The organism is Arthrobacter sp. TMN-50, from assembly GCF_054511125.1.
Genome location: NZ_JBTNDG010000002.1, coordinates 395412 through 453082, shown reverse-complemented (window position 1 = coordinate 453082; position 57671 = coordinate 395412). Strand labels below are relative to the sequence as shown.

The following is a 57671-nucleotide window of genomic DNA, read 5'->3' as shown; positions in this document are numbered from 1 at the left end:
CCCCCTCGTCGCCGAAGCGCATCCAGGTGATGTCGTCGCCGAGCGTCTCGACCTTCCAGCCCTTGATGGTTGGATCCAGGAGCGCCAGGTTGGTCTTGCCGCAGGCAGACGGAAACGCCGCGGACACATAGTAGGTCTTGTTCTCGGGTGAGGTGAGCTTGAGGATGAGCATGTGCTCCGCGAGCCAGCCCTCGTCGCGTGCCATTACCGACGCAATCCGCAGGGCGTAGCACTTTTTACCCAGCAGGGCGTTGCCGCCGTATCCGGATCCGAACGACCAGATGGACCGCTCTTCGGGGAAGTGCACAATCCATTTCTCCGCGTTGCAGGGCCACGAAACGTCAGCTTCACCCTCGGCAAGTGGGGCGCCCAGGGAATGCAAGGCAGGCACGAACTCGGCGTTGAGCTCGGTCATCCGTGCCAGCACCTTGGTGCCAATGGTGGCCATGATGCGCATGGAGCTGACTACATACGCGCTGTCGGTGATCTCCACACCAAACTTGGGGTTGGCTGCATCCAGGTGACCCATCACGAAGGGGATCACGTACATGGTGCGCCCGCGCATCGCTCCGGTGAAGAGTCCCCGCAGCTTCTCCTTCATCAGGTCGGGGTCCATCCAATTGTTAGTGAACCCGGCGTCGCGCTCGTTGCGCGAGCAGATGAAGGTCTGTTCCTCCACGCGTGCCACGTCGGCTGGGTCGGAGAACGCCGCAAACGAATTGGGGAAGGTCTCGGGGTTGAGCCGCCGAAGTGTCCCCGCGTCGACCAGTTCGTCGGTCAGCGCCTTGTTTTCAGCCTCGGAGCCATCGACCCAATACACCCGGTCGGGCTGAACCATGTCGGCAACTTCCTGAACCCATGCCAGCAATCCTGCGTGGGTGGTTGGGGCCTCGGCCTGCGACCCGCCGAATCGCGCGCCCGGCATGCCGCTCAGATCGGTTGCGTCCAGGTTCTTGTCATCAACCAGTTGGCGTACAGGATCGCCCATAACATGTCCCTTCGTTGGGTGGGTGGTCTACCGATGCTATGGTCCTTGTCACTTAGTGCAGGAGACCACCATCTGGTCAGACGTGGGGTCTGTGACGGTATTTCCCTAGAATCCACGGTGCTGGGGTGCTGTCAATAGTCCACAATGTGATTAAGGTCACCTAGACCGGTCTAGTCACAGCTCGGCCGGGCCGCCGTCGGTTAATCGGGTCTCACCAGACCGAATTAGGCGTAAATCGGCAATAGCTGTAAAGTTATCCAAGGCCAATAGGAAGTCATGGCGTGTCCGAATGTTGGACCTGACAAGACTGATCACTGCGGCAAATGCGTGCGTAGCTCAATGGATAGAGCACCTGACTACGGATCAGGAGGTTGGGGGTTCGAGTCCCTTCGCGCGCACAGTAGAGATAAAAATATCCTCCGCCATCAGGTGGAGGATATTTTTTTGCCCCTCTGTCGGCCGAGGTTGCCCCTTTGCAGCAGCGGTGCAAAGCTCAAGGCATGAGCGACTTTGAGGATTTTGACGTAATTGTGATCGGCGCCGGGGCTGTCGGCGAAAATGTGGCGGATCGTGTGGTGCAGGCAGGGTTGTCGGCAGCCCTGATTGAAGCGGAATTAGTGGGTGGGGAGTGCTCGTACTGGGCCTGCATGCCGTCCAAGGCCCTACTCCGTCCGGGCGCTGCGCTGAAAGCAGCCACCACAGTTGCAGGGGCGCGGGAGGCTGTCACGGGTTCACTCGACGTCCAGCAGGTACTGGACCGCCGCAACCAATTCACCTCCAACTGGGATGACACCTCGCAGGCCGATTGGGTCAAGGGGAGCGGGATCACCCTCATCCGCAAAACGGCCCGGCTCACGGGTGAGCGTTTGGTGGAGGTGACGCACGACGACGGCGCGATCCCTCTCCGGGCGCGGGTTGCCGTTGTCCTGGCCACCGGTTCCGCCCCCACCGTCCCCCCCATCGACGGCCTGGCTGACGTCGACTTCTGGGGCACCCGGGAGGCGACCTCGGCGGCCCTGGTGCCGTCGTCGCTCGCTGTGCTGGGCGGCGGCGTAGCGGGCGCCGAACTGGCACAGGCCTTCGCCCGCCTGGGCGCAAAGGTGACGATCATCGCCCGGGGCGGCCTACTCTCCAACTACCCTGAACCCGCCAGAGAGCTGGTGCGGAAGGGCTTGGAGAACGACGGCGTCAACGTCATGACCAACACAGCCACCGAGTCAGTGCGGCAATCCGCCAATGGCACGGTAACGGTGTCCCTGGACGGTGGCGCCACCGTGACCGCGGAGAAACTCTTGGTCTCCACCGGGCGGCACCCTGCACTGGCTGACCTCGGTCTGGAAGAGTTGGACCTCGACCCGACGAAGCTGGTCACTGATCCGTCGGGCCGAGTACAGGGCACCCAGTGGTTGTATGCGGTCGGCGATGCGGCGGGGAAAGTCCTGCTGACCCATCAAGGGAAGTATGAGGCCCGAATCACCGGATCGGCGATCGCTGCACGTGCAGCCGGGACCCTCGGCGACACGGTTCAGGACTGGAGCAACTATGCTGCCACCGCCGACCAGTACGCGGTGCCCCAGGTGGTTTTCACTGATCCCGAGATTGCCATGGCCGGGAGGACCCTCCAGCAAGGCCAGGACGCTGGCCTCAACGTGAGCGAGACGTCCCTGGAGATTGCTGTGGGCGGATCGGCGCTGCATTCCGACGGCTACCAGGGGTGGGCGCAAATGGTCGTCGACGAGGACCGAAAGGTGCTGATTGGCATGACCTTCGCAGGCCCGGACGTCGCTGAGCTTCTGCATGCCGCAACAATCGCGATTGCGGGGGAAGTTCCCCTTGACAGGTTATGGCACGCGGTGCCCGCCTACCCAACGATCAGCGAGGTCTGGCTGCGGCTCCTCGAGAAGTACGGCCTTTAGGCCCGCCGCACCACGAAGTCGGTCATCACGGCGTCGCGACCGTCCAGTTCGGCCCAGCGCCGATCGTGCTGCAGGACTGACAGGCCCGACGTCGGGTAGTGGGTTGCCATGTCCATCACCGCACCCTCGTTGGACTCAACCGACGCCAGGCGCATCGCCACCTCCTGGATTCCCGGCAGATGGGTGATCACGAGAAGACTGGTGACCGTCTCTGGGACGTGGTTGATCAGCGACAGGATTGTAGTTGCGGAGGCCGAGTACAGCTGCTCCTCAAGTTTGGGGGTGGGAGCCTTATCCCCCAGTTCATGGCAGATCCAGGTGCAGGTCTGCCGGGTCCGCAGGGCCGAGGAGCAGAGAATGAGGTCTGGGACGGCGCCGTTCTCCACCATCCATTGACCAGGCAGAGGAGCGTCCCGGTGGCCGCGGGAACTCAGGGGACGCTCGAAATCCTCGACGTTGCGCGGCCAATCGGATTTGGCGTGACGCAGCAGCATGAGCCGTTTAAGGTGGTGGGATGCCATGGCCGAAGTCTATGGGGTTTTCGCGGCGGGACGCTTATGCTACCGGGAAACAGAAAGAGCGGTTTCCCGGCTCTCGCCCCGGGAAACCGCTCCGATCTGTGGGTCAGCGGTCGGTGTTCCGCTTCAGTCGATGCTGCCTCAGCACTGGCAGAGGCGGAGGCGGTGAGGTCGTTGGGGAGTCCCTCCGCCGCCTCCGGCTCAATGCTTCAGTGCTGGTGTCTGCACCGACCTGGGAATTTCTTCCCTGCGTTTAACTTATGCCGCGAACCCCCACATACCACTACGCAGGGACTACCTGACTTTCCGCGATAGGTACGTAGTTTCTACTCGTTCTGCAACCCGGACTACTTGGTTTGCTTCCGGATGTCCCTTCGTGAAGACAACCCCAGCTTTGTGAGGATGCTTTCGACGTGCCCATCCACGGTTCTGATCGATACCCCAAGTTCCTTGGCAACCTGTTTGGCGGTCTTCCCGGCCGCGAGGTCCGCGGCGATAGTCGCTTCGCGCGGGGTCAGGCGGGTGGCGTGCCGGAGGGCCGCCAGCTGTGGGTGAAGGCGTTGCAGTTCAGGATCAAGTTGTGCCAGCACCTTCGACGCGCTGCGGACTACTTGGCTGTTTGACCGCTGCGACTGAGTCAGCAACACCCCGAGGCACACGGGCACCAATAACTCCTGGCCGCGATCAAGACACAGCTCGGCGGCGGCAACCAGGTCGACGGGATTCCCTCCGGAGAGAGCGGACAGCACTGCATGCAGGCCCTGGGCGCGCGGGTCGGCGAGTCCTGCGGTGCGCAAGATAGCAGCGTCGATGGCGCCAGCCTCTCCGGCTTGCACCTTGAGCACGCTCAATTCGGCGCGAATCTGCGGATTCGCCGCCTCGTGCGTCTCTGGAGTCAGTTGGCGCGAGGACAACCCGTCCGGTTCACCCACCACAGCCATGTAGGCCGCGGCGAGCATCCGGCGTTCGGGCGGCCCCAGGTAAGTGAGCCGACGGTACTCCGCCACATAGTTTTTCAGACTTGGGTCGCCGATGAGCCAGGAGGTGTACGCAGCGAGCGCGGTGGCGAGCGGTCTGAACCGTTTGATGTCTCGCTCCCGAAGGACAACAATGGCTGTCCGGAAGTGGGCTAACGCACCTAACGGCCGACCGCGGCGCAACGCCTTGAGGCCCTCGATCAGCTCCCAGAAGCCGATGAACCGCTTGACCCAGGGCGCCCTGCCGTCGGTGACCCTGGCTTGCAGAGCCGTAAGGTCCTCCCAGAACCCACCTCCGGCCAGCAGGAACATTAACCGCACCAGGATATATCCACCGTGGTTCCGCAACGGCTCATGAGCCAGAACAAAATCAAGGGCCAGCTCCAATTCCCGGGCCGCAGCCGCGAGATCACCACGCCGGTACTGCAGTTCGCCGGCAACGAGATGCCAGGTCAACGCCTCTCTCGGATCATGCGGTACGCCAACCGTCTCGACGACTGGCAGTTCGGGGATGGTCCCGGCGGCAAGGTGTTGCAGGTCCCGACCAAGCCGCGTAATCAACGCGCTCTCGTAGGCGCTCCCACCAGGGTCAACTTCGACTCGACGTCGGACGGCATGAGTGAGCGCCGAGGCACCCATCCCGGTGGCGAGATTAATTTGAAACGTGAAGTGGACCACCGAGGTCATGATCTCCGGTTCCAGGTCACTGAGGACGAGGCGTCGGAGCCGGGGCAGCGCAAGGTCGGTTCGTCCGTCATAGAACTCGGCGCGAGCCCGCTGCAGTTCGGCGGCCGCCGCCAGACCCGGCTGGTCCGCTGTGATGTCGGACGGCAGTAAACGAAGCAGGGACTCGGCCGTGTCCGGCTGGTCGAGCCGGTTGGCTATAGTGGCGGCGTCGAGCACTTCGGTGTCATCGACTGCGACGCCCACAGACAGCTTCCACATCACCCGGTGAATAATGCCCGGCGCATTGGTGAGACCGGTGAGGTGTTCGCGGACGTTCTCCCACAGCCGACGCGATCGGAATGGTTCGACCCGTTGCCTGATGGCGGCCCCCAGAATGGGCGGGGTTGCGCGCAGCCAGACCTGTCCGGCGTCCTCCTTACGGGACAGAGCACCCTCCAGTAGGAGGGCGTTGACGGGATCCACGCCCCACAACTCCACCGCCACCTCGACGGGTATTTGGTGGGCCAGCGCAACGGTCAGAAGGACATCTTTCTCCTTCGGCCCATAGTCTGCAATCAGACTGAAGATCCGTTCGGCCACTTGTTCGGTCAGGCGTAGCTCGCGCGGCAGGATCCAGACGCCGTCGCGCAGTTGGATCAGATCCTCAAGGGCTCCGTCCCGCGACACCATTTCCAGCAGGACCGGGCTTCCGCCAATCACCTCGCACACCAGGGTGCTGGACAGTACGGGGAGAGTCCCGCCCAGGATGGATGAGAAGTATTCCCGGACCTCCGCGGCACCCAACTCCGGAATCAGGACCTCCCCGATGAAGCCGTCGGCCAGGAAGAGTTCCAGGTCAAGCGGCAACTGACTACGGGGACCGCAGCGGATCAATAACCCGATGGTGGGGGATTCTGCCAGGCGCGTCAGTACGGCGATGCTTGCCGTATCAAGATGCTCGGGGCCGCGCACCACCACCACGCAACTCTTTCCCGCGGTGAGTCGCTGGATGCGGTCGCGCACCGCGGCGAGGACCTCCATCTCCGAGTTGAAGTCAATATCAGGCGAGTCCTGGAGGAGCGGGGCTAGCGGGGCATAGGGTAGCCCCGAGAATGACTCGGTTCCCTGCACGCTGACTGTATAAAACGGGTCGGCCGATGCCAGAATGCGCGTGAGGAGGAAGTCTCCGCCGAAGACCGTTGACGTGGTGAGGAGTAGCCCTCCGGAACGTGACGTCACCAGTTCCCGTCCCGCGGCATGAAGCACTTCGTCGAGAACGCTCCGTGTGACATTGCCGGCGGGGGCTGAACTATTCATGCACCGCCCGATTCAACGGCGTCGTCGGGTGGCTGAAGCGCCCCCCGCAGCTCCTCGCGGGTTGAGACGCCCAGCTTCCGGTACGCGTTTTGCAGGTGGCGCTCGGCGGTCCGCGGCGAAATACCCAGCACGGCGGCGATCTCGGAATTCTTGCTACTGGACATCGCCAGGTCAACCACCTGGCGTTCCCGCCGGGTCAGCATCGCCGTCTCCCCGGGCGCGTCCGGGCGAACCTCGGATCCGGGCACGAGTTCCTGGGCGGCGCGCTGCACCTCCGGCAGCCTGATCCGCCCCGCCGTTCGTGATGCCAGGGTAGCCGCTACCGTCGACAGCCCGAGGTTTCCTTGCCTGGCGGCAGCCTGCGCTGCCCTGACGAGAGTAGTCGGCTCACCGGTCAACAGCCCGTCGGCAAGCAGGCCAAGCTGTCGGGCAAGCGGGCCGGTCGTCGACCTGGCGCACCGCTCGAGGCGCCTGAGGTCCAGCTCATTGAAGTCATCCCCCGAGCTGGGGTCCGTGGCGCCCTCGCCCTGCAGCAGCACCAAAGACCCGAGCGCGAACAGTTGCAAACCAGACAGGCCCGTAAGCCGCTTGTCACCCGCCAATTCCTTGAACTGGGCGACCATATGATCAACCGTGTCATGCACCGTGAACAGGTCGGCGCACCGCTCCAGAAACCATCCGAACATGTCCGCGGGGCTTGCCACGCTTTGCTCGCCGCCGACGACGCCGGCCCGTGGCTCCCGGGCGATTAGTCGCGGAAACAACAAAGTCGACTGCTCTCCGAACAGCAGGCGACCGGGTCGCCGCAGCACATTCTGCGTGAGGAGGTCGCTGAGCGCCCGCCACTCGCCGTTGAGGAACATGACCCGGTAATGGGCTGTCTCCCCGATTTCCCGTACGACGGCGGACCGCACGGTTCCGGCGACCAGCCCACATTCGATAGTCAGGAGTCGGGCGCGGGCCGAATCGCCACAAACCGCGTGGGCCTCCGCAGCGAGCATGGTGACCAGATACCGGGACTCCGAGCCCACCGGGAGGGGGATGGAGCGGTACAGCTGAAGCATTGCGCGGTAGTTTCCGGTCCGCCGGTGGGCCAGGAGTTGCCCCACCGCGTCCCCCGCCACGTCCTCCGGTGCCGCCTCTCGGGCAGCGAAGATCGACCACACTAGTCGGCTCAGTGCCGCTTCATCCGCGGTCGGCACAGTGGACGCGTCCGTCGTCTGAGCCTGTCCGGTCAGCGCACGCTGCCCCTCCCGGACCTGGCCCAGGAACCAGTGAGCCTCCGCCTGCATGCGAATCGATAGCCCGGTTCGCCGCTTCACGGCAGAAACCAGGTCAAGGGCAATACGCGGCGAGTAGGCGCGTATTGCGTCGTCGGCGGCGGCTAGCAGTGCCGTGTCGTTCACCTCGATGCCACGCTGCAACGCCCACACGATGTTGGCGCCGGGCGGCCGCACTCCGCGTTGCGACATCTCGGGTTCAACGATCGTCGTCCACACCTCACGGCTTCTAGCGTTACCTAGCGTTTGCCGCAGAATGTGCGCCAGACCCTTGCTGTGCAGCCAATAGGTGTTCCCCCCGTCGCGGGCTTCCACCATTCCCTCGCGCTGCAGGCGTTCGAGAGCCCGCATGTCGCAATGGCGTGCCAGCACATCGATGTGGACCGATCCAGCGGCGGCGAGCACCTCAAGTGCGGCCCTCTCATCGGCATTGAGTCTTGACTGCAGGACTGCAAGCCCGCTCCGGAGCGAACCGCTGGTGAAGGGCTCTGCGTAGTGGTCCGTAGTCCGCCAGACTCCGTCTATCTGGGCAATATTCCCGTTCTCCCGGGCATGTGCGGCGAGCATCGTCAAGATTCGCCCATTGCCTCGAGAGTGCGCATGCAGGGAGTTGGCAACCGAGGTGGAAACCTTCCCGTCAAGGAACCGTTCGATGACGGCCCTGCCCTCGTCGACCGTCAACGCGGTGAGGGTAAGTGGTTCCATAGCCCGGCTATTGACTGCAGCCCTAATCTCGGGGCTGTCCTCAACCCGGTTGCAAGACACCAACAACGTGACCGAAGGTATGTCCAGCACCATGGCGCACAGTGCCCTGCTCTGCGGATCCAGGAAATCGAAGTTGTCGATCAGGAGGATTACCGGCCGGTCGGTGCTGAGCTCGCGAAGCCGGGCGGATAACCGGGCTAGGACCACCGCTGGGTGGGGAATGGCACCGCTGCCAACACTGACGAGATCGCCCAGAGCCAGGTACGCTGATTCACTGCCTCGGGGAGTTCCTCGGAGACGGACTATGTTCCGGTCGGCTTCGAGCGCCAGCGCTGCCAACCTGAGTGTTTCAGTCTTTCCGGAACCGAACTGGCCCTCGACCGCCACCGACACCCCATGCCTGAGCAGCTTTTCCTGTTGTTTCACCAACTGGCTGCGGGTCTTGTCCCCAGTCATACCTATCCCCAATGTGGCGCGTGCTCGAATGGGAATTTGGCAACTACCACCGCCTCGTTACACACCAACCCCAGCACCCGCCAGGGCGCAGGGAATCGTGAAATCTTCCGCTTCTGCAGCCACTGGTCATCCGGCTCATCTCATCCGAGGGAAGGCTGACTCCCAACAACCATCCCGATGATGAGATTGCCACAGGTTAGCACCTGTTTGCGGCGATGGGAACCCTGCGCACCACCCCAGGCACCCTACCCGCCGATTCGGGCGGGTCGAGGCCCATCAGATGGAGTATTCGGGGGCCGCCCAAACAATCACTTCGGGGTGCTCATAGAACCGGTAGCCCTGTCCTCTGACCGTCCTGACCGTGTTCGCCAGCCGACCGAGCTTCGAGCGCAGCCGACGAATGTGGACGTCGATGGTGCGTTCGTTGGGCACCTCTTCGGCGTTACGCCACAGTCCACTAAGAAGTTCCTCCCGACCTACTGTGCGGGTCCCATTTTCGACCAGGTAGTTCAGCAGTTCAAACTCTTTAAAGGTGAGGTTCAGGGTGTCGCCGTCAAGATGAACTTCCCGCCGGGAAAGGTCAATCAGCACGCCGGTAGAGCGCGGTGCGGCGGGCAATGTTGGCGTGAGAGCACGGCGGGTGACTGTCGGATCGCCGAGGGCCCGACGGACGACGTCGATATCGCTGCCCGCGGCGTCGGCCGGAGCCAACGCAACAGCCGCGTGACTCTGGGCCTGCGGCACGAGTGACCGAACATGGGCCCGGACATCCTGCGCCAATTTGGTCAGTGTTGTTCCGCTACTCGCTGCGGTCTCCTCATCCAGTGCAACGTAGAGCACAAATCCCCGCGCGGTGGTGTCCCCGGAGACTGGCTGGGGTCCCGGGACGCCGTTCGGTGTGACTACGGGGGTGGGCGCTGTGTCGGGCTGGCCGGGTTCCGCACCGCCGGGCACTGCCTGGAGCGGTCGGTACCGAGACGGCGACTGGTCCTGAGCCGGGACTTCGCCATAGGGGACGAAGGATGGGCTCGGCTGGTGGGACCGGCCCTGGAAATTAGCGCGGGCTTGCGCGCTGCGAAGGGAAATGTGGACGTATCCAGATGCTACTGACATGTATGGCTTGCCTCTACGTGGATGGCCGTCATCACGGCACGAATGCGGGGGTATGCCCGGTCGGGATGGCTTCATGGAGCCCGCCGTTGGGCTAAAAGGGGCGTACGGGTCTGGGTATGCCGTTACGCATGCATTCGACACCAGTGCGTTCCACGTACAGGTTGCGTGCCTGCTGCGGAAGTTGCGACTGGAGATGCCGACGAGTGGGTAAACACATTACAAATTATTGCACGTCACATTCCTTTACGCACAAGTAACAATGCTGCGCGAGGTGGCATGAGGGTTGAATCGACACTGGACAGATCGTTCCCGGAGGTCGCTAAGCAGGCTTTGGATACGTCGCTTTATCTATCGAGAGCGCGCTCTAGTCATCATTCGTCCAGCGATAGCCCGCAGATCGAGTACCAGCCGCCACGAACCTCGGTCCGGTGAGGAATCTAGACATCGGTGGGCGGAATACCCCTCACCCAAGCCGAGGTTGACCCCCGCAGTCCGGGTTGCTCACCGGAAGGGGCCAGGGCCGGGGTGACTAGCCGACGACGCCGTACAGGCGGTCGCCAGCGTCGCCGAGGCCGGGCACGATGTAGGCGTTTTCGTTCAGTTTCTCGTCGATAGACGCGAGCACGATGGTCACGTTGGCGTCGTCCAGCTCGGCCTGCAGTGCTGCGAGACCCTCGGGGGCGGCCAGGAGGCAGATGCAGGTAACGTCGGCGGCGCCGCGTTTGAACAGGAACTTGATGGCCTCGCGTAGGGTGCCACCGGTTGCCAGCATCGGATCGAGGACGAAGATCTGACGGCCGGTCAGATCATCGGGGAGCCGCTCCGCATAGGTGATGGCCTCAAGGGTTTCCTCGTTGCGAGCCATTCCCAGGAAGCCCACCTCGGCTGTGGGGACCAACCGGGTCATACCCTCGAGCATGCCCAGGCCTGCCCGAAGGATTGGGACCACGAGCGGGGTGGGCTTAACGAGTCCGGTCCCAATCGTGGTGGTGACCGGCGTCTCGATCTCGACGGGCTCCACCCGGACATTGCGGGTCGCCTCGTAGGCAAGCAGCGTCACTAGTTCTTCGGTCAGCTGCCGGAACACCGGCGATGCCGTGTTCTTATCCCGTAGGACGGTGAGTTTGTGGGCCACAAGGGGATGATCTACAACCAGTACGCGCATAGCTCAAAAGTATCATTGGGAACATGCCGCTGAACCCCCCGCCCACCAACCCGCTCCATTCCCAGTGGATGGCCTTGGCACTGGATGCCGCCCGCCAAACGCTGGCGACCGCGGATGTGCCGATCGGCGCCGTCGTCATTGGTCCGACGGGCGAGATTCTGGGGACCGGATGGAACGAGCGGGAAGCAACGGGCGATCCGACCGCCCACGCGGAGGTGCTGGCCCTCCGGCGGGCCGCCGCGGCGGTCGGCAGCTGGAGGCTGGAGGACTGCACCCTTGTCGTCACGCTTGAGCCGTGCGCCATGTGCGCGGGGGCGTCAGTGCTCGCCCGCATTCCTCTCGTCGTGTTCGGTGCCTGGGATGCCAAGGCGGGCGCCGCCGGGTCGGTCTTTGACATCCTGCGGGAACGGCGGCTCAATCATTGGACCGAAGTCATTCCTGGAGTACGGGAGGACGAATGCGCCGAGTTGCTGAAGATCTTTTTCAGTACCCGGCGCAATGAAGGGTGACTCCGTGGGGCCGGGCCAGCGGAGTTTCGCTAGGCGCTGAGACGGTATCGCACACACCAAGTAGTGCGTAGGCTGACTAAATCCGGTAGAGCCGCATAGTGTTAAGGAGTAGTTTGATGAACTCGCAGCAGGACGGCATGAAAGAACTGAATAAGGTGTTGAAGGACGCTGACATCGCGATCCTCACCACGACCAACGGGGAGGGCCAGCTGGTCAGCCGCCCGTTGGCGGTGCAGAAGGCCGAGTTCGACGGCGATCTATGGTTCTTCACCGATGACCCCTCACCCAAGGCCGACGAGATCCGCGCTAACTCTCAGGTGAACGTGTCGATCCGCAGCGGCAAGGGTTACGTCTCGATCGCTGGCACCGCGTCCCTCACCAAGGACCCGGCCAAGATCAATGAACTGTGGAGTGCCTCGGTGGAGCCGTGGTTCGAGAATGGTAAGGAGGATCCGTCGGTCGCATTGATTAGGGTCGACGCTGACACTGCCGAGTACTGGACGCTCGACTCCCCGAAGATCATCTCGGCCTTCAAGATCGCCAAGGGCCTGATGACCGGCGAGCGCGCCGATCCAGGCAAGAACGACGTCGTCGATCTCTAACGTTTTGGGGCTTGGGCCCGCCAGCCGGTAAAGTAATCGCGTTGGTGACGTGTCCGAGCGGCCGAAGGTGCAACACTCGAAATGTTGTTTGGTGAAAGCCAACGTGGGTTCAAATCCCACCGTCACCGCGTGATGGCAAGACCCCTGCATCCCTGATAGACATAGGGAAGTGGGGGTTTTGTTTTGTCTCCCTAAACCGATGCCGCCTACCGCGCTTTCCGGATGCGGAAGGGCCCCTTGGCGGTGGAAGGATCAACAACTGAACCGCCCTGGATGATCTCGACCTGACCGGAACCAACCAGCCTCCGGGCTGCCCGCCGCGCGGGCTCCTCGAGACGATCACAGTCGCCCCGCCGAGCAGTAGCGCACCTCATCCCAATTCCCTGCCCATTTGGCACGCCATTCCATCCGTCTCCCACAGGACGCGCAGGTCTTTTCGGCGGGTGTTCGCACTACTCCGCGCTGTCGGTGGGCCATAGTTTCATTCTCCACGAGGCGCAGGCGCACCCTTGTAGTCTTGCCCATGTGGCATTGAGGATACTGGCAGTCGGCAAGAAGCATGAAGCGTGGGTCAGCGACGGCATCGCGCGCTATGAGAAGCGGCTCAAAAAGCCCTTCGACTTGACCTGGCAGCTCATTCCCCATTCAGCGAGGGAGAACGACGCCGCCCGCCGGGAAGAATCTGAGCGGTTGCTGGCGAAGCTCACTGCCAGCGACTTCGTAATCCTCCTTGACGAACGCGGCAAAGCCCTGGACTCCCCTGGCCTGGCCCAAACCCTTCAGCGACCCATCGACGGCGCATGCACGGTGATCCTGATCATCGGCGGCGCTTACGGCGTGGACCCGTCTGTCCACGCCCGCGCCAATCTGGTCTGGTCACTATCGCCCCTCGTTTTTCCTCATCAACTGGTCCGGTTGATTCTCGCCGAACAGCTTTACCGCGCGCAGGAGATCGCGTCGGGGCGCCCCTACCACCACGAGTAACCTTTCCCACCAAGCCGACCACCCCACCACGTCGAATACCCTTAGGTAGGGCGGGTAGCCCTTTGTCCGCAGTATGAGCGCGGCCAACCACATGATGCAGGGAGGACGATGAGCGGCGCACCGGAACCATTTCGCTTGGTCCGGTCCTCTTCGACGTCAGCGGTTGTCCTCGCCCTTGCTGCCGGGGCGCACGTTATTGGCGGGGGAAACCTCCCAGCCCCGTTGATCGTTGCCGCGCTGGGGTCGGCAACGCTCTTGGCGGTCACTGTGATTGCAAAAAAAGCATTATCGCTTCCCGCCCTCCTACTTCTCCTGGGCTTGGGGCAGCTGCTACTGCACCACGCCTTAAGGCTCACGACGACAGCGACGGCGTGCACCGCCGCTCCGGCCCGTCACCACGCCGTGCAGGCGGTTTCCTGCCCGTCAAGCAGCTTTCAGGGTCACGCCGAGACCGCCCACACCGATGTGAGGATGCTAGCGCTCCACGCGGCGGCCGTCGTCGTTACGGGGTTCATGCTCCAACGGGGCGAATCCGCCCTCCGGCGCGCCGCGGGTTGGCTCGTTCCACTGCTGCGCCTGCCCCACCCCCTCGCCCTCGTCCCAGCCCCACGAATTCCCGCCTTCCCCTCGGTGCCGGTGCTTCGCACTGTTCGCGCCCTACGGGACATTCCTCCCCTGCGTGGGCCACCACTGGCATCAATCCCCGTCTTCTCCCCCGCCTGACAGACGCAGGCTTTGGGGGCTGATCTACCATCCCCTCAACCCATTTTTTGCTGTCCTGAGCTCCGCGCGCCCGGACAGTATCCTGAAAGGCATACCTCATGAAAGCTTCAGCACGCAGAACCGTCACCACCTCAGCACTCGCCGTCACCACCGCTGGGCTGATGGCCCTCGGGCTCGGGACCGCATCGGCCCACGTGAACGTGAGCCCAACCAGTACCACCGCTGGCGGTTACACCCAGCTCAACTTCGCAGTACCCAGCGAATCCGACACAGCGCTGACCGAAAAAATCGAAATTCAGCTGCCCACAGACACTCCCTTCACCTCCGTCCGGGCGAAGCCGGTAGAAGGGTGGACTGCCGAGGTAGTCCGCGGGGAGCTTCCCGAACCGGTCGAGATTGACGGCGCCACTCTCACCGAGGGTGTGCTGTCAGTGACCTGGACTGCTGACAGTGAAACGGCCGGACTATCGGCCGACGAATACCAGGTCTTTTCCCTGTCAGTCGGCCGGCTTCCGGAAGCCGGAACCACAGTAACCCTGCCCGCCATCCAGACTTACACAGATGGCAGCGTGTCCAGCTGGGATGAGATAGCCGAGGAAGGCGCCGACGAACCCGAAAGCCCTGCGCCATCCTTCGTCACCACCGCCGAGACCGAGGAAGGCGGACATGGCCCCGAAGCAGCCCCCGACGCCGCGGCCGATGCAGAGCAGGCCTCCTCAACCGAATCCACGGCGACCCAGCCGGTGGTCTGGGTAGCGCTTGCCGCCGGCCTGCTCGGTCTGGTAGCGGGTGCACTCGCCCTGATCCGGACCCGCAACACCAAATAGCAGCAGCGGGTAAGAGTCTGTAACGATCCCTGCGTCAATCGTCCGTCTCATTACTGCGGCCGATTGACGCAGGGGCAAACACCGGCGAAGGTGAGTCCATGGGTATCCACACACGGACTTCGTCCACCGCCGCCGTCGTCTTCGCGGCCCTCAGTTCCATCGCTTTGATTGCAGGATGTGGAACATCCAGCTCCACCGACCAGGAAACGACCGCCCCGGCGGCCGCAAAAACCACCTCCGCAGCGCCTGCCGCTGAACCGACGGAGGAAGCGAGCGAGTCACCCTCGCCGGAGGCGTCCGCGGAGGCGTCCCAGCCTATGGTCTCAGCCAACCCCACCGAAGATCCCACCGAGGAGGCTGCCGAGGAGCCCACCTCTTCCGCCGCCCCCGCCGGCCGGACCTGCACCGCTGCCGATTTGTCGGCCACCGTGGAAACTCCGATGGGTGCCGGGAGCGCCGGTACCGCGACGCGCAACCTCATCCTCTCGAATACGTCTGACGCCGAATGCACCATGACCGGTTACCCGGGGGTGTCCTATGTGGATGCGTCGGGGACGCAGGTTGGCGCCCCCGCAGACCGCGAACCTGGCGTCAACGCCGCGGCAGTCGTATTGCAACCGGGACAATCCGCGATCGCCACCCTCCAGCAGACCAACGCTCAGAACTACGGTGACAGCTGCGCCATTACCGACACCGTAGGGGTGCTGGTCTACCCACCGGATGCCACAGACTCTCTCGTGGCAGCCCAGGAGTCGTTTGGGTGCGCCGACGGGGGCATCATCCTGATGACTGTCGGCCCCGTCGTGGCCATGTAGTCCAGCTCTTCAAAGGGCCCTCTTGGGACTCGAGCGTGTCGTCGGGCGCGCCGCCCACAAAAAGGCAGCCACCCCTGCTTTGTCGGGGATAGGGGAGCTTGGGACCGCTGCGTCACAAAATGTCAGCCGCCTGGGAGATGATGAATCGGTGACGTCGGTGCTGGAAAAGTTCACTCCCGCAACCCATCAGTGGTTTGCGGGGGCTTTTGCCGCGCCCACCTCCGCGCAGGAAGGGGCCTGGAACGCCATCTCGGCTGGCGCTAACGCACTGGTCATTGCCCCCACCGGTTCCGGCAAGACTCTCGCGGCGTTCCTCTGGGCGCTGGACAAGTTCATCGCCTCCGGCACCGCCGAGGCCGAGACTGCCGCCAGGGCGACGCCGACGACCAAGGGAACGCCAGCAAAGAAGCGGGGCACCCGGGTGCTCTACATCTCGCCCTTGAAGGCGTTGGGCGTCGACGTCGAACGCAACCTGCGCGCCCCGATGATCGGCATCACCCAGACAGCGAAACGGCTGGGCCTTCCGGCGCCGGTCATCACCGTGGGGGTGCGGTCGGGTGACACCTCGCAGGCGGACCGGCGTGCCCTGCTGACCCGGCCACCGGACATCCTTATCACCACGCCCGAGTCACTGTTCCTCATGTTGACCTCCAAGGCGCGGGAGACGCTGACCGACGTCGACACCGTCATTGTCGATGAGGTCCACGCGGTCGCCGGTTCCAAACGGGGGGCTCATCTTGCGGTCTCCCTTGCCCGGCTGGATGCGCTGCTCGAGAAGCCTGTGCAGCGTATCGGACTCTCCGCCACCGTTGAACCGCAGGAGACGGTCGCCCGTTTCCTGGGTGGCAACGCACCGGTCCAGATCGTGGCACCCCCCTCGAAAAAGCAGTGGGACCTGACGGTCACCGTGCCGGTCGAGGATATGACCGAGCTCGGCGGCCCCCCGACCCAGAACACCGGAGACGACGACGCCGATGCCGTCCCGCAGGGCAGCATTTGGCCGCACGTCGAAGAGAAGATCGTCGACCTGATTCAGGCCAACCGTTCCACCATTGTGTTTGCCAATTCGCGCCGACTGGCGGAACGACTCACTGCCCGTTTGAACGAGATTCACGCCGACCGGGTGGAAGCCGCTGCGGCGAGGGTGTCCCCGGGTGATGACACGGATCCGTCTGCCCGGCCAGCACCACCAGCACAGCCGATGGGCCAGTCGGGTCAGGCCGAGGGCGCTGAACCGCTGCTGGCGCGCGCCCACCACGGGTCGGTGTCCAAGGATCAGCGTGCCCTGATCGAGGATGACCTCAAATCAGGGCGCCTGCGCTGCGTGGTGGCGACGTCGTCGCTGGAACTGGGAATCGACATGGGCGCCGTTGACCTGGTGGTCCAGGTGGAGTCCCCGTACTCGGTGGCCAGCGGGCTGCAGCGGGTGGGCCGCGCGGGGCACCAGGTGGGCGAGGTGTCCCAGGGGGTACTCTTCCCCAAACACCGTGGCGACCTGGTGAACACCGCCGTCACGGTTGAGCGGATGCTGGCCGGGAAGATCGAGCCGCTTTACATCCCCGCCAACCCGCTGGACATCCTGGCGCAGCAGACGGTCGCGGCGGCGGCCCTGGGCACCATCGACGTTGAGGAGTGGTTCGACGTCGTCCGCCGATCGGCGCCCTTCGCCACCCTGCCACGCTCCGCGTTCGACGCGACCCTCGACCTGTTGGCGGGACGTTACCCCTCCGACGAGTTCGCCGAACTGCGCCCGCGAATCATCTGGGACCGGGTGGAGGGCACCATCACCGGGCGGCCCGGCGCTCAACGCCTCGCCGTCACCTCCGGTGGCACCATCCCAGACCGGGGGCTCTTCGGCGTCTTCCTGGTGGGTTCGGCCGAACCCGGCACCGGGGGCAAACAGGGCGGGCGCCGGGTGGGTGAACTCGACGAGGAGATGGTCTACGAGTCACGGGTGGGGGACGTGTTCGCTCTGGGCGCCACCAGCTGGCGGATCGAGGACATCACCCACGACCGGGTGCTCGTGTCCCCGGCGTTCGGACAGCCCGGACGGTTGCCCTTCTGGAAAGGTGACTCTCTGGGTCGGCCGGTGGAGCTGGGCCGCGCCGTCGGTGCGTTTGTCCGCGAGACCTCTATCGCCACCCCCGAAGACGCGCAGGCCCGGTGCAAGGCGATCGGGCTCGACGACTGGGCGGCGGGCAACCTGCTGACCTACCTCGCCGAACAGCGGGCAGCCACCGAAATTGTCCCCAACGATCGCACCCTGGTGGTCGAACGGTTCCACGACGAGCTTGGCGACTGGCGCGTCATTCTGCACAGCCCGTTTGGCATGCCTGTGCACGCCCCCTGGGCACTCGCCGTCGGGGCCCGCCTTGAGCAGCGGTACGGCATGGACGGCTCGGCGATGGCCTCAGACGACGGCATCGTGCTGCGGGTGCCGCTGATGGACGACGAACCGCCCGGGGCTGACCTGTTCCTGTTCGACGCCGAGGAACTAGACGGTATTGTCACCACCGAGGTGGGCGGCTCGGCGCTGTTCGCCTCACGGTTCCGCGAGTGCGCTGCACGCGCTCTCCTTCTGCCCCGCCAGAATCCCGGTAAGCGCTCCCCGCTCTGGCAGCAACGCCAGCGTTCCGCGCAACTGCTCGACGTCGCCCGGAAATACCCCACGTTCCCGATCGTGCTCGAAACGGTCCGCGAATGTCTGCAGGACGTCTACGACCTGCCCGCCCTGAAGGACATCGCGGCCAGCATCGAGCGCCGGGAGCTGCGGATCGTCGAGACGACAACCTCGCAGCCGTCGCCGTTTGCCCGCTCCATGCTGTTCGGCTACGTAGCCTCTTTCCTCTACGAGGGCGATTCACCGCTCGCCGAACGCCGCGCCGCGGCCCTCTCCCTCGACCCGACCCTCCTCAACGAACTCCTGGGACGTGCGGAGTTGCGTGAACTGCTGGATCCGCAGGTCATCACCACCACCGAAAGCGAGCTACAGCGGCTCGCACCGGACCGGACCGTCCGCGGCCTCGAAGGCGTCGCGGACCTGCTGCGCCTCCTCGGCCCACTTACCACCCAGGAGGTCGCCGACCGCTTCCAGACCGCCGAGGAGGCCGGCGACGCCCCTACGATCGACGATGTGGGGCCGCTCCTCACGCACCTCACCCAGGCCAATCGGGCGCTGCAAGTCTTTATTGCCGGCGAGGAACGCTGGTCGGCCGTCGAAGACGCCGCCCGGTTGCGTGATGCGCTGGGCGTTCCACTCCCGATGGGCATCCCGTTGGCCTTCATCGAGCCCGTCGCGGATCCCCTGGGCGATCTGGTGGGCCGCTACGCCCGCACCCACGGTCCGTTCACCGCAGCCGAAACGGCACAGCGGCTCGGCCTCGGCGTTGCTGTGGTGTTGACGGCCCTGCAGCGGCTGGCCGCCGACGGCCGGGTGGTCGAGGGCGAGTTCCGCCCTGTTGCTTCCCTCCCCGAAAGCACGCCTGAAACCATCGGCCACACTGCAGCACCCAGCGAATGGTGTGACGTCGAGGTGCTACGCAGGCTGCGGCGCCGGTCCCTGGCCGCGCTGCGACAGGAAGTGGAACCGGTGGATCCCGCCGCGTACGGCAGGTTCCTGCCGTCCTGGCAGCACGTCGGTTCCGGCCTGCGCGGGCTGGACGGGGTGGCCACCGTAGTGGACCAGCTGTCGGGAGTGCCCATTCCGGCCTCGGCATGGGAGCCCCTGATCCTCGGCTCCCGGATAGGGAACTACACGCCTGCGATGCTCGACGAGCTCACCGCCACCGGCGAGGTGGTGTGGTCTGGAGCTGGCTCCCTGCCGGGAAACGACGGGTGGATCGCCCTGCACCTGGCCGAGAACGCACCGCTCACCCTTCGGCCGGACCCGGTGTTTGAACCCTCTGCCCTGCAGCTGAACCTCCTGGACCTCCTGGGCCGGGGAGGTGCCTACTTCTTCAGGCAGCTCGCCGAATCCCTGGACTCCGCGGCGCCACCCAACGACACCGAGGTGGTCAACGCCCTGTGGGAACTGGTGTGGGCTGGCCGGATCAGCAATGACACGTTCACGCCGGTGCGCAGCCTGCTCGCCGGCGGCAAGACCGCCCACAAGCAACGCGCCGCCCCGCCGCGGGCCCGGTCGTCGCGGGTCGGGCGGCTGGGGCGCGCACCGGGGGCGTCGCTGACCGGATCCTCCCTGCGTGTGTCCGGTAAGGACGACGGCGTCCGCGGCTACCAGCGCAGCACCCCGCCCATGGCCGCCGGCCGGTGGACCGTCCTGCCACCGGTCGAGGCGGAAACCACAGTCCACGCCCACGCCACAGCCGAACTGCTGCTGGACCGGTACGGAGTTGTCACTCGCGGGTCTGTCGGGAGCGAAGGCACCCCCGGTGGCTTCGGCCTGCAGTACAAGGTGCTGGCCCGCCTTGAGGAAATGGGCCGGTGCCGGCGCGGCTACTTCATCGAGCGTCTCGGCGCTGCCCAGTTCGCTGTCCCCGCCACGGTCGATCGGCTGCGCTCGTTCGGGGCCGATGCCCAGCAGGAGCGTCGGCCGGGTGAGGATCCCGACGTCGTGCGTTCCTCAATTGCCCTCGCCGCGACCGACCCGGCTAATCCCTATGGGGCCGCCCTCGCGTGGCCCACGTCCGACGGCGGGCACCGTCCGGGCCGAAAAGCCGGCGCCCTCGTGATCCTGCAGGACGGCAAACTCGCCCTTTATGTGGAGCGCGGCGGCAAGACGGTGCTGGCTTTCACCGGGGACTCGGCGGCCCTGCACGCGGCAGCTGGTGCGCTGGTCGCGGTGATCCGCCGGGGTGCGGCGGAGAAGATGGCCATTGAAAAGGTCAACGGCGAGCCGGTCCTGGACTCCGAGGCGGGACGCGCGTTGACCGCCGCGGGGTTCTATTCCACCCCGCGGGGGCTGAGGATCCGTGCCTGAGGGGGATACCGTCTGGCGGGCAGCCCGCGAACTGAACGCTGCCCTGGCTGGCCGCACGCTGACCCGCTGCGACATTCGGGTTCCCCGGTTCGCCACCGTCGACTTCACCGGCGAGACGATACAGAACGTGGTCGCCCGAGGAAAGCACCTGCTGATTCGGGTGGGCGACGATGACGGGTTCACCATCCATTCGCACCTGAAAATGGAAGGCTTGTGGCATATCTACGCCAGAGGAGCGAAATGGCGCCGCCCGGCGTTCAAGGCACGCTGCATTCTTGAGACCGCCGAGTCCACGGCAGTGGGATTCGAACTGGGATTCCTGAGAGTCCTCGCCCGGTCCACTGAGGACGAGGCGGTCGGTTATTTGGGTCCCGACCTCCTCGGACCGGATTGGGACCCCGATGAGGTACTACGCCGTTTGCTGTCGCAGCCGGACCGGCCGATCGGGTTGGCCCTGCTGGACCAGCGGAACCTTGCTGGGATTGGAAACGTGTATCGATGTGAGTTGTGTTTCCTTGCCGGGGTGCACCCGTTGACTCCGGTCGCCGGTGTTCGTGACCTGCCGCGTATGGTGGCCCTGGCCAAAAAACTCCTCGAGGCGAATAAGGCACGGTCCACCCGTGCCACCACCGGCAACCTGAGGGGTGACACACTGTGGGTTTACGGCCGGGAGCATCGGGGCTGCCTGCGGTGCGGTACCAAGGTGACGCTGGAACAGCTCGGGGACAACGAACTGGAACTGCGGGACCTGTACTACTGTCCGTATTGCCAGCCGGCCAGTCCGGCGGCGTCCGAATGAGCATCTTCGCCACCATCCGAAAGGACCTATGAGCTGGGCAGCGACCCTTCCCGCGTTTGTTGTTGCCTTGACGGTGGTCTTCGGTCCAGGTCTGGCCTGGGGTGCTGCGTTGGGACTGCGGCGGCTCACGCTGCTGGCTCTGGCGGGGCCGTTCAGCATCACGGCGGTGGTGGTGGCGGCTGAGGTTGCCGCCTTCGCCGGAGTCGACTGGTCGCTGCTGCCGGTGCTGGGCGTCACCCTGGTGGTGGCAGGCGCGTTGTGGCTGCTGCGCCGCAGCGTCGGGCAATTGATCCACGCCAGCACCGCGGGAGGTGCCGAACCGCAGGTCCGTACCAGGACCGTGCTCATCGCCTGGGCGGTTGCTGCGGTACCGGTGGCGGCGTGGATGTTTTGGATGTTCGGGGGTCCCGAAAACATTGCCCAGTCCCACGACAACATCTTCCATCTCAACGCGCTTCGCTACATCGCCGAGACCTCCAATTCCTCGTCGTTGACCCTCGGCTACCTCGGAACCAGGGATGGAACGTTCTATCCGGCCGGCTGGCACGCAGTCGTTTCCCTGGTCATCGCCACCTCAGGTGTCCCTTTTGCTGCAGCCATCAACGTGACCAACCTGGTGCTGATCACCGGGATCTGGAGCGTGGGCTGCCTCTTCCTGGTCAGCCGGCTGACCGGTGAGCGCGCCCTTCCCCTCCTGGTCGCCGGTGTCCTCTCCACCGCCTACAGCTCTTTCCCGTACCTGTTGTTGGAGTTCGGTGTGGTGTACCCGTTCATGCTGTCCATCGCCATCCTCCCCGCAGCCCTCGGGCTGGTCATTCAGCTGGTGGGCGCTGGCACTGAGGTGCAGCTGAGACGCTTCGGGAGCGTGCTGCTCCTGGTGGGGCTCCTGCCCGGCCTGTTGCTGGCCCACCCGTCGTCGCTGCTGGGGCTTCTGGCCCTGTCGGCGCCAGCTGTACTCTCGGTGGCGGCTCGCACCGCCCGTGCAAATAGCGGTCGACGCCGGCTGACGGCCGTCGCTGGCGCAGCCGCGTTTGTGGTGTTCTCGACTGTGCTGTGGATGATCGTCCGTCCCGCGGAAAGCAGCTCAGATAACTGGGCCCAGGCGGGTGACGCCGTCGGAGCAATCTCCGAGGTCCTGCTCCACGGCCCTCTGGGTCGGCCGGTGGCCCTGCTGGCAATGATATTCACCGCGGTGGGGGCCGCCGTCGTGCTGTATCAGCGCAGCCACCGGTGGGTCATCGTCATGTATCTGGTGGCGGGCGCACTGTTTGTTCTCGGCAGCTGGCAGGAGGAGCCCGCCCTGCGGTGGATCGTCGCGGGGCCCTGGTACAACGACTATTTCAGGATCAGCGCGATGCTCGCCCCCGCGGGACTCCTGGTGGCAAGCATCGGCGGCGTGGCGCTGACCAGTTCAGCGATCCGGGGCCTCCAACATGCCCGTGCGACCCGCAGCACGCCCGAGCCAGGCTGGTTCGTGCCAGCGGTGACAGCGGTTCTGGTGGTGATTGGCCTGGCCGCGGCACCGCTGTTTGCCGTCCAACGGGCGGTGAGCGAGGCCGCCTTCCACTACCGGTATACCGATGACTCGCGGCTGCTGACCGTGGACGAGCTGGCGCTCCTGCAGCGGCTGCCGGACGTCGTGCCCGCCGACGCGGTGGTCGCGGGCCAGCCGTTGACTGGTGCTTCAATGTCGTATGCCTTTGCCGGGAGGAAGGCCCTGCTGCCTGCTGGCACCAGCCCGGTGAGCCCGGAAGCCAGGCTTATCTTCGACGAGCTGGACAAGATGAGGCAGAACCCGGCAGTCTGCGACGCCGTGCGGAGCACCAACACGGCCTTTGTCCTGGATTTCGGGACGGCTTCGGTCCACGGCGGGACGGCGCCAATCTTCTCCGGTCTCAATGACCTCTCACCCGGGGCAGGCTTTGAGCTCGCGGACCGGGAAGGTGACGCGTCGCTGTACCGGATTGTGGGCTGCGGTTAGCCGCCGGTGCTGAGGGCGCGGGCGCGTACAGTTGATGGGTGATGCAATCCCCCCTTCCCGTCCGCGACGGCGTCAACGCCACCCGGTTGCGGCTGCCCGCCGAGGGTCCCTGGGGAACCGCGCTCGACTACATCCTGGACCGCTGGGACCACGTCGATCCTGAAGGGATCGCCGCCCGCTTCGACCGGGGTGAGGTGGTCGCGTTGAACGGCGAGCGGCTGACCCGCGCGACCCCCCTCACCGAACACACTTTCGTCTGGTATTACCGGGAGCTGCCGGTCGAGAAACGTCTCCCGGTAGAGGTGGGAATCCTGCACCAGGATGACAACCTGCTGGTTGTGGACAAACCGCATTTCTTGCCCACCACGCCGGGCGGCCGCTACGTGGCCGAGTCTGCGTTGGTCAGGCTGCGGGTCCAGCTGGACCTCCCCGATCTGATCCCGATGCACCGTCTGGACCGGCTGACCGCCGGAATCCTGCTGTTCTCCACCAACCCGGCCACACGCGGGGCTTATCAGCTTTTGTTCGAGAACCGGCTCATCTCCAAGGAGTACGAGGCGGCCGCCCCGGTTGATCCCACCCTGGACCTGCTGGACCATCCACGCGTGGTGCGCAGCCGCATCGTGAAGAGCCGCACCTACCTGCTCGCTCAGGAGGTAGAGGGCGAACCCAACACGGAAACACTCGTGCACCTGGCGGAGGAGCGGAACGGGCGCGGCCGCTACCGGCTGATCCCGCATACCGGCAAGACCCATCAGCTTCGCCTGCACATGGCCCGGCTGGGCCTGGGCATCGTCAATGATCCGTTTTACCCCGTGCTGCACCCCCAGGCGCCTGACGACTACACCAAACCGCTCCAGTTGCTTGCGAAAAGCATCGCGTTCACCGACCCCCTCAGCGGCCTCGCCCGGCGTTTTGACAGCCGGCTGCAGCTCCAGGATTTCGCCTAGCCGGTTTTGCTGCCCTGGACCGCATCCCGCCGGTCACCTGTAGATTGGAATGGTGGATCTCACCGATCTCGGAGCATGGTCGCCGCTGTTCCATCCCCTGACCTTCGTCGTCGTCGTCGTCGACGTGTTCATTCCTGCCGTGCCCTCCGAGTTTCTGGTGATTGCCTCGGGCACCATGGCCTCCGAGGGCACCCTGCTCCTGCCGGTGGCACTCCTGGTCGCAACCCTGGGGAGCTGGCTGGGTGACATCATCCTGTACCTGCTGTTCCGCAACCGGCTGACCTCGTGGCTGGACAGGTTCCGGTGGGGTCGCGGAATCCACCGCGGTATCCGTACCGCGGTCGAAAAGGCAGGGAAGTCTCCTACCTATGCCGGGCTAATCGCCCTGAGGTTCCTCCCGGCCGGGCGGTCGGCGGGTGTCGCAGCGGCCGGTATTGCCAACCTTCCTCTCCGGCCGTTCCTCGCCTGCGCCGTCGTCGGGGGCATCCTGTGGTCGTCCTGGCTGGTCATGTTGGGCTACATCACCGACATCACCACAGGGTTTCCGCTGTGGGTTAGTGCCCTGCTCGGAATGGGTATAGGTACTCTGGTGGGACTTGTAATTACTGCGTTCCTCGCGCTCAAGCAACGCCGGAAGGTGAGAACCACTGATGAGCACCCCGATTCAGCCCGTCCCCCGGCTGCCGGACAACCCGACTAATCTGGCGGCCGTAACGCCGGAATCCCCGCCACCTCGCGCAGCGGCTGAGGAGCCCGCACCGGGCTCGATGTCACCGGCACTGGCCCGGCTCCGGGCAGGACGACCCGCCAGCAGCATGACCCAAGCGCCAGCCGCCAATGCAACGGCACCGGCGATAACCGGAGCAGTGACCACAGCAGCCGACGCCGTTCGCTCTCCTTCACTAGCGCGGGACCGGACTAGCGCCTCCCGGGCTGCCACCCGCCGAGGAGGGCACGGCGACACCCCGGTCGTGGGAGGCATCGGCTCCTGGGACCTGGATCTGGTCCGACGGATTACTGTGACCATCGTCGTGATGGGCGCCGGTCTGGGCGTAGTGAGCAGCGCTGGCGCCTTCGGTGGACCGGATATTCGGGAGGCCCCCCTCAAGACATTTGACTCCGGGACAACCCTGATCTCCCCGGCAGCACCCGCGCATTATCTGTGGCTGGTTATCGGCGTCGGCCTGGTAGCGTACGCGGCGCACCAATGGTTCCCGTCCCAGCGGCGAAGCCCCCGCCATCGCGGACTCGGCTGGATAGTTGCCGCATCGGTGCTGGTGACAGCGGCCTGGGTCCTGGCCGTTCAACAGAATCGACCCACTACAAGCCTGGCGATGATCGTACTACTACTGGCCATCCTGGTGGGCTCCCTGCGCTGGCTGAACCATTACCCAGCCCAGACTCGTCGTGAGGGCGCCCTGGTTGATGTCCCGCTCGGCCTGTTTTTGGGCTGGACGGGAGTCACCGCCGCCGTGCAGATCGCGGCGGTGCTGACTACTCAGGGTGTCGACTGGCTGGGATGGGGCGCCCAGCGTTGGGCACTCATCGGGGTGGTCCTGCTCACCCTGGCCGCGATGGCCCTGTGCATGACCGACCGTGGCCGGATCGCGGTCGCTGTGGCTGTGGTCTGGGGGTTGGCGTGCATGGTTCCAGTGCGGTTGTTCGGTGATCCACAGTCAACGCCGGTCGCATTCGCCGCCGGGCTGAGCGCCTTTCTGCTCATCATCTCCGCCGGATCGAGGCGGCACCGGGTGGATCATGCATACCGCCGAGCGCTGCGCGCACGGCAGATGGCTACAGTCGCTCCCATCGATTTCTACGACGACGGAGAACCCGTAGAGGCCCGACCGTAGCTACCCGCTCCACCGCGTGTCGCATGTTCACCGCCGCCCGGACGGCCTGCCGGGCACCGGCCTCGTAATCGGTCTCCTCGACAAGGAACCGGAGGGTGATCCGCGGTGTTCCGGCAACGACATCAAGCTGCTTCGCCTCCACCAAATGGGCTGCACTGAGGGCTGCGTGTGCTGAGTCCATGACGGCCTCCGGCGCGTGCCCCGGGAGCAGACCCCGAATGTCGAGCTGGGCACGGAATGACGGCATGGGATAAGTCTGCCATCAAGGGTTCCCGGTGTGAGCCGTTCCGCTCAGACTGCCGGGGCGAACAGTTCGAGGGCCGCGTTGTCCGGGTCCCTGAACTCAAGGATGAACCCAGCACCGATATCCTTGACCCCACTATGCTCAACGCCAAGATCATCAAGTAGGGTAGCCGAAGCATCCAGCTCGCTTCGCGAAGCGACGGCAAAGCTGAGGTGGTCGAGCCCGCAACGGTCCTCGTCGTACCGGTCGCCCGCCGTTGCAACCGGGCGTAGACCCAGCAGGCCGCCCCCGAAGCTGTAGATCACGCCGCCGAACAGGAACCCCAACTGGTCCTTGGTCTCCTGGTCCGCGTCAGCGGGCGGAGCCTCGAACGCGATGTCAAAGCCGAAGACTGCTTCGTAGAACGCGCGGGACCGGTCAATGTCGGTCACGGTCAGTCGAACGTGGGCGAAGTCTGTGACGGGGATGGGCATGGTGCTCCAATCTCGAAGGCGTAAAACCCCACGATATACCCGGCTCCCCGTCGGCAGACAGTAGCTGGCAGGCGACAGACGGCAGGCGGTAGTACAAGGGGAAACCCTGGGGGGACTTAGTTGATCGCCGACAGCCCGGTGATGGCCCGCCCCACAATGAGCGTGTTGATCTCGTAGGATCCCTCATAGGTGTAGATCGCTTCAGCGTCGGCGAAGATCTTGGCCATCCGGAAGTCGGTGGTAATCCCGTTGCCCCCGAGGATTCCGCGTCCCAGGGCGACGGTCTCACGCATCCGGGCCGTCGTGTAGGCCTTGGCGAGCGCCGCCTGGGGCATGTCTCCGCCGCCGTCCGCCTGTAGTTGCGCCACCCTGGCCATCATGGCCAGGCTGGCGGTCGTGTTGCCGAGCATGCGCACCAACTGCTCCTGCACCAGCTGGAACCCGCCGATGGGCCGGCCGAACTGGTGTCGGTCCACAGCGTACTGGCGGGCGACGTCGAAGGCGGCGAACTGCTGGCCCACCGCCTGCCAACCAACCAGGATCCGCGAGCCGCGCAGCAACCGGCGGGTGTCGGCAAAGGTGCTGATACCCGCAAACCGGTCCGCTTCGGGCACCCGGACGTTGTCCAACAGCACGTCGGCGTTCTGGACGGTACGCAAGGCAATCTTGTTCTCGATCCGCGTTCGGGTTACGCCGTGGAGTGTCGCGTCGAGAATGAAGCCCCTGATGCTCCCATCAGCGGTGTCCCTCGCCCAGAGCAGCATGTAGTCGCAGAAGGTGCCGTTGCCGATCCAGCGTTTGGCACCGTTCAGGACCCAGGTGTTGCCGTCACGCGTTGCGGTGGTCGAGAGGCCCCCGGCCACATCGGAGCCGTGGAGCGGCTCGGTAAGCGCGAACGCCCCGGTAATCCGGAGGTCCATGGCATCCTGCAACAACCTGGCTTTCTGGTTTTCGGAACCGAACTCGTGCAGCGCCTCAACGAAGAGGTCGTGATGCACCATGAAAAAGGTGGCAAGCGACGTATCGACTCGCGTCATTTCAGCGATCACCATGCCGCTGAACAGGTAGCTGTACCCCTGCTGCACCGGGGTGCTCAGGTTCAGCGCGGCGAGTCTGGGGAGTACCTCGATGGGAAACTCCGCGCTGTTCCACCAGTCCTCGGCCGACGGCGCCACCTCCTTAACGAGGAAGTCGCGGACGTCGTCGAGCTTCGCGCGCTCGGCGGCACTGAGCAGGGACTCGAAGCCCATGAAATCGGCTGAGGGGAGGGTGCTCTCCATTGAGCTGTTCCTTTCCAAAGCTGCGGTAACAGCTATTTCGGTGCCATGCGGATGGCACCGTCGAGGCGGATCGTTTCGCCGTTGAGCATCTGGTTCTGCACAATGTGGGAGACCAGGGCTGCGAATTCGGCGGGTTTGCCGAGCCGGGACGGATGGGGAACCTGGGCGCCCAAAGAGTCCTGTGCCTCCTGCGGCAGCCCGGCCATCATCGGGGTTTCGAAGATTCCTGGCGCGATGGTGACCACCCGGATCAGCGAGCGGGCGAGTTCCCGCGCGATGGGCAGGGTCATCGCCGCGACAGCACCCTTGGAGGCGGCATAGGCGGGCTGACCGATCTGCCCGTCGAACGCTGCCACCGAGGCGGTGTTCACGATCACCCCCCGTTCAGGTGAACCGTTCGGTGGGGAGACGGGTTCGGTGGCCGCCATCGCTTCCGCGGACAGCCGGATCACGTTGAAAGTTCCGATCAGGTTGATCTTGATGACCCTCGCGAATTGCTCCAACGGAAGCACCCCGTCGCGTCCGAGGACCTTGCCCGGCGTGGCGATCCCCGCACAGTTGACCACGGTGCGCAGCGGGCCCAGCGCCACGGCGGCGTCGACGGCGGCCTGCACCTGGGCGGGGTCCGTGACGTCTGCCGGGGCAAAGACGGCGCGGTCGCCGAGTTCGGCGGCACGTTCGGCGCCGGTGGATTGCGGCAGGTCCACCAGGACCACCGTGGCGCCGTCGTCGTACAGTTTCCTCGCGGTGGCCTGGCCCAGACCCGAGGCTCCCCCGGTGACCAGTGCCACAGTGTTGCTGATGTCCATGGAGTCTCCTTGGGCTTCGATGCCGTTGGGCGATCTGTCGGTCAGGCGGGCTCGGGCGTAACCTGATGCCCACCAAACACTACTGTGACGCAGCCCATACTGCACCCGGCGGGCACGGTGGTTGGCAGATTGCTCAATACCATTCGCGCGGTATCCGGTTAAGGTGGATTTATGCTCACTTCGGGGGAGGAACTCCAGCTCCGTGCGGCGGGACTGCGGGCCGAGGCCGCTGCGGAGTCCGTCCGATCCCGCTTCGGGTACCGCCTCTTCGGGCTGCCAGGAACTCATCTAGGGGCTGTGCGGTGTCCCCGTGGGCGCCCGGACCCTGCCTGGCACTACTGGTGGCAGGCCCACTACCTCGATGCGCTGGTGGACGCAGCACTACGGGAATCGGAACGGCGTGAGGTGGGGCACCCGGTGTCCGCGCTAACGGCCCGGCGTCTACTGCGCGGGATCCTGCTGCGCAACGGACTGCGCTGGAGAAACTCCTATTATGACGACATGGCCTGGCTGGCCCTGGCAGTGGACCGGCTACCGCTCATCGGACAGGACGGCGGACACGCGATTTCGGCTCTGGAACGGGCGCTCCTGTCGGCGCACACGCCGGACGCGGGTGGCGGGCTGTACTGGAATACCGACCGCGACTTCAAGAACACCCCGGCCACCGGTCCCGCGGCCCTGTTCTTCGCCCGGCGGGGCGATCCTGTCCGGGCGCAGGAGTTGGTGGATTGGCTGGGGCACCGGCTCAGGGACCAACAGACGGGCCTATACCAGGATGGCATCCGGCTCACGGCAGGCGGCGAACTGCTGGTCCCGACCGTGTACACCTACAATCAGGGGCCGGTCCTCGGCGCCCTCCTTGAGTTGGGTGGGGACGCCAACCTGGCCGCCGCCGCTGACCTAATCATCGCCGTCGGGAAACACCTGGCCCTGGACGGGGTCCTGATCACGCATGGGGGTGGCGACGGCGGTCTGTTCACTGGGATCCTGGCCCGCTACCTCAGCCTCGCAGCGCTGGATCCCTCGCTGCCGGTCACCGTTCGGCGCACCGCCGCAGCCCTGGTCAGGACGACGGCAACCTCGTTGTGGTCGGGGCGCACCGAGGTGCCCGCATCCGTCGACCGTGGCCGACGACGCCGTCCCGGCACCGCGGTGCTGGCGTTCCCGACACGAACCGGGGACGACGCGCTCGCGGGCGGCGCCGAACTGTCCACACAGTTGCAGGCGTGGATGATCCTGGAAGCTGCCTACCGCGTGATCGCCGGAGAAACAGGTGAGGGGGAGACACCCGGGTAGGCGAGCGCCCGGTGGCTGATGCCCAGCGATACCGTGTCGCCGCGGTTCGGCAGGTCGGGGGCGGCCATCCTGGCTCGGACGGTCAACCCGGTGGGCAGTTCAACACTGACCAGGGCGTCGTGGCCGGCATAGGACACGGAAGTGACGGTTGCTTCGGTTCCACCGCCCTGCAGGTGTAGCCATTCCGGCCGCAGCATCACGCATACCGGTGAGCCGTCCTTCGGTTCGCTGCCGTCAACCATTTCGGCCTCCACCAGGCCGAGGCCGCACTCCACCAGTCCGCCGGACCAGTAACCGTCCACTTCCACTGTGTCACCGACAAACGCTGCGACCCACCGGCTGACCGGTCGGTCGTAAACCTCTCGAGGGGTGCCCCACTGCAGGATTTGACCGTCCCGCATCACCGCTACGTAGTCGGCCAGGGACAGCGCTTCTTCCTGGTCGTGGGTGACCAGGAGGCTGGTGTTGCTTTGTCCGTGCAACAGTTCGGCGACTTCACGGCGCAGCGTCGACCGTAGTTGGGGGTCAAGTGCAGCGAACGGCTCATCGAGAAGCACCAGATCCGGCCGGGGCGCGAGTGACCGGGCCAGTGCCACGCGCTGGGCCTGGCCGCCGGACAGCTGGGACGGTGCGCGGTCCACCAACTCTCCAAGGCCGACGAGCGCGGCCAGGTCTGCGATCCGTCCAGCCCGGTCCGCGTTGCGTTTAAGTCCGAAACCAATGTTGTCCCCAACCGATAGATGGGGGAAGAGCGACGCGTCCTGGGGCACCCAGCCGACACCGCGCTTTTCTGGGGCTAGCCGAACAGCGGGCGAGGAGAGGAGATTGTCGCCCACGCTGATGGTGCCGCCGGCCACAGGGAGCAGCCCGGCGATGGCGCGCAGCAGGGTGGTTTTGCCGCAACCGCTCGGACCGAGCACAGCGGTGAGGGCGCCCCGGGGGATCTCCAGGTGGACCCCGTCGAGCACAGTTGTGTCGCCATAGGCGACGCGTAACCCGTCAATGACTACCCAACTCACAGATCCTCCTTCGCGACGCCTCGGAACCCGGAGAGCACCACCGCCGGGACGGCGGCCAGCAGCACCAGGGTTGCCGCGTAGGGTGCGGCAGCCCCAAATTCGAACACTGTGGTCCGTGACCACAACTCAGTGGCGAGGGTGTACGTGCCGGTGGGGCTCAGCAGCAGCGTCGCAGGTAATTCTTTCATGACGGCGATGGCCACCAGTAGCGCGCTGACCCCAATGCCGGGGAGTGCCAACCGGGCGGTCACCCGACACCACGACTGCAGTGGCGACAGTCCCAGCATCCGCGACACGTCAACCAGGTTCCCCGGAACCGCCGCAATGCCACTGCGCATCGTGCCGATCGCCTTCGGCATGAACAGTACTGCGTACCCGAAGATGAGCACCACAACCGTCTGGTAGAGCGCAGGGACCGCCGCCAGCGCGAAGAACACCAGCGCGAGGCCCACCACAATGCCGGGCAGCGCGTGGCCGAGGAACCCTACTGCTTCCACCGCGGCTACCAGCCGGCCCCGGTACCGTGCGGCCAGGACGGCAATGGGGAGAGCCAGCACCAAGGCCGCGAGCGCGCCAGCAAGGGCGAGGCCCAGGGTGGTTCCGACTGCTTCGCCGAGACGCGCAAGGTCGATTTCCCGCAGGGTTTCGGCTTCCAGCAGGCGGCTGGTGAGCCCACTGACGGGGACGACGACGGCGACCACGGGCGCGCTGAGCACCAGAGCGAATACGACGGTGATCCACCGCCCGGCCGGGATCAGAGGCATCCGGCCGCGGGCGGTGCCCTGGTTGACTTGCCCGCGGAACCGCTTCTCGCCGGCAACCACGGTCAGCGCCAGGACCACAAGCACAAGAGCCAACAGGGCGGCCTGGTTACGGTCAAAGCTGGAACCGTAGGCCGAATTGATGCCCCAGGTCAGGGTTTGAAACCGCAACATTGCCACCAGGCCGAAGTCGGACAGCGTATACAAGGCAACGAGGAGCGCGCCAGCCACAGCCGCGGGCCTTACTCGTGGCCAGGTTGCGGAGCGGAAGGCCCCCCACGGCCCACAGCCCAGGGTCCGGGCCACCGCCTCCAGGTCGCCCGACGCGCCGCGGAGGGCGGCAACGACCGGCAACGTTACGTAGGGGGTGCAGACTGCCGTCATGATCAGCCAGCTCGCAAAGAATCCATCGAGGGTCGGCAGCCAGACCAGCCAACCATAAGCCGCGAGATAGGAAGGCACGGCGAGTGGCAGCGCCGATATCAACAGCATCGCCCGGGCCGCGGGGAGGCGGACCCGGGTCAGCGCCCATGCCGACGCCGTACCCAGCACCAGGCAGGAACCAGTAACTGCCGCGGCCAGTAGCACCGAGTTCAGTGCCAGCTGCACCACCTTCGCCCGCAGAAGAGTATCGGCGAGTTCGGTGAATCCGGCGTCTGCGGTCCGCGCAACGAGGTACCCCAATGGGATGGCAGCGATCGAGGCGCACAGGATGGCCAGCACCACCAGCCACCCGGGGGGTCTGACCCGAGGCGCGCGCGGAAGTCGCGCCGGCGCGGTGCCGACACGCCTCACGCGGATCATGCTCATCGGGTGTCGTCCGCTCTGTAAAGTCAGATCAGCCCATGCTTGCTGAGCAGTTCCTGGGTAGTCTCAAGTGAATCGAGGTCGGACAGGTCCAGATCCGGGTTGACCAGCGAGTCCAAAGCCGGCAGGCCTTCCTGCGCCTCAACGCCTTCCGCAAGGGGATACTCGAACGTTTCCTCGACAAAGTACTGCTGCGCATCGGCCGAGACAAGGAACTCGACGAACTCCAGGGCATCAGCGTCCTGAGCGGCGCCGGAGAGAATCCCCGCTCCGGTGACATTCACGATTGATCCCGGGTCACCAGCCTCGGGGAAAGACAGCTCGGCGCGCATGTTCTCTTCGCCGATTTCCGCCGCCTGTCCGAACCAGTAATAGTGGTTGATTAATCCGGTGTCGACAATTCCTTCATTCACAGCGGTCAGCACAGCCCCGTTGTTCTCAAAGATCTGGGGATCGTTGGCGGCCAGTGCCGCCACCCACTCATCGGCTGCTTCTTCACCCTTCAACACGCGGTATGCGGTGATGAAGGCCTGGAAGCTGGCATTCGAGGGGGCAACGCCCACCCGGCCAGCCCACTCGGGGGTGGTGAGCTCGTCAACCGTGACGGGCACCTCATCGGCGGCGAGCTCCTCGCCGTCGTACACAATGACCCGGGCGCGGCCGGTGACCCCTACCCAGCTGTCATCGATGGAGGTGAAACCGGCGGGGACGCCTGACGTGAGATCCTCGGGGAGGGTGGCGAACAGACCGGCGCCACCGAGGGCGCCCAGCGCTCCAGCGTCCTGGGACAGGAAGACCTGGGCGGGTGTCTGCTCCCCTTCTTCGAGCAACAAGGCACCCAACTCAGCGGTGTTGCCATACCTGACATCTACTGCCACGCCACTGGTTTCCTCGAACATGTCGATCAGCGGCTGGATCAGTTCCTCATCCCGGCCGGAATAAAGGGTCAACGCATCATCGCTTTCCAGCTCCGCGGCGGGTCCTGAACTGCTCTGCTCTGTGGGCTCACCTGTCGCCCCGCAGCCCACTAGGGCGAAGAGGGTGGCGCCGGCAGCGAGGGCAGCAAATTTATTGGTCATGCGGGATGCCTCCGAGGGTGATCAAAATTAGTGCGGGTAAGGATTACCTTACACGGGAATGAGCCCTAATTAGTCACACAAATATGACCTAATGGGTTCGGGGCAGATCAGGGGCGTTTGCGTTGGGGGTACGGCGTTTCGTGGCGGGCAAGCATCGCCACGAATTTGGCGATATTTCGTTCCCGTGCGGCCTCGGTTTTGAGTTGTCCCAACCTAAAGATTAACGCGTACCTATTCTGGGAGGAGAGGACCCCGAACATGGCCAGCGCCGCGGGGTCGGCGGCGATGGCGGCGGCCAGGTCAGCGGGAACCTCAGCCGTCGCCGGTCCTGCATAGGCCCGCTCCCACCGGCCGTCGGCTTTCGCGGCGGCGACGGCGTCATGCCCTGCCTGGGTCATCCGTCCCTCCGCGGTCAACCGGTCAATGTGGCCGATGTTGCGCAATGACCAGATGCTGCGAGGCCCGCGCGGGGTGAACCGCTGGAAGGTGCTTCCGGCATGCCGCCGTCGGACCTGCCCGTCGATCCAACCAACGCAAAGAGCCTCATCCAACGCTGCCTGGTAGGTCAGGTCGGTGACCGACCCGCCCTTCTTGTGCAGAATCAGCCAGACCCCGGGCGAGGTGGAGTGGTTGGCGCCAAGCCATCCTCGCCAGGCCGGAGCATCGGCGACCAGCAGTTCGAGCAGTTCGGCCTTCATGGGGCTACTGTAATCCCCTATGCTTCGGCGAACTCCCCGACCCAGAATTCTGGAGGAAACCTCATGCTGCGGGCGCGTCCTACCCTGCTCACCACCGACACCGAGCAGATGGCTTCCCTTTTCCGTGCCCTCGGCCTGCTGCGGGCGGAAGGGAATGCTGACCAAAGCCTTTTCGACGCAGGGGGCGGCCGGATTGCCCTCCGCGAAGCCGCGGAGGGACTCGGCGTCATCGGCTTCGAAGCGGGCGACCTGACCGTATTTGCCCGCCGCACCCGCGAGAGTGGAACGGCGGCGGAAATGGTCGAGCCCGACGGCGTCACGGTCGTCCTCGTCACGACCCCCCGGATTCGCATTCACTGTCCATCAGGGTGAGCGGGCGGCGCTTTCCGGCGTCGACCCGGACCTGTCTGTGGCGTGCAGTTGGCACACGCCCGATACTGCGTCGGCGGCGAAAGCGCTGGGTGACATTGGGGCACGGCCACTCCCTGCGGTTCCGGACCACTTCGCAGCCAAAAACGGGGGACAGATATCGGTCCAAGCAGGCAAACACCAGCGCGTGGACGTGGGCTTCGTGTATGCGGGTGACCTTTCCGGCCTCCGCGACAGGGTACTGAACGCTGGATTCCACGCGGTCTTAGCCGATGCTGACGCCGACCATTTCCTGCGCGTTTCGCTCCCGTCGGGAGAGTCTTTGACAGTCGCCCCCGATTCAGCCAAGGGCCGAAGAGCAGCGCGCCGCCCGCCATCAAGCCCTCGTCTGCGATAAAACAAAGTATGAACGTTCGTACCCCTGACCCCAATCCCGGGTGGCTTTCGGAAGAAGACCTCTACGAAGCCCGCCGCCGCCTCCCCATGGTCTACGTTGAGGCCATCCCGGTGCGGTGCGACTCGCTGGGGTATGTCACAGAGGTTGGCTTGCTGCTGCAGGCCAACGATCAGGGGGAGATGGTCAGGACGTTCGTGTCCGGACGTGTGATGTATCGGGAAACCATCCGCGCTGCGCTGGTCCGCCATCTGGAGAAGGACCTGGGCCCGTTCGCTCTCCCCCAGCTGCCGCCCTGCCCAGTGCCGTTTACCGTCGCGGAGTATTTTCCGTCTCCGTCGGAAACCGGGATGACCGACGACCGGCAACACGCCGTCGCCCTCGCCTACCTCATTCCCGTGACCGGGGAGTGCCAGCCCCGCCAGGACGCTTTGGAGCTGTCCTGGATGACCCCTGACGAAGCGCTCAGCCCCGGCGTTCAATCCGAATTCTCGGGTGGGCGCGGTGGATTGCTCCGCCAGGCGCTGGCCTATGCAGGGTGGGGACGCTAACCAATGAGTGAGAACCGGAAACCGACACGGGTACGCAGGCTCAGCGCCGAAGCTGTCACCGCCGGCCACCACATCATCGGTCCAGCCGGCGAGGACCCTACCAAGGTGGTGGACACCACAATCGAGAATGACGATTTCGGGACCCCCGCCCTCGTCGTCGCGACCCTCGACTCCGGTGATTCTCTTCGCATCGCTGCCGGTTCGCAGGTCCAGGTTGCTGTGGACGACGCTGAGGCTGGGACCGGTTCGATCCCCGCCCAGGACGGTACCCCGGAAGCGGTCATTGCCCACGCGGTGTCCGTACACCCGGAGAGTGCTCAGCTGCAGGGTATCGCCGAGCGGCTCTCAAACGGCGTGAACGTCAAATCGGGGAGCAATCTACAGGACGTCTATGACCTCGCGCTGAGCCTGCTGGTTGATTTCGCTGACGCAACCAACGCGCAACGGGTCTGCGATCTGCTGACCCCGCTACCGTTTGACGGCAACTTTGGGCGCTGGAAGTGGATCGAGGGAGCGTTGGCGCTCGCCTCCTATCTGGCTTACGACGACGGCGACGCCGCTCGCGCGGAGGCCTACTCGGCGTCGCTCCGCACCGCCGACGACGCCGAAACCGACCCTCTGAAAGCCAAACTTGCGGCAACGGTGCGGCAACGCCAGCTCAACGCCCCCAACCTTTACGATCCTGAAATTGGCCGCGCCGCAACCGCCGGCGACGCGGCGGCCGAGAAGGACTGGCGGGTGGTGCGGCTGACAGCGCTGTTCCACCTGCGTTCACACGGCGGATCCGAGACGCTGACTACTGAGGAACTTACCCGGCGGATCCACAATGAGCTCATCGCGATCCGCGCACTGTAAGCCCCTGGAGGGGTAACCGCTGCGGGAGTAGAGTGTCGCCATGAATCACTCGCCCGGTACCGCCGGCACGGCCGCAGCTGATGCCCCAAATCCCCTTCGCGTTCACATAAACGCTGACGCCCGTCAGGTCTGGGTGATGCTGCGCGAACCAGCGAAGATCGCCCAATGGCATGGGTGGGACTACGATGGTCTGGCCGAGGAGATCCGCCTGATCTTCTTCTCCCCCGATGTCGCTGAGGCGCCAGACCACCTTGTGCTGACGCTTGAGGATGGGGACACCTTCACGGTGGTGCCCGGCCCGGACGGGACGGCCGTCACCGTCGAGCGCGGGCAGCCTGAACCGGGTTCCGACCTCGCGGACTGGCACGAAGACATCACGGAGGGGTGGATTTCCTTCCTCCAACAGCTGCGTTTCGCGCTTGAACGGCACCCCAACACCGACCGCCACACGGCGTTCTTCTCCGGTACCCCCGCCGATGGGCGGTCCGCCGTTGACCGGCTCGGCGCCGGGTCGGTTGGTGAACCCGGCGACTCCTACACGCTGACGATGCCGGGTGGCGAGGAACTGACGGGCCGGGTGTGGTTCCGGACCGAACGACAGCTCGGGCTAACGGTGGCGCAGTATGCCGACCACGGTGATGGGTTGCTGATTCTGGCCGAACAGCCGATCGCGGACGGGGTGCGGGACAAGCCCGCCGCGATGGTCATCGCCTCGACCTACGCGCTGGGCGCCAGAGCCCTGCACGGCGTCTGGAACAGCTGGGAAAGAGTACGACGCGATTTCTATCCGGACGCCGACCCGCTGGTCACCTCAGACCTCGACCGTGCGGGCAAACCGTCGTCCTGATTGCTGGCAAAATAGGTTGGTGCCAACAGATACGCAGCAATCTTCCTTCTCGTTCACCGTCGATCAGCGGCTGAGCGGCCCCGCAGGCGGACAACTGTATGGCCGCACCGGCACCATCACCACCCCACACGGTCAGATCCGCACACCGGCGTTCATCGCCGTCGGGACCAAAGCGTCGGTGAAGGCGGTGCTCCCCGAGTCCATGAAGAAGCTGGGCGCACAGGCGCTCCTCGCCAACGCATACCACCTGTATTTGCAGCCCGGACCCGAGATTCTCGACGAAGCCGGCGGGCTGGGTCGCTTCATGAACTGGGACGGACCCACGTTTACCGACTCGGGTGGCTTCCAAGTAATGAGCCTGGGCTCCGGGTTCAAAAAGGTCATCACCATGACCGTCGCCGACGCCGGTAGCTCCGATCACCTGGTGGCGGCGGGCAAGGAGCGCCTAGCCCACATCGACGATGATGGCGTGTGGTTTAAGTCGCACCTCAACGGGGACCGGCACCGGTTCACCCCCGAAATTTCGATGCAGGTCCAGCATCAGCTCGGCGCCGACATCATGTTCGCCTTCGACGAACTCACCACGCTGATGAACTCCCGCGGCTACCAGGAGGAGTCGTTGGAGCGCACCCGGCTCTGGGCCAAACGCTGCCTCGCCGAACATGACCGGCTGACCGACGAACGCGTGGGAAAGCCGTATCAGGCGCTGTTCGGCGTCGTCCAGGGCGCCCAGTATGAAGATTTGCGGCGCAAAGCCGCCACGGACCTCGGTGGAATGAACTTCGACGGGTTCGGCATCGGCGGCGCCCTGGAGAAGGAGAATCTCGGGACCATTCTGGGCTGGTGCGCCGACGAACTACCCGAGAACAAGCCACGGCACCTGCTCGGCATTTCGGAGCCGAACGACCTGTTCACCGGCATCGAAAACGGCGCCGACACCTTCGACTGCGTCTCCCCCACCCGGGTGGCCCGCAATTCAGCGTTCTACACGCCGGACGGTCGATGGAATCTGTCCAATGCCCGGTTCAGGAGGGACTTCACCCCTCTGATGGACGGCTGCGACTGCTACACCTGCACCAACTACACCCGCGCCTACATCCATCACCTGTATAAGGCGAAGGAAATGGTCTCGGCCACTCTCATCTCAATCCACAACGAGCGATTCATCGTGAAACTGGTCGACGACGCCCGCGGCGCGATCGGCGACGGCACCTTCTTCGACCTTAAGGCCGAGGTCCTGGGCCGCTATTACGCCACGAAGCACTAACCCGCATTTCCGCGCGCAGAAAAGTGGCTGACCCGCAGTTCCCACGCAGAAAAGTGGCTGACCCGCAGGTGAGTGGTTGCGCGACAGCGACCCTGCACGTGGGCCACTTTTCCAGGCTGGCGGAGTAACGTGGGCCGCGTCGGATCCACCCAACCGGGCCGGGTCGGGCCTCGAGTCCTCCTCTACAGCCGCCAGGGGCGTCGAGTTGTCCACATAATGGCTTCGATCCACCCCATCGGGCTTGGACCGGCGCATGCTGACTGCATGAATACCGAGTGCCCGTCCTGGCTGAACCTCTCAGAGACCCCTTGGACCACCGCGGAACTCGCCGACCGGAACGTCAGCGATCGGCAGGTGGCTCGACTCGTCCAGACGGGAGACCTGGTTCGGTTGCGTCGCGGATGTTATGTGTCGGGCCAACTCTGGGAACAACAGTCGCCCAAAACACGGGCGCTGCAACGCATTTACGCACACCACCACTCACTTCTACCGGCCAGTCAGTCAACGCTGGTGTACAGCCATACATCGGCTGCCCGCGTCCACGGGCTGCACCTGTGGAACGTGGATGACTCGATCCACGTCACTCAAAGTTTTCCCACCTCACCCCACGGACATGGTCCAGACGTTCAAGCCCACTACTCACCGTTGGCGCCCGAGGTCGTGTCCATCAGACAGGGTTTGCGCGTCACCTCGCTGGAACGCACCGTGGTGGACTGCGCACGAATACTCCTCTACCAGCTGTCGCTGATCATTGCGGATAATGCCCTGCACCAAGGCGGCGACCGCGCACTGATGCGGGACATAGCCCTGCACCTCACCGGCCACAAAGGCATCGCAAACGCGAGAAAGGTCCTCGCTCACGCCAGCGCCCTGGCCGAGTCCCCGGGTGAAACCCTGGCCCGGCACATCATCCGACGCCTGCGGCTACCGATACCTGAGGAGCAGGTCGCCGTCCGGACCAGACATGGTGACCACCGACTCGACTTTGCGTGGCGGGAGCTGCTGCTGGCCCTCGAGTTTGACGGCAAGATCAAGTACTTCGCTTACGCGCCCACCGACGAGGTGCTCTTTCAGGAGCGTCGCCGGGAGAAAGCGCTAATGGAGGACGGTTGGCAATTCATCCGGTTTGAATGGTCGGATTTGTTCAGGGAGGCAGAGTTGCGCGCCAGGCTCACCACGGCCCTGCGCCGGGCGGCCTTGCTCCACCGAAAAAGTGCCTAACCCGCAGACGAGTGGCCGCCCCACCACTCGTCTGCGGCTCCGGCACTTTTCCGGCCCATCTCCAGGAAGTAACGGGACGGCGGCGCGGCTAGGATGCCGCGTAACTCGGTTCGCGCTTCTTGATGGCCCTGATCACCAGTGCCGTGACCGGAACGAACAACACCTCGATCAAGGTTTTATAGAGGAAACCGAAGATCAGGTAGTTCAGGAAACCGCCAAAAGTGGTGATACCAATAACCGACGCAGCAATGGCGCAAAAAATTAGGGTGTCGGCGAACTCGCCGACAACAGTTGACCCGAGCAGACGGCCTACCAGGCCGCGCTCCCCCAATCGGGCCTTCATCCGGACCAGCACCCACGCGTTGAGGGTCTGCCCCACGGCGAACGCCAGAAGTGAAGCCAAGACGATCAACGGGACCGGGCCGAGAGCGCCTTCAAGGGCGGCCTGCTTTGACGTGCCGAAATCGTCGTTGAACCCAGGGAGCGCGATGATAATCAGGTAACAGAGGGAGGCGAACGCGGACAGCAGGAACGTCACCACGATGGCTAGCCGGGCGGCTCTGAAGCCGTAGACCTCGCTGATTACGTCGCCCAGAATGTAGGCGAGGGGGAAGAGGAAGAAGCCGCCGTCGGTAATGATGCTGAAATCGCCGAGAATCGGCCCGACCATCACTCCCTTGGATGCTCCGATGTTCGACAACAGCACCACGACGGCGAGCGTCGCGAGCATGACGGCGAAGTAGGTGCTTCCGGAAGAGGCAAATTTGGCGCGGGTTTTTTCCTGCAGTTGAGGCAACGTCATCTCATTCATCGAAGTGGTTAGCAAACACTTTTCGGCCCACTGTATTAGCACTGATGCCCGGCTGCCCCCGGGCAGGTCAATTCTCCCACGGGGATGAGAAATGCCCGCAACTGGCCGCTCCGGACGAAAGTGGGCAGACTATACGAATGCCCCTATCTCATTCCGCCCCACCAGTGACGCTGACCATCGCCGGATCCGAAGCTACCGGAGGCGCTGGCGCCCAGGCGGACCTCAGAACCTTCCAGGAGTTGGGTGTCTACGGCATCGCGGCCCTGAAGTGCATTATGTCCTTCGATCCGAAGGACAAGTGGAACCGCCGCTTTGTGCCGGTCGACCCGCAGGTGGGCGTCGATCAGTCGGAGGGGGCGGAGTGCGCGCTAGGCGCCGCCACCGCTGCCAAGCTGTCCAAAAGCGCCACCCCCCTGGAAGCCGCCCGAACTGCCGTAGCATTCGTGACCGAGGCGATACGGAACCGGGTATCGTCCCGGGTGCCCTTCGACGTCGCCTGGCAGGGCGGCGCGGCCGGTATTCCCGTATGAGAGTAGCGATTCTGGGCGACATCGGACAGCGGATCTACCACGTTGGTGACGATGCTATGACCCACGCAGCGGTGGACGAACTGGCTGTCCGGGGTATCGGTGATGTCATATTGCTCAGCCGGAATGTACCTGACACCACCAGCCGGTTCGGGGTGGCAGCGGCGCCAACCATCGAATTTCCTTGGCCCTATGCCGCGTACCAGCATTACCTGAACGACATACTTTCCCTCCTGGCTGGTGAACCACACGGGCTGGCCGACGATGACCAGGTCTATCAGCTCATCGAAACCATCAGCCGGTGCGACGCGGTGCTGATAGCGGGCGGCGGCAACATGAACTCCGTATATGGCTGGCTGCTGTACGAGCGCGCAGCGGTCGTCGAGATCGCCCGGCATCTCGACAAGACGGTGGTCATCGCCGGTCAGACCGTCGGCCCGCTGCTCTATGAAGCGGACCGCGACGTCGCTGCGCGGATGCTTTCCCACGCCGCCCTGGTGGGAGCGCGCGAGGCCAGCACCCTGGACCTCGTCCGTGAGCTGACGGGAACCACTGTGGTGCCCGGCCTGGACGACGCCTCGTTCCTCGCCGCCAGCGCGAACCGAGGAGAGGACCAGCCGGCCGGAAGCCCGCCAGCGGGTGCCTACCTCGTTGGAAGCTTCGCCGGCGGAGCAGGCGCCTGCCCGCGCGATGTCTTCGTTCGGGAGGTCGCGAAAGTACTGGACGACGCGGCCGAACTGACCGGCCTGCCCGTGTTGCTACTCCCCCATATGGCGGTGGAGGGCGAGGGCGGTGTCGATGAAACCATTCATGCCGAGATCGCGGCCGCGATGACCTCCGCCGTCAAGTCCAGGCAGATCGCGGGAGCGCGGGACACCGCGGTTTTGACGTCTAGAGCCGCACTGGTAGTCACATCGCGCTACCATCCGGTGGTTTTCGCGCTCGACGGCGCCGTCCCGACGGTGGCGCTATCCCTCGACGAGTACAGCGACGTGCGTCTGCGCGGGGCACTCGCCAACTGGGGGCTTGCCGACTTCGCTCTGCCTCTGCCATCCCTGCTGGACGGCACCGTTCGGCTGGCCATCCACGAAGCCTGGCAACGACGAGAGGACATTGCCGACCAGGTAAGAACGCTCCGCCCGCAGAAACTTGCTGAGTCAGCCGCCTGGTGGGAAACGGTCGTACGGACCCTTCAGGGCCAACCCGCTGACGCCCTGGTCCCCGGCCCACACCAAAAGCTGGCACCCGGAGGCACCTGGGCCGCCTCCGCCGCCGCAGCGCGAGTGGTGTTCATTCCCATGTCAGCGGAGCTCGCCCACCTGCACAAGACCCGGGAACACCTTGACGGGGAAGCCTCCGCAGCGCGCGCCGAGCTGCAGGGCTGGTTCAATTCCTCCAGTTTTCGGCTGGCCCGCACCCTCGCCTCACTCCGATTGCGGCCGCGACCGCGCAAAGCCCCTAAGGACTCCCCGTGACCACCGCTTCCCCCGCCTCCGTTGCCATCATCATGCGGTCCCGCAACCGTTCGCTCCTGTTGGACCGCGCCCTGCGGGATGTTCTCAACCAAACCGTGGCGGATTGGACTCTCGTCGTCGTCAATGACGGCGGCGACCGCGCTGAAGTGGATCCAGTGGTGGACCGTTACCGCTCGCGGCTCGGCGAACGAGTCCAGGTCATCCACCACGACGCGGCGCTCGGGATGGAGGCCGCCTCCAATGCCGGTATCCGCGCGTCGGACTCCACGTTCATCGCAATCCACGACGACGACGACGAGTGGCACCCAGCCTTTCTGGAGCGGACCCTCGCTCACCTGGCGCAGCACGACGACGCCGGTGTGGCAGTGCGCACCGAGATCGTCTACGAGCGGATCCTGGGCGGAAGAATCGAGGAGGTCGGCCGGGAAATCTTTCAGCCCCAGCTGCAGTCAGTGACACTCTTCGACACCCTCCGACACAACCGTTGCGTTCCCATCTCGGTGCTCTATCGCCGTTCGCTTCATGACCAGATCGGATACTACGATGAATCCCTCTCCGTGGTGGGTGACTGGGAATTTCAGCTCCGGCTGCTGCGGCACCACACCCTGGGGTTCCTCGGCGCGGAACCTCTGGCATTCTGGAACCAGCGGCGGGAAGCGACCGGCGACCTGGGGAATAGTGTGATCGTCGACGATTCCGATCACAAGCTGCTGGATCAGGAAGTACGGGAGCACCATCTCAAGGAGTACGCGAACCAGTCCGGTCTCGGGTCGCTGCTCTACCAGACGGCATATCAGCAACGCGAGTTCGATCATCTTCACGAGCGGCAGAACTACTCAGAGGACCTCCTGAGACAGATTCTCGATGCTAACCATCAACTTGGCGAACGGATGCGGGTGCTGGAGGAAGCGATAAGCGACGCCAGCCTCGTATCGCTCGTGCGTCGCCGGTACCGCCGGCTGAAGGACCGGGTTAAGCGCCGCTAAAGGTCCGCTGAATGTCACCGATTTCACACCGTTCGATTGTTCTCAGGTAACTATCAGGCAATTGCCTAACTTAACTAAGTTTTTTATGTGCTACCCGTTGACTTGTGACTCACTACCCAGAAAAGTGGTACCGGTGGAGGGGGTCGGGTCTGCCGGCATCCATCGATTATTACTGCTGACGCAACTTGTTCACTCAGGGAATGTCACTCACATCTGTCATGACCGTGTCAGCAGTACCTGCCGGGAGCCAATCACAGGTCTCGGCGGGTGGTCATGACTGAGCCTCACTAAGGAGAAGTATGAGCAAGTCATACCACCGGAAGACGGGAAAGGCTGTGTTGGCATCGCTAACTGGCCTTGTTCTGGCTTCCAGCATGTGGGCGCCTGCTTCGGCCCTGGAATCACCGTCATCTGGTGAGCCCACCGCTGAAGGAATCGAGCTCCAGACGGTGCCCGATCTCAAAGTCAGCCGAGACCTGGCGGATAAAACCGGTCCGACAGCTGCCTACGTCCAGTTCTCAGGCAAAGGGGCCTTCGAACAAACCCAGTCGGTAGAAGTCCGCTCCGGGATCCAGCCTCCGGCGGACCGGACCAACGAGGTACTGAACATCCGGGCTGGAATTCAGGCGAAGGCGGACGAGGTGGCAGCTGAGGCTTCGGCTTCCCAGCTGTACACCACCACCAACACCATTCCAGGCGTTGCCATCCAAGGTGACGCAGCGGCAATCAAGGCACTTGCTGCCCGTCCCGACGTCGTAAAGATCACCGGCATCGTGCCGAAGACCGTCACCAACAAGGGCGCGGACATCGACACTCGCGCCCTGGACGCGTGGACAGCCCGCGAGCAGACCGGCGAGGGAATCACTATCGCCGTCCTGGACACGGGGCTCGACTACACCCACTCCGGCTTCGGCGGACCGGGAACTATCGAAGCGTTCGAGCAGGCGCAGGCCGACCTGACACCAGACCCCGCTCTCTTCGACGCTGCCAAGTATGTGGGCGGCTACGACCTGGTAGGCGACGACTACAACGCAGACGACCCGGACAACGACATTCCACAGCCGGATCTCAACCCCCTCGACTGCCAGAGCCACGGCTCCCACGTTGCCGGTACCGCCGCAGGCTACGGCGTCAACGACGACGGCACCACCTTCGACGGCGACTACGGCACCCTCGACGTCAACGGTGTCAACGCCATGCGGATCGGCCCCGGTTCGGCTCCTGAAGCCCAGCTGGTCGCCCTCCGTGTGTTCGGCTGCGAAGGCTCAAGCTCGGTGGTCGGGCAGGCGCTCGACTTCGTGCTTGACCCTAACGGCGACGGCAACTTCGACGACCGAGCCCAGGTTGTCAATATGTCACTGGGTTCCTCCTTCCCAGCCTATGACGACCCCGAAAACGACATCGTGAACGCTCTGACCGCTCAGGGCGTCCTATCGGTCGTCTCCTCTGGTAACAGCGGCGACGTCTACGACATTGGCGGCTCGCCAGGCAGCTCCGAATCCGCTCTGACCGTCGCTGCAAGCGTCGGTTCGCAGATCACTCTGGACCGTGCCGATGTGCTCGCCCCGGACGACGTCGTCGGACAGGCCGCTGGTCAGTACAGCGTCAACTACGACTACTCCACCGCCACCGAGGCAGAGCTCACCGGCACCGTCGTCAAGGCTGACCCGGCCAACGCTTTCGGTTGTAATCCCTTCGCGCCAGGAACCTTCAACGGCGAATGGGTCTGGCTGCAGTGGGAAGAGAACGGCAAGTTCCCTTGTGGATCGGCGGTTCGGTTCAACAACGTCGAGGCTGCAGGTGGAGCAGGGGTCGTCCTCGACTCACCACGATCAGTTTTCGAGTCAGGCATCGGTGGCAACGCCACCATTCCAGGCATCCAGTTCAACGCTGAATTTTCCGAGCGGCTGGAACCGGCAGCAGAAGCGGGCACCCTCCAAATCCGCCTCGACTCCGAATATCAGGCAACTGCTGGTGGCAGGTCCAACGCGCTCGACACATTGGCGTCCTTCTCCTCGCGCGGCCTGCACGGCTCGAACGGCGTGATCAAGCCCGATGTAGCGGCACCTGGTGTCTCCACCGGTTCGGTCCAGGTTGGCACAGGAACCGGCGCGTCGGTCAAGAGCGGCACCTCGATGGCAGCCCCACACGTTGCTGGTATCGCTGCCCTGGTCTTCGCTGAAACCGATTTCAACCCATACGAGATTAAGTCGATGATCATGAATACGGCCATCGCTGACCTGGTAACGGCCGACGGCGTCGAATACGCACCAAACCGCGTCGGCTCCGGTCGGGTTGACGCTGTGCTGGCTCTCGACACACCGGTCCTCGCCTACGCAACTGAACAGCCAGCGCTCACCTCGGTGAACTTCGGCGTTCTGGAGTTGGGCAACGAGGCCACGACCATGACCAAGCAGATCACTGTCGAGAACAAATCTGACACCGTGATCCGTTACAGCGCCTCCTACCTTGAGGCGTCCACGATGCCCGGCGTTGAGGTCAGCGTGACCCCACAGGTACTCGCGCCGGGTACACTCACCAACGCGTTCGACGTGCCAGCTAACGGGACGGCCACCGTCGATGTCACTTTGACCATCGACGATCCAGCTGCCCTGGCGAAGACCATCGATCCAGCTGCCGAGGAAACCCAGCTTGGCGTTGCTCGCCAATACCTTGCTGACGTATCCGGCCGCGTGCAGTTCGCGAGCGATGTGAATACCATCCGTGTCCCTGTGTACTCGGCACCGAAGCCCACCTCGGAGATCTCGGCTGGCGCACAGATCCTGTTCGAGAACGCATCAACCCTTGAGAGCTCGGTAACGCTCGAGGGCCGCGGCCTCCTGCAGGGTGGGGAAGATTCGCTCTACGCGTCAATCGTCTCCCCTCTGGTTCTTGGCGCTGAAAGCCCCCGGGCCGACAAGCGTCCGCTGGAGTCCTTGTACTCCCTCGACCTGCGTTCAGTGGGTGCCGCTTCAACGGTTCCCACAGTCCTTGCAGCCGGCGGCGAAGCAGAAGAAGGATTCCTGAACCTTGGTATCAGTACCTGGCAGAACTGGGCGCAACTTGGGGGTAACAGCCAGGTTGCAGTTGAACTGGATGTTGATGGCGACAGCGAAACCGACATGGTTGCCATCACCCTCCGCATCGACGACCTGGACATGATCCTGTTCGAGGTGGCGCCGGTGCTCGAAGACGGCTCGCTTGGCCAGGGCGAGAACCTGTATTTCGCCAACGGTGTCGACGGCAGCCTGGACACGAACACCTTTGACACCAACGTCGTCACGTTACCGGTCCCAGTCACCGAACTGGGCCTTGATCTGAGCGCCTCTGCTCCGATCCAGTACCGCGTCTCCACGGCAAGTCCCTTCAACGTTGACGCAGACGGCGGAACCGGCCCGGTTGATGAGACCGAGTGGATCAACTTCAACGTCACCGAGCCTGAACTGTGGTTCGAGGGTGAGACCCCTGACGCAGCGTTCATCGCAGCTGAGGGTGCCACGATCGGCGTCAACCGCCAGGAAGGCGTCACCGACGCCCGTGCGTTGTTCCTGCACCACCACAACGCAACGGGCCTGAAGGACGAGATCCTCGACCTGCAGGTGGACCAGCTTCGCTTCCCGGATGTAGCGGGTAACGAGCATGAGAAAGCGATCAACTGGCTCGCCGACCAGGGCCTGACCAAGGGTTATCCGGACGGCACCTACCGGCCGCTGGCGTCGATCAACCGCGATGCCATGGCGGCGTTCCTTTACCGCCTGGCCGGAGAGCCTGCCTTCGCGGAGCCGACCGTTTCTCCGTTCGCTGACATCACCATCGAAACCCAGTTCTACAAGGAAATGGCGTGGATGGCTGAGACCGGGCTTTCGACCGGTTACGACGAAGGCAACGGCGTAGTCACCTACCGTCCGCTGGCTCCCGTCAACCGCGATGCGATGGCTGCCTTCATGAACCGCTTCGCTGGCGAGTATTGCAGCATCGCGGACGCCCTGGACTACGACGCACCGCAGGTTGCACCGTTCCCGGATGTTCCGGTGAACGATCAGTTCCACCGGGAAATTTCCTGGATGGCCGAGAACAAAATCACGCGGGGCTTTCCTGATGGCGAATACAAGAGCCTTCAGCCGGTCGCCCGTGATGCCATGGCCGCGTTTATCCAGCGACTCGATGGCTACACTGAGGACAACGGCGGCTGCAACCCGTAACCACGGTTAGCAACAGCTAAATTCGCAAAAGTGGTGGCCACCCGGCAACTGGTGGCCACCACTTTTATGTCCACGTCAAGCAGCCGGCCCCTTCACAAGGATTCCGTCACCATCGGCGTAGACGGTGTCTCCCGGCGCGAAGGTGACCCCGCCGATAGTGACCGGCACGTCCACTTCACCCACCCCGTCCTTGGTGCTTTTGCGGGGGTTGCTGCCGAGCGCTTTGATGCCGAGCGGCAGGTCAGCCAGGACGGCGCGGTCGCGGATGGCTCCGTTGATGATGACGCCGGCCCAAGCATTCCGCACCGCGATGTCCGCAATCATGTCGCCCATCAACGCCCGCTCGAGTGACCCGCCGCCGTCGACCACAAGCACAGCGCCCGCCCCGGGGGTTGAGAGCACGGACTTCAGGACCACGTTGTCGTGATAGCACTTCACGGTCCGTACCGGGCCGCTGAATGCTTTTTTCCCTCCCAGGTCCTGGAACTGGACGGACACCGATTGGATGCCTTCCCCGAGTTCGTCGTACAGGTCTGCGGTAGCGATTTCCATGGTGTCTCCTGATCGGTGTTTGCGCGTGGTGGTAGGTCAGCCCGAGTGGGCCTCAAGGAAGCTGTACACCTCGGTCTCGTCCACCCCGGGGAACGCGCCCGGCGGCATCGCGGCCAGCAGATGGGAGTGGGCCCGGGCGCTCGGCCAGGCGTGGCCGGCCCAGTTTTCAGCCAACGACGACGGCGGGCGCCTGCAGCAGGCCTCGTCCGGGCAGAAGGACTTCTCCCGCATGGCGGTGTCCCTGCCCCTGAACCATTTCACGTGCGCGTACGGCACACCGATGCTCAACGAGAACTCGCCGTTCGCTGAGCGCTCGGTCCTGGCCGTGCACCAGTAGGTACCGCTGGGAGTATCCGTGTACTGGTTGTAGGCACGGAACTTGTCGGCCACCTCAAACACCACCCGCGAGGTCCATCGTTTGCAGGAGGGCTGGCCCTCAATGGCGCCGGTGTGATCCTGGGGGAACGTGACGCCGTCGTTCTCGTAGGCCTTGTAGATGATCCCGCTTTCGTGAGTCTTCTGAAAGTGGGTGGGGATGCCCAGGTGCTCGGTCGCTAGGTTGGTGAACCGGTGCGCCGCAGTCTCATAAGATACGGCGAACGCATCACGGATGTCCTCGACGGCGATCTCCTTGGCCGCCTTGGACCGCTGCAGGAACTCCACGGCCGGTTTCTCCGGCAGCAACAATGCGGCGGCGAAATAGTTGGTGGCTACACGCTGCCGGAGGAATTCCCGATAGTTTTCGGGTGTCTGGTGATCCAGCACATAATGCCCGAGCGCCTGCAGCAGCACCGAGCGCGGATCGTGGTCGGTGCGCTGTGACTGGGTCAGGTAGATCCTGCGGTTCTTCAGATCGGTGACTGAGCGGGTGGAATGCGGGAGGTCGCCCACATGATGCAGGGTGAACCCCAGATGTGCTGCGATGTCAGCGATCAGGTGCTGCGACATGGGTCCCGTAGTGTGACCCACCGATTCGAGGACCTTCTGCGCTTCGGCCTCAAGCTCGGGGAAATAGTTGTTCTGCCGTCGCATCTCCCCGCGCAACTCGGCGTTAGCCCGTCGGGCTTCCTCTGGGGTGGCGACCTGCTCGTTCAGCCGCCGCTCCAGCTCGCCCTGAAGACCTACCAGTGATTCGAGGACCTCCATCGGTAGCCGGGCGGAAATGCGCACCTTCGGCAGGCCGAGGGACCCATACAACGGGCCGCGCTGTGCCCGCTCCAACTCGATCTCCAGGGCCGCCCTCCTGCTAGGCGGCTCCGCGCCCAGCAGCTGGTCGATGCCCACACCGAGGGCCGATGCGAGACCCTGCAGCATCCCCAGTTTGGGTTCCCGTTTGCCGTTCTCGATCAGCGACAGCTGCGACGCAACGGTGCCGACGACGGCGCCCAGGTCGTCGAGCGTCATCCCCTTCGCTTTCCGGAGATGGCGGATCCGTCGGCCCAGGCTAATCGCGTCGAGGTCTCCCGGCCCTCCGGCGCCTACCTCGACAGACCCAGTGGATTCCGGGCGATTCCAGGTGGTCGGCCTGATTGGCATGTTAGTCATTTATTGAGGTTACGCGAAGAAGTGCATTTCTTGCCAGTGTTTTTACCTAGGCAAGGGGTTGAAATGAGAGAAAGGTTGATATTACGAAGCCGGCGAGCACTTTACGAACTTCGAACTACGGCTCAGGGAATTCAAAGGAGAACGCAATGACACAGGACCAGACCACCCCACCTGCACGCACCGCATCGACCGGCCAGGACGCCGAGGGATCGGCAGCGCGGGAGCTGGAACTCGAATGGTCGGCCAACCCCCGCTGGGAGAACGTCGAGCGGGACTACTCGGCGGCCGACGTCGTCCGCCTCCGCGGCCGGGTCCAGGAGGAGCACACCCTGGCCAAGCGGGGCGCCGAGAAGCTCTGGACCCAGTTGACCGATCAGGCCCGGACAGGCGAGTACACCCACTCGCTTGGCGCATTGACCGGCAATCAGGCAGTCCAGCAGGTCAAGGCCGGATTGAAGGCCATCTACCTCTCCGGCTGGCAGGTCGCCGCGGACGCCAACAATTCGGGGCACACGTATCCAGACCAGTCCCTTTACCCCGCCAACTCGGTCCCGACGGTGGTGCGGCGCATCAATAACGCGCTGCTGCGTGCTGACCAAATCGACTTCGCCGAGGGTGTCCAGACGGTTGAGGACTACCTGGTGCCCATCATCGCCGACGCCGAGGCTGGTTTCGGAGGCCCGCTCAACGCCTACGAGTTGATGAAGTCGATGATCCAGGCTGGCGCCGCGGGCGTTCACTGGGAGGACCAGCTCGCTTCGGAGAAAAAGTGCGGCCACCTCGGCGGCAAGGTGCTCATCCCCACGCAGCAGCATGTCCGCACCCTCAACGCCGCCCGGCTCGCGGCCGACGTCGCGGGCGCACCATCCGTGGTCATAGCGCGGACCGACGCTGAGGCGGCAACGCTGATCACGTCGGACGTCGACGAACGGGACCAACCGTTCATCACCGGCGAGCGCACCCCCGAAGGCTTTTACACGGTGCGCAACGGGCTCGACGCCTGCATTGCGCGGGGTCGGGCTTACGCACCATACGCGGACCTGCTGTGGATGGAGACTGGAACGCCCGACCTCGACCTGGCGCGGAAGTTCGCGGAAGGCATCAAGTCGGAGCACCCGGACCAGATGCTGGCGTACAACTGCTCGCCGTCATTCAACTGGAAAAAGCACCTCGATGACGCCACGATCGCCAAGTTCCAGCGTGAGCTCGGCGCCATGGGCTTCACTTTCCAGTTCATCACCCTGGCCGGATTCCACGCCCTCAACTATTCAATGTTCGACCTCGCCGAAAGCTACGCCCGCGACGGCATGAGCGCCTACGTCGAGTTGCAGGAACGTGAATTCGCCGCCGAATCCCGCGGCTACACCGCCACCAAGCACCAGCGCGAGGTGGGAACGGGCTACTTCGACCAGGTTGCCACCGCCCTCAACCCCACGGGCAGCACTCTCGCCCTGGCCGGGTCCACCGAGGCCCAGCAGTTCCACTAACCCCGCACCACCCCCGGCACCCACTTTTTCCAGGAGGCACACCATGAACAATCTGATCACCCTCAACGGCGTTACCCTGACGGCGCCGGCCGTGCGTCGCCAGGACGAAATACTCACCCCCGAGGCGCTCGAGTTTCTGCGGCGATTGCATCAGTCGACAGCCAGCCGCCGGCAGGAACTTCTGCAGTTGCGGCAGCAGTCCCGCGCCAAGATCTCCAACGGCACGGACCCGCGTTTCCTCCCTGAGACCCAGCACATCAGGGACGACCCCGGCTGGCGGGTTGCGCCCATCGCTCCCGGCCTGGAGGACCGCCGGGTGGAGATCACCGGGCCGGTGGACCGAAAGATGACCATCAACGCCCTTAACTCGGGCGCCAGGGTGTGGCTCGCTGACATGGAGGACTCTTCCACCCCGAGTTGGTCCAACGTCATTAATGGGCAGCTGAACCTGCGCGACGCTTTGGCGGATCGGATCGACTTCACCTCGTCGGAGGGTAAGGACTACCACCTGGGCACGGACCGTCCCACCATCGTGGTGCGACCCCGCGGCTGGCACCTGCCCGAGAAGCACCTGCTGATCAACAACACGCCGATTGCTGGTGGGCTGGTGGACTTCGGGCTGTATTTCTTCCACAACGCCCGCACCCTGATCGGGCAGGGCCGTGGCCCCTACTTTTACCTGCCGAAGATCGAGAATCACCTCGAAGCGCGGCTGTGGAATGACATCTTCGTTCAGGCCCAGCAGCTCCTCGGCCTCCCGCAGGGCACCATCCGCGCCACGGTCCTGATCGAAACCATCACCGCGGCCTTCGAGATGGAGGAAATTCTCTATGAGTTGCGCGAACACGCCGCGGGTCTGAACGCTGGCCGGTGGGACTACATCTTTTCGGTGATTAAGAACTTCAGAACCCGCGGACCCCGTTTCGTCCTTCCCGACCGGTCGATGGTCACTATGACCGCCCCGTTCATGCGCTCCTACACGGAGCAGCTGGTGCGAATTTGCCATCGCCGGGGAGCCCACGCGATCGGTGGGATGGCCGCCAACATCCCCAACCGTCGCGACGAGGCAGCTAACGCCGTCGCGCTGGAAAAGGTGAGGGCCGACAAGACGCGCGAAGCCAACGACGGCTTCGACGGCTCTTGGGTAGCTCACCCGGACCTGGTGCCGGTGGCCATGCAAGTGTTCGACTCGGTGCTCGGCACCGAGCCGAATCAGCTGGCCAAGCTGCGCGACGACGTCGTCCCCGACGACAAGGCGCTGCTGAACATCGCTGGCACTCCCGGGGTCATCACCGAGGGTGGCATCCGCGGCAATCTGGAGGTGGGGGTGAGGTACATCGAGTCCTGGCTGCGTGGCAATGGGGCTGCAGCGATCAACTCGCTGATGGAGGACGCGGCCACCGCCGAGATTTCCCGGTCGCAGATCTGGCAGTGGGTCTATTCGGGAGCTGTCACCGACGACGGCGAGGTGATCACCCACGGCTGGGTGGCCGAACTGCTGGAGGAAGAGTTCGAGGGGCTGGAGCGCTTCGACGGCGACCGGTTCGACGACGCCCGCGCGATCTTCGAGGAAGTAGCCCTCGGTGAGGAGTTCCCCACGTTCCTCACCGTCCCCGCCTACGCCCGCTACCTGCACGAAAGCAGGGAGCTCGCCGCGGTCTAGCCAACCCCCGAGACGTCGGCCGAGGGGCGCGCCCAGTTTAGGCGAGGGCGCGCCCCACCTGGGTGGCCGGGAATACGCCGAAGCCACCCCCGCGTTGTGCGAAGTATGAAGATTGAAATTTGGTCAGACGTCAAGTGCCCGTGGTGTTTCGTCGGTAAGCGCCGGTTCGAGAAGGCCTTGGCAGCGTTCGCCCATCGGGACCAGGTCACGGTGACCTGGAAGAGCTTCCAGCTCGATCCGGATCTACCAGATCACTACGACGGCACCGAGCAGCAATATCTTGCTGAGCGTAAGGGCATCCCGGAGGACCAGGTCCGTCAGATGTGGGACAGCCTCGCCGCCTCGGCCGCTGGCGAGGGCCTGGTTTTCCGGTTCGAGGACGTCGTGGTGGGCAACAGCTTCACCGCCCACCGCTTTCTGCACCTGGCCAAATCCCAAGGCCTCGGCGACGTGGCGAAGGAGGCTATCCTCTCAGCTCACTTTGAGCAGGGCAAAGACACCGCCGACACCGACTTCCTCGTGAGCCTGGGTGCTGGCATCGGTCTCGCGGAGCAGGACGTACGTGGGACCCTCAGCACCGACCGATTCGCGGACGACGTCAGGCAGGACATCGCCGAAGCCCGCGCCCTCGGCATCAGCGGAGTCCCATTCTTCGTTATCGACCGGAAGTACGGCATCTCTGGGGCCCAACCCACGGACCTTTTCGCTGAGGCACTGGACACCGCGTGGGAGGAAGCTAACCCGCTCACCCTTGTGACCCCTGCAGGATCGGCTATCGGGGCCGACGGTGAAGTGTGCGGCCCGGACGGTTGCAACTAGGGCGTCGCAGGAGTCGATTCCGGGGCCCCGGACGTCGACTCCGCCTCGGCGGACGCCGTCGTCTGATCCGCGCAAACCAGTCCGGCAGGGGTTTCGTCCAGGTCTTCCTCAGCGATGAGAGCCTCGAACCCTGAACCGACAACGACGTCGACAGATGCGTCGGTGCGCTCGTCCTCAACGAAGACTGTCCCGGGAATCTGCCGCTGCACGGTGAAGGCATTCGCGTAGCCGGCAGGCCCCGACACGACGATGGCGGTCATGCCGACCCGGTTCACCGTGCGGTTGCCGATCTCACCCAGCACAAATGCCCGCTCCGCCAGGCGCTCGCCGACGGTTCCTGCCAACCCGTCAATGGTCGTGCTGTTGTACAGGTTGACGGTGACAGCTGAGGGCGACTGCACCTCGAATGGGCCCGCCGGGCAGGTGTACGTCGGCTCCGGGTCCGGTTCCAGCGCCGCGATGCGGATGTCCCCTCGGTTGATCCCGATGGCAACGAACACGGCCGCTATGAGCAGCGCAACTAACACCACCAGCACCACGCCGTGACGGAGCCGGCGCATGTAAACGTGGGGGCGCTCCACCTCACCCGTGTCAGCGAATACGTTGTCCAGGTCGTTCTCAGTGACGATCCGGTGGCCGTGCCACTCGATGGGATTCTTTTTAGACTTCTTGGTTTCGTGCCGATGCGGGGACTGGTCAGTCATCGATCACCAGCACGCGCGCGTGCAGAATAGTCCGCTGATGCAGGGCCGTCCGGACGGCCCGGTGAAGTCCGTCCTCCAGGTACAGCGTCTCGTTCCACTGAACCACATGTGGGAACAGGTCGCCGAAAAAAGTGGAGTCCTCTGCGAGCAGAGCCTCCAGGTCCAGGGTGGTCTTCGTGGTCACCAATTCGTCCAGGCGTACCTGACGGGGTGCGACGCCGGCCCAATCCTTGGGGGTCACATGACCATGTTCAGGGTAGGGACGTCCGGCGCTTACGGCTTTGAAGATCACCAATACAGACTAGAGAACATCAACGGTCAATGGAACACGAACCGCGCCCAACAGAACTAAGTGGCCTAAAGGTTACGTTCCGGTGACTCAGCTCGCAATAATCGGGACGGTCCGTACAGCAAGTATTTCGCCAGTGATCCAATCCTCCCATTCGACCCTCAACTCGTACCGGCCGGCCGCCGGTGGTAGCAACATCACGTCGTAGCGCTCGGCGGCACCAAAGCCGAGCACGTTAGTCAGCAAGGGATAGCCTGCCGCGGCGCAGGTAGGAGACGGCACACCCGGGACTGAGGTGTCCCTGAAGGGCCGCCCGTCGTGGGCGATGACCTCGGCGATCCGGGCGGGGTTCCCTGCCGCGTCGGTGAAGTACATCCGATTGGGCAGGTAGTTGGCGTTGACAATCCGCAGCAGGGTGGGCTTGCGCGCGCCGGGCACCACATTGGCCGGGATGGACGAAAGACTCCAGACGCTGTCGTCAGTGTCACCCCGGTTGGCGAGGTTGCCCCCGAGCAGGTAGAAATGTTTGGGCTCAAACCGGTTAAGGCCCGCATCCTCGCCAGACAGCCCTGCAGCATGGTTCATTTCATGCCAGCGCGGGTCCAGCGAATACGGAATCAGGATGCATTCCGTCGCAATGTCGTACTCGGGCCCGTCCACAAAGGGTCTCCGGGCTCCTGGGGTGACAGGGTAGCTAGGATGAACCACAGGGTCCACCACCAAAGCACCGAACATCCCCATCTGGGCGTGCAGGACGGTGTTGACGTGACAGTGATAGAAGTAGGTCCCCGCGGCCCCGTAGTTGGGGTCGCCGGGCCTGCCCGGTTCGGCCTGCCACTGGTACGTGTAGGTGCCTCCAATCTCGAAAGAGGTGTGCCCCACTCCGTCGTTGCGAGGATCCGGCTCCATGCCGTGCCAGTGAATGGTGTGAGCTCCCTTGGCCGGGGTGAACGTCGCATGGAAAATCTCGCCTTCCGTGGGTCTCAGCGTCGGCCCCGGCAGGCTCCGCCCGGAATCCTCTGATTCAAAGCTCCAGACCTCGAATTTATTACCGTCATCGAATAGCAGGTCCCGCGAGAAAAAATCCAGCACCACCGACCGTTGCGGGGTCTGCAGAAATTCCGTGACAGGGTTCTCAAGGTCCAACTGTTCTGAGCTGAAGTCCACCTGGCTGCGGAAGCGGTGACTCGGGGGACCCTCGTCATCAGGAACGGGTAAAGGTACAAATGTGGCGGTTGGCGGCGGAACCGGGGTTGTTGTCACAGATGGCGTCGGAGCGGCACTGCCGGCTGGCTTTGATGTGGGCGTCTTCGTCGGTTTAGGGGTCTTGCGCTCAGCTTCCTTGCGTTTCCTCTCCTCAGCCTCGCGAGCCTTCTTCTCAACCTCAGCCCTTTTCGACGCCGCGTCCTGCGCTTTCTTCGCAGCTTCCTTGCGCGTGGACCAGGGAAGTCGGCGCGCCGCTCCTGCAGGTATCTCGACGTTGCTCACAAAGCCGCTCCTGTGATCGGTGCTTTCAGGGTCCAGTGTGCGACCAGCCCGCCAGGATACAATCCCCCGGCAGCTGTCTGCGATGGCTCAGCGTGACAGTGCATTGGGTACTCCCAGTCTGTGGTCCGCGCGGCCCACACAGCGTTGACGGCATCCGGCGGACGCTTGATCGGGAGGATGCAGTCCTTGCGGTCCATGGGTTCCAGTTCAACCACGTCCTCCCACTGTTGGACCACAATGTGACCATCGGCGTCCACGAAGCCGTCACTGCGAGGCCAGTTGTCGTTGTTGCGTCCCACGGTCCATAGGTGGTTGCCGTGGAAGTGCATCTGGTGGAACACAATGCCCGGGTTGACCATGCGCACCAGCTGCCCTCCGCGCAGCGTCCCCAGCTCGGTGCCCTCACCAAACTGCCGGACGTCCAGCTGCCGCGGGTAGCCCGAGATCAGCGTCTCTTCCTCGGTTGCCAAATTCAATGCGTCGTTGGTGGTGATGCCAAGGGATTCGAAGCCACTGCGCCCGTTGAGCAGGAAGTACCGCGGCACCGCCTTCGTACTGCGTGGGTCAACGGTCCTTCCAGAGGCCTCAATCCCGGCCCAGACCGGGTCAACATCGTGGCAAATCCAGAGCCACTGGCGTTCGAATGACGCCATGTCTTCCCCGATGGCCCAGCGATGCTCCGGATCGATCACCAGCAGCACCCCAAACAGGCCCAGCACCCGCTGAACCGGCGCGTTGGTCGGGTCTGCGTAGATATACGTCCCGGGGGCTGGGGCAACGAGTTCCAGTAATCCGCTTTCTCCGGGTCGAATTGCCCCGGTGCCCACGTCGCTGCCGCCTGGACCGGCCCCGTGCAGGGTGAATTGGTGCTGTTTGGACAGCCGATTGTGAACCCGGATCCGGATCCTGCTCCCCACTTCGGCGATGATGGTCCGCTGGGGGTAATAGCTCGCCCAGTAATTTCTTCGGATAAAGTACTGCCCGGGATTGGCGGGGTCCGGCCCTAAGGGCTGGGGCGTTCCATGCGGGGGAAGTGGGGCACCAAGGGGGTAGCTCCGACTCTCCACCAGTTG

Annotated in this window: 47 protein-coding genes, 2 tRNA genes and 2 pseudogenes (2 of these 51 cut by a window edge); 29 read left to right on the top strand and 22 right to left on the bottom strand. The window is 64.4% G+C overall.

Annotation, left to right across the window (positions count from 1 at the left end; translation table 11 throughout):
• Positions 1–925 carry the 5' portion of a phosphoenolpyruvate carboxykinase (GTP) gene (locus ACX80A_RS06135; protein ID WP_459258838.1) on the bottom strand. The gene continues 905 nt to the left of window position 1, outside the view, so only the first 925 of its 1830 coding nucleotides appear in the window; the start codon lies at positions 923–925; the stop codon falls past the left edge of the window.
• Between the two features lie 388 nt (positions 926–1313).
• On the opposite strand from ACX80A_RS06135, the gene ACX80A_RS06130 reads away from it, so the two are divergent.
• Positions 1314–1386, top strand: a tRNA-Arg gene (locus ACX80A_RS06130).
• A 102-nt stretch (positions 1387–1488) separates the two neighbouring features.
• Positions 1489–2904 carry a dihydrolipoyl dehydrogenase family protein gene (locus ACX80A_RS06125; protein ID WP_459258784.1) on the top strand — a complete coding sequence of 472 codons (1416 nt, stop codon included), beginning with the start codon at positions 1489–1491 and terminating at the stop codon, positions 2902–2904.
• Here ACX80A_RS06125 and ACX80A_RS06120 read toward each other — a convergent pair.
• The 5 genes from ACX80A_RS06120 to upp form a co-directional block, all read right to left on the bottom strand.
• On the bottom strand, positions 2901–3425 hold the full coding sequence (locus tag ACX80A_RS06120) for a SixA phosphatase family protein (RefSeq protein WP_459258783.1): 525 nt from the start codon (positions 3423–3425) through the stop codon (positions 2901–2903). The genes ACX80A_RS06125 and ACX80A_RS06120 overlap by 4 nt on opposite strands.
• A 344-nt stretch (positions 3426–3769) precedes the next feature.
• On the bottom strand, positions 3770–6382 hold the full coding sequence (locus ACX80A_RS06115) for a LuxR C-terminal-related transcriptional regulator (protein ID WP_459258782.1): 2613 nt from the start codon (positions 6380–6382) through the stop codon (positions 3770–3772).
• On the bottom strand, positions 6379–8823 hold the full coding sequence (locus tag ACX80A_RS06110) for a helix-turn-helix transcriptional regulator (RefSeq protein WP_459258781.1): 2445 nt from the start codon (positions 8821–8823) through the stop codon (positions 6379–6381). Before ACX80A_RS06110 ends, ACX80A_RS06115 begins: the two co-directional genes overlap by 4 nt.
• A 276-nt stretch (positions 8824–9099) precedes the next feature.
• The gene (locus ACX80A_RS06105) at positions 9100–9936 is read right to left on the bottom strand and encodes a winged helix-turn-helix domain-containing protein (protein ID WP_459258780.1); all 837 of its coding nucleotides are present in this window, start codon (positions 9934–9936) and stop codon (positions 9100–9102) included.
• Between the two features lie 529 nt (positions 9937–10465).
• Positions 10466–11101, bottom strand: a complete 636-nt coding sequence (gene upp / locus ACX80A_RS06100; protein ID WP_459258779.1) for a uracil phosphoribosyltransferase — start codon at positions 11099–11101, stop codon at positions 10466–10468.
• A 23-nt stretch (positions 11102–11124) separates the two neighbouring features.
• Here upp and tadA point away from each other — a divergent pair, with 23 nt between their 5' ends.
• The 3 genes from tadA (at position 11125) to ACX80A_RS06085 (ending at position 12340) form a co-directional block, all read left to right on the top strand.
• Positions 11125–11610: a tRNA adenosine(34) deaminase TadA gene (gene tadA / locus ACX80A_RS06095; RefSeq protein ID WP_459258778.1), complete on the top strand. Its 486-nt coding sequence runs from the start codon at positions 11125–11127 to the stop codon at positions 11608–11610.
• Positions 11611–11726: 116 nt separating this feature from the next.
• Entirely contained in the window at positions 11727–12212 is a 486-nt protein-coding gene (locus ACX80A_RS06090; RefSeq protein ID WP_459258777.1) for a pyridoxamine 5'-phosphate oxidase family protein, read from the top strand.
• Positions 12213–12255: 43 nt separating this feature from the next.
• Positions 12256–12340, top strand: a tRNA-Ser gene (locus ACX80A_RS06085).
• A gap of 78 nt (positions 12341–12418) precedes the next feature.
• Here ACX80A_RS06085 and ACX80A_RS06080 read toward each other — a convergent pair.
• Positions 12419–12689: pseudogene (locus tag ACX80A_RS06080) on the bottom strand (DUF2256 domain-containing protein).
• A gap of 48 nt (positions 12690–12737) precedes the next feature.
• Here ACX80A_RS06080 and rlmH point away from each other — a divergent pair.
• The 10 genes from rlmH (at position 12738) to ACX80A_RS06030 (ending at position 26080) form a co-directional block, all read left to right on the top strand.
• The gene (gene rlmH / locus ACX80A_RS06075) at positions 12738–13196 is read left to right on the top strand and encodes a 23S rRNA (pseudouridine(1915)-N(3))-methyltransferase RlmH (protein WP_459258776.1); all 459 of its coding nucleotides are present in this window, start codon (positions 12738–12740) and stop codon (positions 13194–13196) included.
• Between the two features lie 108 nt (positions 13197–13304).
• The gene (locus ACX80A_RS06070) at positions 13305–13919 is read left to right on the top strand and encodes a hypothetical protein (protein WP_459258775.1); all 615 of its coding nucleotides are present in this window, start codon (positions 13305–13307) and stop codon (positions 13917–13919) included.
• 98 nt (positions 13920–14017) lie between these two features.
• Positions 14018–14746, top strand: a complete 729-nt coding sequence (locus ACX80A_RS06065) for a YcnI family copper-binding membrane protein (RefSeq protein ID WP_459258774.1) — start codon at positions 14018–14020, stop codon at positions 14744–14746.
• Between the two features lie 98 nt (positions 14747–14844).
• Entirely contained in the window at positions 14845–15561 is a 717-nt protein-coding gene (locus tag ACX80A_RS06060; protein WP_459258773.1) for a DUF4232 domain-containing protein, read from the top strand.
• A 130-nt stretch (positions 15562–15691) separates the two neighbouring features.
• Positions 15692–20497, top strand: coding sequence for an ATP-dependent helicase (locus ACX80A_RS06055; RefSeq protein WP_459258837.1), 4806 nt, complete (start codon positions 15692–15694; stop codon positions 20495–20497).
• Positions 20490–21296, top strand: coding sequence for an Fpg/Nei family DNA glycosylase (locus ACX80A_RS06050; protein WP_459258772.1), 807 nt, complete (start codon positions 20490–20492; stop codon positions 21294–21296). Before ACX80A_RS06055 ends, ACX80A_RS06050 begins: the two co-directional genes overlap by 8 nt.
• Positions 21297–21324: 28 nt before the next feature.
• Complete coding sequence (locus tag ACX80A_RS06045; protein ID WP_459258771.1) at positions 21325–23277, top strand: DUF6541 family protein; 1953 nt, start codon at positions 21325–21327, stop codon at positions 23275–23277.
• 41 nt (positions 23278–23318) lie between these two features.
• The gene (locus ACX80A_RS06040) at positions 23319–24227 is read left to right on the top strand and encodes an RluA family pseudouridine synthase (RefSeq protein ID WP_459258836.1); all 909 of its coding nucleotides are present in this window, start codon (positions 23319–23321) and stop codon (positions 24225–24227) included.
• A gap of 52 nt (positions 24228–24279) precedes the next feature.
• Complete coding sequence (locus tag ACX80A_RS06035) at positions 24280–24927, top strand: DedA family protein (protein WP_459258770.1); 648 nt, start codon at positions 24280–24282, stop codon at positions 24925–24927.
• On the top strand, positions 24878–26080 hold the full coding sequence (locus ACX80A_RS06030; RefSeq protein WP_459258769.1) for a hypothetical protein: 1203 nt from the start codon (positions 24878–24880) through the stop codon (positions 26078–26080). Before ACX80A_RS06035 ends, ACX80A_RS06030 begins: the two co-directional genes overlap by 50 nt.
• Here ACX80A_RS06030 and ACX80A_RS06025 read toward each other — a convergent pair.
• The 4 genes from ACX80A_RS06025 to ACX80A_RS06010 form a co-directional block, all read right to left on the bottom strand.
• Positions 26022–26327: a hypothetical protein gene (locus ACX80A_RS06025; protein ID WP_459258768.1), complete on the bottom strand. Its 306-nt coding sequence runs from the start codon at positions 26325–26327 to the stop codon at positions 26022–26024. The genes ACX80A_RS06030 and ACX80A_RS06025 overlap by 59 nt on opposite strands.
• A gap of 44 nt (positions 26328–26371) precedes the next feature.
• A complete protein-coding gene (locus tag ACX80A_RS06020; RefSeq protein ID WP_459258767.1) occupies positions 26372–26797 on the bottom strand; it encodes a VOC family protein in 426 nt (141 codons plus the stop codon).
• Between the two features lie 116 nt (positions 26798–26913).
• A complete protein-coding gene (locus ACX80A_RS06015) occupies positions 26914–28077 on the bottom strand; it encodes an acyl-CoA dehydrogenase family protein (protein WP_459258766.1) in 1164 nt (387 codons plus the stop codon).
• A gap of 32 nt (positions 28078–28109) precedes the next feature.
• The gene (locus tag ACX80A_RS06010; protein ID WP_459258765.1) at positions 28110–28886 is read right to left on the bottom strand and encodes an SDR family NAD(P)-dependent oxidoreductase; all 777 of its coding nucleotides are present in this window, start codon (positions 28884–28886) and stop codon (positions 28110–28112) included.
• Positions 28887–29057: 171 nt separating this feature from the next.
• Between ACX80A_RS06010 and ACX80A_RS06005 the strand changes: the two genes are divergently transcribed.
• Positions 29058–30182, top strand: coding sequence for a glycoside hydrolase family 76 protein (locus tag ACX80A_RS06005; protein ID WP_459258764.1), 1125 nt, complete (start codon positions 29058–29060; stop codon positions 30180–30182).
• Here the strand turns inward: ACX80A_RS06005 and ACX80A_RS06000 are convergent.
• The 4 genes from ACX80A_RS06000 to ACX80A_RS05985 all read right to left on the bottom strand — a co-directional run bounded on the left by ACX80A_RS06000 (position 30134) and on the right by ACX80A_RS05985 (position 34546).
• A complete protein-coding gene (locus ACX80A_RS06000; RefSeq protein ID WP_459258763.1) occupies positions 30134–31201 on the bottom strand; it encodes an ABC transporter ATP-binding protein in 1068 nt (355 codons plus the stop codon). The genes ACX80A_RS06005 and ACX80A_RS06000 overlap by 49 nt on opposite strands.
• Positions 31198–32757 (bottom strand): ABC transporter permease, encoded by a 1560-nt coding sequence (locus ACX80A_RS05995; protein WP_459258762.1) that lies wholly within the window; start codon positions 32755–32757, stop codon positions 31198–31200. Before ACX80A_RS05995 ends, ACX80A_RS06000 begins: the two co-directional genes overlap by 4 nt.
• A gap of 38 nt (positions 32758–32795) precedes the next feature.
• The gene (locus tag ACX80A_RS05990; RefSeq protein ID WP_459258761.1) at positions 32796–33848 is read right to left on the bottom strand and encodes an extracellular solute-binding protein; all 1053 of its coding nucleotides are present in this window, start codon (positions 33846–33848) and stop codon (positions 32796–32798) included.
• Between the two features lie 107 nt (positions 33849–33955).
• Positions 33956–34546 (bottom strand): YdeI/OmpD-associated family protein, encoded by a 591-nt coding sequence (locus ACX80A_RS05985; protein ID WP_459258760.1) that lies wholly within the window; start codon positions 34544–34546, stop codon positions 33956–33958.
• A 63-nt stretch (positions 34547–34609) separates the two neighbouring features.
• Here ACX80A_RS05985 and ACX80A_RS05980 point away from each other — a divergent pair, with 63 nt between their 5' ends.
• From ACX80A_RS05980 to ACX80A_RS05955, 6 genes are all read left to right on the top strand, one after another.
• Complete coding sequence (locus ACX80A_RS05980) at positions 34610–34918, top strand: hypothetical protein (protein ID WP_459258759.1); 309 nt, start codon at positions 34610–34612, stop codon at positions 34916–34918.
• Positions 34919–35320: 402 nt separating this feature from the next.
• Positions 35321–35860: an NUDIX hydrolase family protein gene (locus ACX80A_RS05975; RefSeq protein WP_459258758.1), complete on the top strand. Its 540-nt coding sequence runs from the start codon at positions 35321–35323 to the stop codon at positions 35858–35860.
• Positions 35861–35863: 3 nt separating this feature from the next.
• Complete coding sequence (locus tag ACX80A_RS05970) at positions 35864–36715, top strand: DUF6707 family protein (RefSeq protein ID WP_459258757.1); 852 nt, start codon at positions 35864–35866, stop codon at positions 36713–36715.
• 40 nt (positions 36716–36755) lie between these two features.
• Positions 36756–37562 (top strand): SRPBCC family protein, encoded by an 807-nt coding sequence (locus ACX80A_RS05965; protein ID WP_459258756.1) that lies wholly within the window; start codon positions 36756–36758, stop codon positions 37560–37562.
• Positions 37563–37581: 19 nt separating this feature from the next.
• Positions 37582–38829 (top strand): tRNA guanosine(34) transglycosylase Tgt, encoded by a 1248-nt coding sequence (tgt, locus tag ACX80A_RS05960; protein ID WP_459258755.1) that lies wholly within the window; start codon positions 37582–37584, stop codon positions 38827–38829.
• A 264-nt stretch (positions 38830–39093) separates the two neighbouring features.
• The gene (locus tag ACX80A_RS05955) at positions 39094–40050 is read left to right on the top strand and encodes a type IV toxin-antitoxin system AbiEi family antitoxin domain-containing protein (RefSeq protein ID WP_459258754.1); all 957 of its coding nucleotides are present in this window, start codon (positions 39094–39096) and stop codon (positions 40048–40050) included.
• Between the two features lie 88 nt (positions 40051–40138).
• Here the strand turns inward: ACX80A_RS05955 and ACX80A_RS05950 are convergent, their stop codons facing one another.
• Positions 40139–40852, bottom strand: a complete 714-nt coding sequence (locus tag ACX80A_RS05950; protein WP_459258753.1) for a queuosine precursor transporter — start codon at positions 40850–40852, stop codon at positions 40139–40141.
• A 146-nt stretch (positions 40853–40998) separates the two neighbouring features.
• Between ACX80A_RS05950 and ACX80A_RS05945 the strand changes: the two are divergent.
• The 4 genes and pseudogenes from ACX80A_RS05945 to ACX80A_RS05930 all read left to right on the top strand — a co-directional run.
• Positions 40999–41215: pseudogene (locus tag ACX80A_RS05945) on the top strand (bifunctional hydroxymethylpyrimidine kinase/phosphomethylpyrimidine kinase); the annotation flags it as partial.
• A 172-nt stretch (positions 41216–41387) separates the two neighbouring features.
• Entirely contained in the window at positions 41388–42863 is a 1476-nt protein-coding gene (locus ACX80A_RS05940) for a polysaccharide pyruvyl transferase family protein (RefSeq protein WP_459258752.1), read from the top strand.
• On the top strand, positions 42860–43849 hold the full coding sequence (locus tag ACX80A_RS05935; protein ID WP_459258751.1) for a glycosyltransferase family 2 protein: 990 nt from the start codon (positions 42860–42862) through the stop codon (positions 43847–43849). Before ACX80A_RS05940 ends, ACX80A_RS05935 begins: the two co-directional genes overlap by 4 nt.
• 299 nt (positions 43850–44148) lie before the next feature.
• Positions 44149–48051, top strand: a complete 3903-nt coding sequence (locus tag ACX80A_RS05930; protein WP_459258750.1) for a S8 family serine peptidase — start codon at positions 44149–44151, stop codon at positions 48049–48051.
• 75 nt (positions 48052–48126) lie between these two features.
• Here ACX80A_RS05930 and rraA read toward each other — a convergent pair whose 3' ends face one another.
• Both rraA and ACX80A_RS05920 read right to left on the bottom strand, forming a co-directional pair.
• Positions 48127–48603, bottom strand: coding sequence for a ribonuclease E activity regulator RraA (rraA, locus tag ACX80A_RS05925; protein ID WP_459258749.1), 477 nt, complete (start codon positions 48601–48603; stop codon positions 48127–48129).
• 36 nt (positions 48604–48639) lie between these two features.
• Positions 48640–50148, bottom strand: coding sequence for a helix-turn-helix domain-containing protein (locus ACX80A_RS05920; protein ID WP_459258748.1), 1509 nt, complete (start codon positions 50146–50148; stop codon positions 48640–48642).
• A 146-nt stretch (positions 50149–50294) separates the two neighbouring features.
• On the opposite strand from ACX80A_RS05920, the gene aceA reads away from it, so the two are divergent.
• The 3 genes from aceA (at position 50295) to ACX80A_RS05905 (ending at position 54117) form a co-directional block, all read left to right on the top strand.
• Positions 50295–51635, top strand: coding sequence for an isocitrate lyase (aceA, locus tag ACX80A_RS05915; protein WP_459258747.1), 1341 nt, complete (start codon positions 50295–50297; stop codon positions 51633–51635).
• Positions 51636–51678: 43 nt separating this feature from the next.
• The gene (gene aceB / locus ACX80A_RS05910) at positions 51679–53298 is read left to right on the top strand and encodes a malate synthase A (protein WP_459258746.1); all 1620 of its coding nucleotides are present in this window, start codon (positions 51679–51681) and stop codon (positions 53296–53298) included.
• Between the two features lie 105 nt (positions 53299–53403).
• Complete coding sequence (locus tag ACX80A_RS05905) at positions 53404–54117, top strand: DsbA family oxidoreductase (protein ID WP_459258745.1); 714 nt, start codon at positions 53404–53406, stop codon at positions 54115–54117.
• Here ACX80A_RS05905 and ACX80A_RS05900 read toward each other — a convergent pair.
• From ACX80A_RS05900 to ACX80A_RS05885, 4 genes are all read right to left on the bottom strand, one after another.
• Entirely contained in the window at positions 54114–54821 is a 708-nt protein-coding gene (locus ACX80A_RS05900; protein WP_459258744.1) for a LytR C-terminal domain-containing protein, read from the bottom strand. The genes ACX80A_RS05905 and ACX80A_RS05900 overlap by 4 nt on opposite strands.
• Positions 54814–55113 (bottom strand): type II toxin-antitoxin system VapB family antitoxin, encoded by a 300-nt coding sequence (locus tag ACX80A_RS05895; protein WP_459258743.1) that lies wholly within the window; start codon positions 55111–55113, stop codon positions 54814–54816. Before ACX80A_RS05895 ends, ACX80A_RS05900 begins: the two co-directional genes overlap by 8 nt.
• Positions 55114–55200: 87 nt before the next feature.
• Complete coding sequence (locus ACX80A_RS05890) at positions 55201–56598, bottom strand: multicopper oxidase domain-containing protein (RefSeq protein WP_459258742.1); 1398 nt, start codon at positions 56596–56598, stop codon at positions 55201–55203.
• Positions 56595–57671 carry the 3' portion of a multicopper oxidase domain-containing protein gene (locus ACX80A_RS05885; RefSeq protein ID WP_459258741.1) on the bottom strand. Its footprint extends 366 nt past the window's final position, so the window shows 1077 of its 1443 coding nt (coding positions 367–1443); its start codon lies beyond the right edge, outside the window; it ends in the stop codon at positions 56595–56597. Before ACX80A_RS05885 ends, ACX80A_RS05890 begins: the two co-directional genes overlap by 4 nt.

Bases quoted from the DNA above. Each gene is read 5' to 3' on its own strand.
- ACX80A_RS06125 (WP_459258784.1), top strand. From the start codon at position 1,489: ATGAGCGACTTTGAGGATTTTGACGTAATTGTGATCGGCGCCGGGGCT.
- ACX80A_RS06120 (WP_459258783.1), bottom strand. From the start codon at position 3,425: ATGGCATCCCACCACCTTAAACGGCTCATGCTGCTGCGTCACGCCAAA.
- ACX80A_RS06115 (WP_459258782.1), bottom strand. From the start codon at position 6,382: ATGAATAGTTCAGCCCCCGCCGGCAATGTCACACGGAGCGTTCTCGAC.
- ACX80A_RS06110 (WP_459258781.1), bottom strand. From the start codon at position 8,823: ATGACTGGGGACAAGACCCGCAGCCAGTTGGTGAAACAACAGGAAAAG.
- ACX80A_RS06105 (WP_459258780.1), bottom strand. From the start codon at position 9,936: ATGTCAGTAGCATCTGGATACGTCCACATTTCCCTTCGCAGCGCGCAA.
- upp (WP_459258779.1), bottom strand. From the start codon at position 11,101: ATGCGCGTACTGGTTGTAGATCATCCCCTTGTGGCCCACAAACTCACC.
- tadA (WP_459258778.1), top strand. From the start codon at position 11,125: ATGCCGCTGAACCCCCCGCCCACCAACCCGCTCCATTCCCAGTGGATG.
- ACX80A_RS06090 (WP_459258777.1), top strand. From the start codon at position 11,727: ATGAACTCGCAGCAGGACGGCATGAAAGAACTGAATAAGGTGTTGAAG.
- ACX80A_RS06070 (WP_459258775.1), top strand. From the start codon at position 13,305: ATGAGCGGCGCACCGGAACCATTTCGCTTGGTCCGGTCCTCTTCGACG.
- ACX80A_RS06065 (WP_459258774.1), top strand. From the start codon at position 14,018: ATGAAAGCTTCAGCACGCAGAACCGTCACCACCTCAGCACTCGCCGTC.
- ACX80A_RS06060 (WP_459258773.1), top strand. From the start codon at position 14,845: ATGGGTATCCACACACGGACTTCGTCCACCGCCGCCGTCGTCTTCGCG.
- ACX80A_RS06045 (WP_459258771.1), top strand. From the start codon at position 21,325: ATGAGCTGGGCAGCGACCCTTCCCGCGTTTGTTGTTGCCTTGACGGTG.
- ACX80A_RS06040 (WP_459258836.1), top strand. From the start codon at position 23,319: ATGCAATCCCCCCTTCCCGTCCGCGACGGCGTCAACGCCACCCGGTTG.
- ACX80A_RS06030 (WP_459258769.1), top strand. From the start codon at position 24,878: ATGAGCACCCCGATTCAGCCCGTCCCCCGGCTGCCGGACAACCCGACT.
- ACX80A_RS06025 (WP_459258768.1), bottom strand. From the start codon at position 26,327: ATGCCGTCATTCCGTGCCCAGCTCGACATTCGGGGTCTGCTCCCGGGG.
- ACX80A_RS06020 (WP_459258767.1), bottom strand. From the start codon at position 26,797: ATGCCCATCCCCGTCACAGACTTCGCCCACGTTCGACTGACCGTGACC.
- ACX80A_RS06015 (WP_459258766.1), bottom strand. From the start codon at position 28,077: ATGGAGAGCACCCTCCCCTCAGCCGATTTCATGGGCTTCGAGTCCCTG.
- ACX80A_RS06010 (WP_459258765.1), bottom strand. From the start codon at position 28,886: ATGGACATCAGCAACACTGTGGCACTGGTCACCGGGGGAGCCTCGGGT.
- ACX80A_RS06005 (WP_459258764.1), top strand. From the start codon at position 29,058: ATGCTCACTTCGGGGGAGGAACTCCAGCTCCGTGCGGCGGGACTGCGG.
- ACX80A_RS05990 (WP_459258761.1), bottom strand. From the start codon at position 33,848: ATGACCAATAAATTTGCTGCCCTCGCTGCCGGCGCCACCCTCTTCGCC.
- ACX80A_RS05985 (WP_459258760.1), bottom strand. From the start codon at position 34,546: ATGAAGGCCGAACTGCTCGAACTGCTGGTCGCCGATGCTCCGGCCTGG.
- ACX80A_RS05980 (WP_459258759.1), top strand. From the start codon at position 34,610: ATGCTGCGGGCGCGTCCTACCCTGCTCACCACCGACACCGAGCAGATG.
- ACX80A_RS05975 (WP_459258758.1), top strand. From the start codon at position 35,321: ATGAACGTTCGTACCCCTGACCCCAATCCCGGGTGGCTTTCGGAAGAA.
- ACX80A_RS05970 (WP_459258757.1), top strand. From the start codon at position 35,864: ATGAGTGAGAACCGGAAACCGACACGGGTACGCAGGCTCAGCGCCGAA.
- ACX80A_RS05965 (WP_459258756.1), top strand. From the start codon at position 36,756: ATGAATCACTCGCCCGGTACCGCCGGCACGGCCGCAGCTGATGCCCCA.
- ACX80A_RS05955 (WP_459258754.1), top strand. From the start codon at position 39,094: ATGAATACCGAGTGCCCGTCCTGGCTGAACCTCTCAGAGACCCCTTGG.
- ACX80A_RS05950 (WP_459258753.1), bottom strand. From the start codon at position 40,852: ATGACGTTGCCTCAACTGCAGGAAAAAACCCGCGCCAAATTTGCCTCT.
- ACX80A_RS05940 (WP_459258752.1), top strand. From the start codon at position 41,388: ATGAGAGTAGCGATTCTGGGCGACATCGGACAGCGGATCTACCACGTT.
- ACX80A_RS05930 (WP_459258750.1), top strand. From the start codon at position 44,149: ATGAGCAAGTCATACCACCGGAAGACGGGAAAGGCTGTGTTGGCATCG.
- rraA (WP_459258749.1), bottom strand. From the start codon at position 48,603: ATGGAAATCGCTACCGCAGACCTGTACGACGAACTCGGGGAAGGCATC.
- ACX80A_RS05920 (WP_459258748.1), bottom strand. From the start codon at position 50,148: ATGACTAACATGCCAATCAGGCCGACCACCTGGAATCGCCCGGAATCC.
- aceA (WP_459258747.1), top strand. From the start codon at position 50,295: ATGACACAGGACCAGACCACCCCACCTGCACGCACCGCATCGACCGGC.
- aceB (WP_459258746.1), top strand. From the start codon at position 51,679: ATGAACAATCTGATCACCCTCAACGGCGTTACCCTGACGGCGCCGGCC.
- ACX80A_RS05905 (WP_459258745.1), top strand. From the start codon at position 53,404: ATGAAGATTGAAATTTGGTCAGACGTCAAGTGCCCGTGGTGTTTCGTC.
- ACX80A_RS05900 (WP_459258744.1), bottom strand. From the start codon at position 54,821: ATGACTGACCAGTCCCCGCATCGGCACGAAACCAAGAAGTCTAAAAAG.